Origin of the sequence: Pseudomonas sp. TWRC1-2, from assembly GCF_049896685.1 — a bacterium.
Classification (GTDB): domain Bacteria; phylum Pseudomonadota; class Gammaproteobacteria; order Pseudomonadales; family Pseudomonadaceae; genus Aquipseudomonas.
On the sequence record NZ_JAFCUU010000007.1, the window covers coordinates 1 to 56,751 of the forward strand.

General features: G+C 60.1%; 53 protein-coding genes and 1 tRNA gene (1 of these 54 only partly in view). 25 read left to right on the top strand and 29 right to left on the bottom strand.

Annotated elements, in window-relative coordinates; all coding sequences use genetic code 11:
- Positions 1-271 precede the first annotated feature (271 nt).
- The 3 genes from ACP7B3_RS20215 (at position 272) to ACP7B3_RS20225 (ending at position 3,537) form a co-directional block, all read left to right on the top strand.
- On the top strand, positions 272-736 hold the full coding sequence (locus ACP7B3_RS20215; RefSeq protein WP_145165314.1) for an LTXXQ domain protein: 465 nt from the start codon (positions 272-274) through the stop codon (positions 734-736).
- 67 nt (positions 737-803) lie between these two features.
- Complete coding sequence (locus tag ACP7B3_RS20220; protein ID WP_426180482.1) at positions 804-2,147, top strand: sensor histidine kinase; 1,344 nt, start codon at positions 804-806, stop codon at positions 2,145-2,147.
- Between the two features lie 40 nt (positions 2,148-2,187).
- Positions 2,188-3,537, top strand: a complete 1,350-nt coding sequence (locus ACP7B3_RS20225) for a CoA transferase (protein ID WP_426180484.1) — start codon at positions 2,188-2,190, stop codon at positions 3,535-3,537.
- A gap of 98 nt (positions 3,538-3,635) precedes the next feature.
- Here the strand turns inward: ACP7B3_RS20225 and ACP7B3_RS20230 are convergent, their stop codons facing one another.
- Together ACP7B3_RS20230 and arcD (ACP7B3_RS20235) are read right to left on the bottom strand one after the other, a co-directional pair.
- Positions 3,636-4,499: a DNA-3-methyladenine glycosylase family protein gene (locus ACP7B3_RS20230; RefSeq protein ID WP_426180486.1), complete on the bottom strand. Its 864-nt coding sequence runs from the start codon at positions 4,497-4,499 to the stop codon at positions 3,636-3,638.
- Complete coding sequence (gene arcD, locus ACP7B3_RS20235) at positions 4,496-5,923, bottom strand: arginine-ornithine antiporter (protein WP_426180488.1); 1,428 nt, start codon at positions 5,921-5,923, stop codon at positions 4,496-4,498. Before arcD (ACP7B3_RS20235) ends, ACP7B3_RS20230 begins: the two co-directional genes overlap by 4 nt.
- 445 nt (positions 5,924-6,368) lie before the next feature.
- Here arcD (ACP7B3_RS20235) and arcD (ACP7B3_RS20240) point away from each other — a divergent pair, with 445 nt between their 5' ends.
- From arcD (ACP7B3_RS20240) to ACP7B3_RS20295, 12 genes are all read left to right on the top strand, one after another.
- Positions 6,369-7,796 (top strand): arginine-ornithine antiporter, encoded by a 1,428-nt coding sequence (gene arcD, locus ACP7B3_RS20240; protein WP_262209749.1) that lies wholly within the window; start codon positions 6,369-6,371, stop codon positions 7,794-7,796.
- A 24-nt stretch (positions 7,797-7,820) separates the two neighbouring features.
- A complete protein-coding gene (arcA, locus tag ACP7B3_RS20245) occupies positions 7,821-9,077 on the top strand; it encodes an arginine deiminase (RefSeq protein ID WP_145165326.1) in 1,257 nt (418 codons plus the stop codon).
- 69 nt (positions 9,078-9,146) lie between these two features.
- Entirely contained in the window at positions 9,147-10,157 is a 1,011-nt protein-coding gene (locus ACP7B3_RS20250) for an ornithine carbamoyltransferase (protein ID WP_027605559.1), read from the top strand.
- A 162-nt stretch (positions 10,158-10,319) separates the two neighbouring features.
- A complete protein-coding gene (arcC, locus tag ACP7B3_RS20255) occupies positions 10,320-11,249 on the top strand; it encodes a carbamate kinase (RefSeq protein ID WP_106578404.1) in 930 nt (309 codons plus the stop codon).
- Between the two features lie 18 nt (positions 11,250-11,267).
- Positions 11,268-11,630, top strand: coding sequence for a DUF5064 family protein (locus ACP7B3_RS20260; RefSeq protein WP_145165330.1), 363 nt, complete (start codon positions 11,268-11,270; stop codon positions 11,628-11,630).
- A 184-nt stretch (positions 11,631-11,814) separates the two neighbouring features.
- Positions 11,815-13,323: a sigma-54-dependent transcriptional regulator gene (locus ACP7B3_RS20265; protein WP_426180491.1), complete on the top strand. Its 1,509-nt coding sequence runs from the start codon at positions 11,815-11,817 to the stop codon at positions 13,321-13,323.
- A 404-nt stretch (positions 13,324-13,727) separates the two neighbouring features.
- Positions 13,728-14,111, top strand: coding sequence for a glycine cleavage system protein GcvH (gene gcvH, locus ACP7B3_RS20270; protein WP_145165334.1), 384 nt, complete (start codon positions 13,728-13,730; stop codon positions 14,109-14,111).
- Positions 14,112-14,121: 10 nt separating this feature from the next.
- Positions 14,122-16,962 (top strand): aminomethyl-transferring glycine dehydrogenase, encoded by a 2,841-nt coding sequence (gcvP, locus tag ACP7B3_RS20275; RefSeq protein WP_262209752.1) that lies wholly within the window; start codon positions 14,122-14,124, stop codon positions 16,960-16,962.
- A gap of 174 nt (positions 16,963-17,136) precedes the next feature.
- Positions 17,137-18,513: an L-serine ammonia-lyase gene (locus tag ACP7B3_RS20280; protein ID WP_106578399.1), complete on the top strand. Its 1,377-nt coding sequence runs from the start codon at positions 17,137-17,139 to the stop codon at positions 18,511-18,513.
- 39 nt (positions 18,514-18,552) lie between these two features.
- Positions 18,553-19,677 carry a glycine cleavage system aminomethyltransferase GcvT gene (gene gcvT, locus ACP7B3_RS20285; protein WP_426180494.1) on the top strand — a complete coding sequence of 375 codons (1,125 nt, stop codon included), beginning with the start codon at positions 18,553-18,555 and terminating at the stop codon, positions 19,675-19,677.
- Between the two features lie 389 nt (positions 19,678-20,066).
- Positions 20,067-20,279, top strand: a complete 213-nt coding sequence (locus tag ACP7B3_RS20290) for a cold-shock protein (RefSeq protein ID WP_003220045.1) — start codon at positions 20,067-20,069, stop codon at positions 20,277-20,279.
- A 94-nt stretch (positions 20,280-20,373) separates the two neighbouring features.
- Entirely contained in the window at positions 20,374-20,862 is a 489-nt protein-coding gene (locus ACP7B3_RS20295) for an RDD family protein (RefSeq protein WP_145165341.1), read from the top strand.
- Positions 20,863-20,994: 132 nt separating this feature from the next.
- Here ACP7B3_RS20295 and nadA read toward each other — a convergent pair whose 3' ends face one another.
- From nadA to ACP7B3_RS20310, 3 genes are all read right to left on the bottom strand, one after another.
- Positions 20,995-22,053: a quinolinate synthase NadA gene (gene nadA, locus ACP7B3_RS20300; RefSeq protein ID WP_145165343.1), complete on the bottom strand. Its 1,059-nt coding sequence runs from the start codon at positions 22,051-22,053 to the stop codon at positions 20,995-20,997.
- A gap of 235 nt (positions 22,054-22,288) precedes the next feature.
- Positions 22,289-23,866, bottom strand: a complete 1,578-nt coding sequence (locus ACP7B3_RS20305) for a lactate dehydrogenase (protein WP_426180497.1) — start codon at positions 23,864-23,866, stop codon at positions 22,289-22,291.
- Positions 23,867-23,995: 129 nt separating this feature from the next.
- Positions 23,996-25,282 carry an OmpP1/FadL family transporter gene (locus tag ACP7B3_RS20310; protein WP_262209760.1) on the bottom strand — a complete coding sequence of 429 codons (1,287 nt, stop codon included), beginning with the start codon at positions 25,280-25,282 and terminating at the stop codon, positions 23,996-23,998.
- A gap of 415 nt (positions 25,283-25,697) precedes the next feature.
- Here ACP7B3_RS20310 and ACP7B3_RS20315 point away from each other — a divergent pair, with 415 nt between their 5' ends.
- The 5 genes from ACP7B3_RS20315 (at position 25,698) to pstB (ending at position 31,717) form a co-directional block, all read left to right on the top strand.
- A complete protein-coding gene (locus ACP7B3_RS20315) occupies positions 25,698-27,695 on the top strand; it encodes a PAS domain-containing protein (protein ID WP_262209762.1) in 1,998 nt (665 codons plus the stop codon).
- 306 nt (positions 27,696-28,001) lie between these two features.
- Entirely contained in the window at positions 28,002-29,018 is a 1,017-nt protein-coding gene (pstS, locus tag ACP7B3_RS20320; protein ID WP_426180500.1) for a phosphate ABC transporter substrate-binding protein PstS, read from the top strand.
- 55 nt (positions 29,019-29,073) lie between these two features.
- Positions 29,074-30,069, top strand: a complete 996-nt coding sequence (gene pstC, locus ACP7B3_RS20325) for a phosphate ABC transporter permease subunit PstC (RefSeq protein WP_145165462.1) — start codon at positions 29,074-29,076, stop codon at positions 30,067-30,069.
- On the top strand, positions 30,066-30,938 hold the full coding sequence (gene pstA, locus ACP7B3_RS20330) for a phosphate ABC transporter permease PstA (RefSeq protein ID WP_145165349.1): 873 nt from the start codon (positions 30,066-30,068) through the stop codon (positions 30,936-30,938). Before pstC ends, pstA begins: the two co-directional genes overlap by 4 nt.
- Positions 30,938-31,717, top strand: a complete 780-nt coding sequence (gene pstB, locus ACP7B3_RS20335) for a phosphate ABC transporter ATP-binding protein PstB (RefSeq protein ID WP_106578391.1) — start codon at positions 30,938-30,940, stop codon at positions 31,715-31,717. The genes pstA and pstB overlap by 1 nt, the downstream gene beginning before the upstream one ends.
- A gap of 206 nt (positions 31,718-31,923) precedes the next feature.
- On the opposite strand, the gene ACP7B3_RS20340 is transcribed toward pstB, so the two are convergent.
- The 18 genes from ACP7B3_RS20340 to ACP7B3_RS20425 all read right to left on the bottom strand — a co-directional run bounded on the left by ACP7B3_RS20340 (position 31,924) and on the right by ACP7B3_RS20425 (position 45,673).
- Positions 31,924-31,999, bottom strand: a tRNA-Lys gene (locus ACP7B3_RS20340).
- 63 nt (positions 32,000-32,062) lie between these two features.
- A complete protein-coding gene (gene queC / locus ACP7B3_RS20345; RefSeq protein WP_426180503.1) occupies positions 32,063-32,740 on the bottom strand; it encodes a 7-cyano-7-deazaguanine synthase QueC in 678 nt (225 codons plus the stop codon).
- 1 nt (position 32,741) lies between these two features.
- Positions 32,742-33,389 (bottom strand): 7-carboxy-7-deazaguanine synthase QueE, encoded by a 648-nt coding sequence (gene queE / locus ACP7B3_RS20350; RefSeq protein ID WP_145165353.1) that lies wholly within the window; start codon positions 33,387-33,389, stop codon positions 32,742-32,744.
- A gap of 164 nt (positions 33,390-33,553) precedes the next feature.
- Complete coding sequence (gene ybgF / locus ACP7B3_RS20355; protein WP_119736970.1) at positions 33,554-34,387, bottom strand: tol-pal system protein YbgF; 834 nt, start codon at positions 34,385-34,387, stop codon at positions 33,554-33,556.
- 6 nt (positions 34,388-34,393) lie between these two features.
- Positions 34,394-34,894 carry a peptidoglycan-associated lipoprotein Pal gene (pal, locus tag ACP7B3_RS20360; RefSeq protein ID WP_003209827.1) on the bottom strand — a complete coding sequence of 167 codons (501 nt, stop codon included), beginning with the start codon at positions 34,892-34,894 and terminating at the stop codon, positions 34,394-34,396.
- Positions 34,895-34,949: 55 nt separating this feature from the next.
- A complete protein-coding gene (gene tolB, locus ACP7B3_RS20365; protein ID WP_152745290.1) occupies positions 34,950-36,230 on the bottom strand; it encodes a Tol-Pal system beta propeller repeat protein TolB in 1,281 nt (426 codons plus the stop codon).
- A gap of 17 nt (positions 36,231-36,247) precedes the next feature.
- Positions 36,248-37,321, bottom strand: coding sequence for a cell envelope integrity protein TolA (tolA, locus tag ACP7B3_RS20370; protein WP_056858573.1), 1,074 nt, complete (start codon positions 37,319-37,321; stop codon positions 36,248-36,250).
- Complete coding sequence (tolR, locus tag ACP7B3_RS20375; protein ID WP_161635741.1) at positions 37,321-37,773, bottom strand: protein TolR; 453 nt, start codon at positions 37,771-37,773, stop codon at positions 37,321-37,323. Before tolR ends, tolA begins: the two co-directional genes overlap by 1 nt.
- Before the next feature lie 23 nt (positions 37,774-37,796).
- Positions 37,797-38,492, bottom strand: coding sequence for a protein TolQ (tolQ, locus tag ACP7B3_RS20380; RefSeq protein ID WP_003209819.1), 696 nt, complete (start codon positions 38,490-38,492; stop codon positions 37,797-37,799).
- A 1-nt stretch (position 38,493) separates the two neighbouring features.
- Entirely contained in the window at positions 38,494-38,949 is a 456-nt protein-coding gene (gene ybgC / locus ACP7B3_RS20385; protein ID WP_071484353.1) for a tol-pal system-associated acyl-CoA thioesterase, read from the bottom strand.
- 139 nt (positions 38,950-39,088) lie between these two features.
- A complete protein-coding gene (ruvB, locus tag ACP7B3_RS20390) occupies positions 39,089-40,147 on the bottom strand; it encodes a Holliday junction branch migration DNA helicase RuvB (RefSeq protein ID WP_003193867.1) in 1,059 nt (352 codons plus the stop codon).
- Positions 40,148-40,759 (bottom strand): Holliday junction branch migration protein RuvA, encoded by a 612-nt coding sequence (ruvA, locus tag ACP7B3_RS20395; protein ID WP_034100169.1) that lies wholly within the window; start codon positions 40,757-40,759, stop codon positions 40,148-40,150. It abuts the gene before it with no gap.
- Positions 40,760-40,826: 67 nt separating this feature from the next.
- Positions 40,827-41,351 (bottom strand): crossover junction endodeoxyribonuclease RuvC, encoded by a 525-nt coding sequence (gene ruvC, locus ACP7B3_RS20400; RefSeq protein WP_016975450.1) that lies wholly within the window; start codon positions 41,349-41,351, stop codon positions 40,827-40,829.
- Positions 41,352-41,493: 142 nt separating this feature from the next.
- A complete protein-coding gene (locus ACP7B3_RS20405; protein WP_017139810.1) occupies positions 41,494-42,240 on the bottom strand; it encodes a YebC/PmpR family DNA-binding transcriptional regulator in 747 nt (248 codons plus the stop codon).
- Between the two features lie 150 nt (positions 42,241-42,390).
- Positions 42,391-44,166 carry an aspartate--tRNA ligase gene (gene aspS, locus ACP7B3_RS20410; RefSeq protein ID WP_056858570.1) on the bottom strand — a complete coding sequence of 592 codons (1,776 nt, stop codon included), beginning with the start codon at positions 44,164-44,166 and terminating at the stop codon, positions 42,391-42,393.
- 107 nt (positions 44,167-44,273) lie between these two features.
- Positions 44,274-44,495, bottom strand: coding sequence for an FmdB family zinc ribbon protein (locus ACP7B3_RS20415; protein ID WP_017139808.1), 222 nt, complete (start codon positions 44,493-44,495; stop codon positions 44,274-44,276).
- Between the two features lie 169 nt (positions 44,496-44,664).
- Entirely contained in the window at positions 44,665-45,006 is a 342-nt protein-coding gene (locus ACP7B3_RS20420) for a ribbon-helix-helix domain-containing protein (protein WP_145165355.1), read from the bottom strand.
- Between the two features lie 193 nt (positions 45,007-45,199).
- Positions 45,200-45,673 carry a Dps family protein gene (locus ACP7B3_RS20425; protein WP_003193874.1) on the bottom strand — a complete coding sequence of 158 codons (474 nt, stop codon included), beginning with the start codon at positions 45,671-45,673 and terminating at the stop codon, positions 45,200-45,202.
- Positions 45,674-46,128: 455 nt separating this feature from the next.
- Here ACP7B3_RS20425 and ACP7B3_RS20430 point away from each other — a divergent pair, with 455 nt between their 5' ends.
- On the top strand, positions 46,129-46,731 hold the full coding sequence (locus ACP7B3_RS20430; RefSeq protein ID WP_106578384.1) for a cold-shock protein: 603 nt from the start codon (positions 46,129-46,131) through the stop codon (positions 46,729-46,731).
- A 66-nt stretch (positions 46,732-46,797) separates the two neighbouring features.
- Here ACP7B3_RS20430 and ACP7B3_RS20435 read toward each other — a convergent pair whose 3' ends face one another.
- Both ACP7B3_RS20435 and ACP7B3_RS20440 read right to left on the bottom strand, forming a co-directional pair.
- Positions 46,798-47,004 (bottom strand): SlyX family protein, encoded by a 207-nt coding sequence (locus tag ACP7B3_RS20435; RefSeq protein ID WP_005790924.1) that lies wholly within the window; start codon positions 47,002-47,004, stop codon positions 46,798-46,800.
- Positions 47,005-47,007: 3 nt separating this feature from the next.
- Positions 47,008-47,433 carry an HIT domain-containing protein gene (locus tag ACP7B3_RS20440; protein WP_145165357.1) on the bottom strand — a complete coding sequence of 142 codons (426 nt, stop codon included), beginning with the start codon at positions 47,431-47,433 and terminating at the stop codon, positions 47,008-47,010.
- A 742-nt stretch (positions 47,434-48,175) separates the two neighbouring features.
- On the opposite strand from ACP7B3_RS20440, the gene ACP7B3_RS20445 reads away from it, so the two are divergent.
- Positions 48,176-49,447 carry an OprD family porin gene (locus tag ACP7B3_RS20445; protein ID WP_145165359.1) on the top strand — a complete coding sequence of 424 codons (1,272 nt, stop codon included), beginning with the start codon at positions 48,176-48,178 and terminating at the stop codon, positions 49,445-49,447.
- A 189-nt stretch (positions 49,448-49,636) separates the two neighbouring features.
- On the opposite strand, the gene ACP7B3_RS20450 is transcribed toward ACP7B3_RS20445, so the two are convergent.
- Positions 49,637-50,479, bottom strand: a complete 843-nt coding sequence (locus ACP7B3_RS20450; protein WP_369302091.1) for a mechanosensitive ion channel family protein — start codon at positions 50,477-50,479, stop codon at positions 49,637-49,639.
- Between the two features lie 136 nt (positions 50,480-50,615).
- Entirely contained in the window at positions 50,616-51,101 is a 486-nt protein-coding gene (locus ACP7B3_RS20455; protein ID WP_003193880.1) for a YajQ family cyclic di-GMP-binding protein, read from the bottom strand.
- 123 nt (positions 51,102-51,224) lie between these two features.
- On the opposite strand from ACP7B3_RS20455, the gene ACP7B3_RS20460 reads away from it, so the two are divergent.
- From ACP7B3_RS20460 to ACP7B3_RS20470, 3 genes are read left to right on the top strand one after another with little or no spacing between them, the layout of a single operon-like run.
- Complete coding sequence (locus tag ACP7B3_RS20460) at positions 51,225-52,142, top strand: putative 2-dehydropantoate 2-reductase (protein ID WP_426180510.1); 918 nt, start codon at positions 51,225-51,227, stop codon at positions 52,140-52,142.
- A 46-nt stretch (positions 52,143-52,188) separates the two neighbouring features.
- Positions 52,189-54,225 (top strand): sensor histidine kinase, encoded by a 2,037-nt coding sequence (locus ACP7B3_RS20465; protein ID WP_145165365.1) that lies wholly within the window; start codon positions 52,189-52,191, stop codon positions 54,223-54,225.
- A gap of 2 nt (positions 54,226-54,227) precedes the next feature.
- Positions 54,228-54,806, top strand: coding sequence for a cob(I)yrinic acid a,c-diamide adenosyltransferase (locus ACP7B3_RS20470; protein ID WP_262209776.1), 579 nt, complete (start codon positions 54,228-54,230; stop codon positions 54,804-54,806).
- A gap of 127 nt (positions 54,807-54,933) precedes the next feature.
- On the opposite strand, the gene ACP7B3_RS20475 is transcribed toward ACP7B3_RS20470, so the two are convergent.
- Both ACP7B3_RS20475 and argJ read right to left on the bottom strand, forming a co-directional pair.
- Entirely contained in the window at positions 54,934-55,878 is a 945-nt protein-coding gene (locus ACP7B3_RS20475) for a Nudix family hydrolase (RefSeq protein WP_426180512.1), read from the bottom strand.
- A gap of 20 nt (positions 55,879-55,898) precedes the next feature.
- On the bottom strand, positions 55,899-56,751 hold the 3' portion of the coding sequence (gene argJ, locus ACP7B3_RS20480; protein WP_426180514.1) for a bifunctional glutamate N-acetyltransferase/amino-acid acetyltransferase ArgJ. Its footprint extends 365 nt past the window's final position; 853 of the gene's 1,218 nt are visible here — the last part of the coding sequence; its start codon lies off the right edge, out of view; the stop codon is at positions 55,899-55,901.

Genomic DNA, 56,751 nt, shown 5'->3' on the forward strand with positions numbered 1-56,751 from the left:
CGAGGTGCCGAGTGGTGGGGCAAAGACCTTTTGGTTACTTTTGGGGCGTTTGCCAAAAGTGACCCGCTGTAAGAGCGGAACCGCCAGCCGCCGTTACCGCAGCAACGGATATGTACCCAACCCCCACCCCACCCCAACCCCGCCCCAAGTTTTGTCAGCCCCCACCAAACCCCTCTTTACCCAAGCTTTACCCACACCTGACCGCCGCTGACCTTGATCTGAGTAACCTACTCACATCCGGACTCACCGGAATAGAGACAGGAGAATCACCATGCGCAAGACCCTTATCGCTTTGATGTTCGCCGCTGCCCTGCCAACCGTTGCCATGGCCGCCGCGCCAGAAGGCCCAGGCCCGATGGGCGGCCCTGAAGGCCACATGATGGGTGGCCCGGGCCCCGGTGGTGAACACGGTCCGCGTGGCAAAGGCGGCCCCTTCAGCCAACTCGACCTGAGCCGCGAACAGCGCGAGCAAATCGGCAAGCTGATGGGCGAACAATGGCACGGCCGCAAAGAAATCGTGCGCAAGTACCTGGACAAACTGCCAGCCGCTGACCAGCAAGCCATGAAAAACGAAATGGCGGCCGCCAAGCAGAAAACCCAGGCCGACATCCGCGCCGTGCTCAAGCCCGATCAACAGAAGAAATTCGACGAGATCGTCAAGAAACAAGCCGAGCGCCGCGCCGAGTGGAAGGAATTCCAGGCCTGGAAAGCCCAGCAGCCGAAAAAAGCGCAATAATGCTCTAGCTTTACCACCCCAGCCCAGTGGCTCGCGCCGCTGGGCTTTTCCTGCTTGAGGGTTTCCTGTGCGTTCATTGTTCTGGCGCATCCTGGCCAGTTTCTGGCTGGCCATCGCCTTGGTTGCCGGGCTGTCGATCCTGCTTGGGCACATGCTCAACCAGGACGCCTGGATTCTCAGCCGCCACCCCGGCCTCAACAACCTGCCGCAGGAGTGGACGCAACTCTACGAAGCCCAGGGCGAGGACGCCGCTCAGGATTTGCTGCAACAACGCAAACGCCAGTACCACATCGACGTGCAAGTGCTCAATGAGAGCGGCGAGCCGGTGGTGCGCGGTACGTTCCCCCGGCGCGCCGCCGCCTTCGAGGCCCGGCAAAATGACAACCAGGACGGCCACCTGCCGTGGCGCCGCCTGACCGCCGAGTACACCAGTGAAAAAACCGGCGACACCTACCTGCTGATCTACCGCATCCCGCACCCGGAACTGGACGAATGGCACCGAAACAGCCTGACGTGGCCGTTGAGCGCGCTGGCGATTGCGCTGGTGGTGCTGACCCTGTTCAGCCTGCTGGTGACGCTGTCCATCACCCGCCCGCTCAGCCGCCTGCGCGGCGCGGTGCATGACCTAGGCCAGGCCACCTATCAGCAAAACAGCCTGGCGAAATTGGCCAACCGCCGCGATGAGTTCGGCGTGCTGGCCACTGATTTCAACCGCATGGGCGCGCGTTTGCAAAGCTTGATCGGCAGCCAGCGCCAGTTGCTGCGCGACGTGTCCCACGAGTTGCGCTCGCCGCTCGCCCGGCTGCGCATTGCCTTGGCCTTGGCCGAACGCGCCAGCCCCGAAGAACGCGAAAGACTCTGGCCACGCCTGACCCGCGAGTGTGATCGCCTGGAAGCCCTGATCAGCGAAATCCTGGTCTTGGCCCGCGTCGATGCCGACAACGCGAGCGCCGAAGAAGTCGACCTCAACCCGCTGCTCAAGAGCCTGCAAAAGGACGCCCAGCTCGGTGCTCCGGACCAGGTGGTGCAACTGACCGCCGAGCCCGAGCTGACGCTCAAGGGCTGGCCGACCATGATCGAGCGCGCCGTGGATAACCTGCTGCGCAACGCCCAGCGCTTCAACCCACAGGGACAACCGATCGAGTTGCACGCCCGGCGCCACGGCGAGCGCATTCTGATCAGCGTGCGTGACCACGGCCCCGGCGTCGAAGCCGAACACCTCAGCCAATTGGGCGAACCGTTTTACCGCGCGCCCGGCCAGGCTGCCCAAGGCCACGGCCTGGGTCTGGCGATTGCCCGGCGCGCGGCGGAACGCCATGGCGGCAGCCTGATCCTGGCCAATCACCCCGACGGAGGTTTCATCGCCAGCATCGACCTGCCGCTGGAACCGGGAGTTGTCACACCGGTGTGAGGATCTTCTATAGTGGCCCTTCTCTAATGGAGGGCCTTTGATGACTGACCTGCTGACTCCCATCCAAGCCGCACTCGATCTGCCGCAAACCCCGCTGACCTTCACGGAGGCTGGCGCCCTGCCCTCGACCTTCGCCGTCACCGAACTGGCCAGCGCCAGCCTTGGCGCAGCCGGCCAGGCCGTGGCTCACCTTATCCACCAACAGACCGGGCGTTTGCCCAGTGTCAGTGTGGACCGTCGCCTCGCCTCCTTCTGGTTTTCGTCCTCGATTCGCCCCGTGGGCTGGGAAACGCCGCCGCTGTGGGACCCGGTCGCCGGCGACTATGCCTGCGCCGATGGCTGGATTCGCCTGCACACCAACGCCCCGCATCATCGCGCCGCCGCCGAGCAGGTCTTGGGCAAGGTCAATGACCGCGCCGAAATGGCCGCAAAAGTTGCAACGTGGAACGCTGCCGAGCTGGAACAGGCGATCGTCGATGTCGGCGGCTGTGCAGCGCAGATGCGCACGTGGCAGGCCTGGCAAACCCATCCTCAAGGGTTGGCGGTGAATGCCGAGAAGTTGGTGCAGCGCCAGACCTTCGACACCCTCACCGACAAACCCTGGCTCGGCTCGGTGGCGCGCCCACTGGCGGGCATCAAGGTACTGGACCTGACACGCGTATTGGCCGGCCCCGTGGCCAGTCGCTTCCTCGCCGGGCTCGGCGCCGACGTGCTGCGCATCGACTCCCCGGGCTGGAACGAGCCCGGCGTGGTGCCGGAAATGACCCTGGGTAAACGCTGCGCACGCCTCGACTTGAAGAGCCCCGAAGGCCGACAGGTGTTTGAAGACCTGCTCAAGGACGCCGACATTCTGTTTCACGGTTACCGCGCCGACGCCCTTGAACAACTGGGTTACACCGCCGCAGAACTGCAGACCCTCGCCCCCGGCCTGATCGACGTAAGCCTCAATGCCTACGGCTGGAGCGGCCCGTGGCGCAATCGCCGCGGCTTCGACAGCCTGGTGCAGATGAGCAGCGGGATTGCCGACGCGGGCATGGCCTGGAAGCAGTCGGATAAGCCGGTGCCATTGCCATTGCAGGCGCTGGATCACGCCACCGGGTATTTGATGGCAGCCAGCGCGATCCAGGCGCTAAGCGAACGCTTGAAATCCGGGCGTGGCGGCTCGGCGCGATTGTCATTGGCGCGCACCGCGAAGTTGCTGGTGGAAGCCGGACAGGTGCCGGAGCAACCGGCGTTACGGGCTGAAGAGCCGAGTGACCAGGGGTTGGTGGTGGAACAGACGGCATGGGGTCAGGCCCATCGGTTGCTGGCACCGGTCACCCTCAGCGGCACGCCGTTGCAGTGGGATTTGCCGGCGGGGGAATTGGGCTCGCACCGGGCTCAGTGGTGACCTGAAGACCGCCTTCGCGGGCAAGCCCGCTCCCACATTTGAAATGCATTCCCCATGTGGGAGCGGGCTTGCCCGCGAAGAGGCCCTAATAGACGCCATCAATCCGCCCGGTGCAGCGACGCCCACAAATGCTGCGCCGCATACGCCCTCCACGGCCGCCACGCCTCAGCCCGCACCCACAACTGGCGCGCCGAAACCGGCCCGCCTTCCAACGCCGCCAACGCGTTGATCAACCCAATATCCCCCGACGCAAACGCATCCGGCTCACGCAACTGACGCATGGCGATGTACTGCGCGGTCCAGTCACCAATCCCCGACAAGGCCACCAGCCGGGCCACGCCGTCGTTGAGACTGGCTTTGGGCTCAAACAACTGCGGGTCATCCAGCAACGCCTGAGCCACACCGGACAACGTGCGGCCCCGCGCCTTGGGCATGCCCAACGTCGCCAGATCCGCCTGCGCCAACACCTCCGGCGTCGGGAACAGATGGGTGATACCCGCGTGTGGGGTTGCCAGTGGCTGGCCGTACTGCGCCACCAGTTTGCCCGCCAGGCGAATGGCTGCCACCACCGTGATCTGCTGGCCCAATACCGCGCGAATCGCCAGTTCCAGACCGTCCCACGCGCCCGGCACGCGAAGGCCCGGACGCGCCGCCACCAGCTGCGCCATCAACGGGTCGGCGGCCAATTGCGCATTGATCAACCCGGGCTGGGCGTCCAGGTCGAACATGGCTCTCAAGCGCCGCGCAATCTCAGCAAGCACCGCCGCGTCAGAAACCTGCACGCCAACGTCCAACCAGTTGCCCGCGCCCGGCGCAACGCTGATCCAGCCGTGGCAACCGTCAACACTGATGCTGCGCCGATACACACCCGCCTCGACACTTTCCAGCCCAGTGATCGCACGCAGGGACAAAAAGCCCAGCATCGCCGCCCAGTCATAGGGCGGCTGATACGCCAGTCTCACAACGACAATCCCCCGCCATACAAGCCATATGCAGCCAACCCTGCGCCGGCGACAACGCAGCTGAAAATGCCTTTTTCCACAGAGGTGAACAACGGCTGGCCCTGCTCGCGCTTGGCCAGGGCGAACAGAATCACACCGGGCGCATACAGCAGCGCCGACAACAGCAGGTATTTCAAGCCGCCGGCATAAAGCAGCCACACGGCATACGCCAGGGCAATCAGGCCCACCAGCAAATCTTTCATGCGCTGGCGGCGGGCGCCTTCGTAGGTTTCGCCACGCGCACTCAACAGCACCGCGTACGCCGCCGACCACAGGTACGGCACCAGAATCATCGACGAGGCCAGGTAGATCAGTGTGGTGTAGGTGCTGTGGGAAAACAGCGTGATCACCAGAAAGATCTGGATCATCACATTGGTCAGCCACAGTGCGTTGACCGGCACCTGGTTAGCGTTTTCCTTTTTCAGGAAGGCCGGCATGGTCTTGTCATGGGCAGTGGCGTAGAGAATTTCCGCGCACAGCAACGCCCAGGACAGCAAGGCGCCAAGCAAGGACACGGCCAGGCCAATGCTGATCGCCATCGCGCCCCAAGGGCCGACGATATGTTCCAGCACGCCCGCCAGGGACGGGTTTTGCAACTGCGCCAATTCCGGCTGGCTCATGATTCCCAAGGACAACACATTCACCAGCACCAGCAGTGCCAAGACGCCAAGAAACCCGATCACCGTGGCCCGGCCGACGTCCGAGCGTTTCTCGGCCCGCGCCGAATACACGCTGGCGCCTTCGATGCCGATGAACACAAACACGGTGACCAGCATCATGTTGCGCACCTGGTCAACCACGCTGCCGACTTGCGGATTGCCCAGGCCCCAGATGTCACGGGTGAAGATATCCGCCTTGAACGCCACACCGGCGATCACGATAAACATGAGCAGCGGCACGATCTTCGCCACGGTGGTGATCTGGTTGATGAACGCCGCCTCCTTGATCCCGCGCATCACCAGAAAATGCACGGCCCACAACAACAGCGAGGCGCAGGCGATGGCGACCGGCGTATTGCCCTGGCCGAACACCGGGAAAAAGTAGCCGAGGGTGCTGAACAGCAACACGAAGTAACCGACATTGCCCATCCACGCACTGATCCAGTAACCCCAGGCCGACGAGAACCCCATGTAGTCGCCAAAACCGGCCTTGGCGTAGGCATACACCCCGGAATCCAGTTCGGGCTTGCGGTTGGCCAGGGTCTGGAACACGAAGGCCAACGTCAGCATTCCCACGGCGGTGATCGCCCAGCCAATCAATATGGCGCCCACTTCAGCGCGCGCCGCCATGTTCTGCGGCAAGGAGAAAATCCCCCCGCCAATCATTGAGCCCACCACCAGCGCGATCAGCGCACTGAGTTTGAGTTTTTGGGCCGGTTGCGACATGAACACTCCTGAATAACTAACAATTGAGCTGACGACCGTGCACTCAACTAATTAATTCAGCGAGTGTAGCGTTTATTAAAGACAGCGATAAAACCGTCAAGCTCATAACGTAATGGCATGACAGTTTATATAGTTTAGGTTTATTTAGAATTTAAATAGGCAGGCACTTTGCCAGCCCTCGGTTATTTGGCAGCCCGTCCCGAAAAAGTTTGCACATTCAGCAAAAGGGGCTAGCTTCAAAAGTCCGCCTGAACGCACTAAATAATTAATCACAACGCAGAGCCGCTCTGGGACGCGACTTTGCGAGGAACACTATCGCCCGGGAATCTTAACCCTAAGTCATTAATTCACAATGGAATGTGCCAATGAAGTGATCTGAGTCAGCTGTTTGATTAGCGCACGGAATTATTCTGTGGTCTCTCTTCTCCTGCATTGGAGTCATGCAATGTCTGAATCTCCCGGAAAACTTCGATTAGGCGCGCTGGTTGCACTGGTCGTGGGCTCAATGATTGGCGGCGGGATCTTCTCACTGCCGCAAAACATGGCTGCCAGCGCCGATGTGGGTGCGGTGTTGATTGGTTGGGTAATTACCGCCATCGGCATGCTGACCCTCGCCTTCGTGTTCCAGACCCTGGCCAACCGCAAGCCCGACCTCGACGGCGGCGTGTACGCCTACGCCAAGGCCGGTTTCGGCGATTACATGGGTTTCTCGTCGGCCTGGGGTTACTGGATCAGTGCCTGGCTGGGCAACGTCGGTTACTTCGTGCTGCTGTTCAGCACCCTCGGTTACTTCTTTCCGATCTTTGGCGAAGGCAACACCCCGGCCGCGGTGATTGGCGCGTCGGTGTTGCTGTGGGCCGTGCACTTTCTGGTACTGCGTGGGATCAAGGAAGCGGCGTTCATCAACCTGGTGACCACCGTCGCCAAGGTCGTGCCGCTGGTGCTGTTTGTGTTGATCGCACTGTTCGCGTTCAAGCTGGACATTTTCACCGCTGACATCTGGGGCGTGAAAAACCCGGACCTGGGCAGTGTGATGAATCAGGTGCGCAACATGATGCTGGTCACCGTGTGGGTGTTCATCGGCATTGAGGGCGCGAGCATCTTCTCGTCGCGGGCGGAAAAACGGTCCGACGTCGGCAAGGCCACGGTGATTGGCTTTATCACCGTGCTGCTGTTCCTGATGCTGGTGAACGTGCTGTCTTTGGGGATCATGACCCAGCCGGAACTGGCCAAGCTGCAGAACCCGTCGATGGCCGCCGTGCTTGAGCATGTGGTCGGCCACTGGGGCGCGGTGCTGATCAGCGTCGGCCTGATCATTTCGCTGCTGGGCGCCCTGCTGTCGTGGGTGCTGCTGTGTGCGGAGATCATGTTCGCCGCCGCCAAGGACCACACCATGCCGGCGTTTCTGCGCAAGGAAAACGCCAACCACGTGCCGGCCAACGCCCTGTGGCTGACCAACGCCATGGTGCAGATTTTCCTGGTGATCACGCTGTTCTCGGCCAGCACTTACCTCTCGCTGATCTACCTCGCCACCTCGATGATCCTGGTGCCTTACCTGTGGTCAGCGGCCTACGCGCTGCTGCTGGCGGTGCGCGGCGAGACCTACGAAAACGCCCTGCGCGAGCGCAAGAAAGACCTGTTCATCGGCGCCATCGCGCTGATCTACGCGGTCTGGCTGCTCTACGCCGGCGGCGTCAAATACCTGCTGCTGTCCGCCCTGCTCTATGCCCCTGGCGTGATCCTGTTCGCCAAGGCCAAGCATGAACTGGGCAAACCGATTTTCACCAACGTCGAGAAGCTGATTTTCGCCGCAGTCGTCGTGGGCGCCCTGGTGGCTGCCTACGGCCTCTACGACGGCTTCCTGACTCTGTAAGTGTTTTCTACTGGAGGATCTGTAATGACCACGGAAAAAGTGAAGTACGGCGTACATTCCGAAGCCGGCAAACTGCGCAAAGTCATGGTGTGCTCCCCAGGTTTGGCCCACCAGCGGCTGACCCCCAACAACTGCGATGAACTGCTGTTCGATGACGTGCTGTGGGTGGCCCAGGCCAAGCGCGACCACTTCGACTTCGTCACCAAGATGCGCGAGCGGGATATCGATGTGCTGGAAATGCACAACCTGCTGACCGACATCGTTGCCATCCCCGAGGCGCTGGACTGGATTCTGGAACGCAAGATCACCCCAAACACAGTGGGCCTGGGCCTGGTCGATGAAGTCAGCTCCTGGCTGCGCAGCCTTGAGCCGCGCAAAATCAGCGAGTACCTGATTGGTGGCGTGTCGGCCGATGACCTGCCGAGCAGCTTCGGTGGCAAGACCATCGAGATGTTCCGCGACTTCCTCGGCCACGCAAGCTTCATTCTGCCGCCGCTGCCCAACACCCAGTTCACCCGCGACACCACCTGCTGGATCTACGGCGGCGTGACGCTGAACCCGATGTACTGGCCAGCGCGACGCCAGGAAACCCTGCTGACCTCGGCCATCTACAAATTCCATCCCGAGTTCACCAACGCAGACTTTCAGATCTGGTATGGCGACCCCGACCAGGAGCATGGAGCCGCCACGCTGGAAGGCGGCGACGTCATGCCGATTGGCAATGGCGTGGTGTTGATCGGCATGGGTGAACGCTCGTCCCACCAGGCCATCGGCCAACTGGCGCGCAACCTGTTCAAAAACAAAGCCGTGGAACGCGTGATCGTTGCCGGCCTGCCCAAATCCCGCGCGGCGATGCACCTGGACACGGTGTTCAGCTTCTGCGACCGCGACCTGGTCACCGTTTTCCCGGAAGTGGTCAACCAGATCATCCCTTTCACCCTGCGCCCGGATGAAAGCAAGCCACACGGCATCGATATCCAGCGGGAGAAAACCAACTTCCTCGAAACCGTCGCCGCAGCCCTCAACCTCAAGGCCCTGCGTGTGGTCGAGACCGGCGGCAACAGCTTCGCCGCCGAGCGCGAGCAGTGGGACGACGGCAACAACGTGGTGGCCGTGGAGCCTGGCGTGGTAATCGGCTACGACCGCAACACCTACACCAACACCCTGCTGCGCAAGGCCGGCGTGGAAGTCATCACCATCAGCGCCGGTGAACTCGGTCGTGGCCGTGGCGGCGGCCACTGCATGACCTGCCCGATCATCCGCGACCCAATCGACTACTAACTTTCAAACCTTGGCCGCCGCTCATGAGGCGCCGGCCAAGGGGATAACCTAAACAGAAGGAGATCCACCATGGCTTTTAATATGCGCAATCGCAGCCTGCTCTCGCTGATGCACCACACCACCCGCGAGCTGCACTACCTGCTGGACCTGTCCCGCGACCTCAAGCGCGCCAAATACACCGGCACCGAGCGCCCACACCTGCAGGGCAAAAACATCGCGCTGATCTTTGAAAAAACCTCGACCCGCACCCGTTGCGCGTTCGAAGTGGCGGCCCACGACCAGGGCGCCCACGTCACCTACATCGACCCGGTGTCGTCGCAGATCGGCCACAAAGAAAGCATGAAAGACACCGCCCGCGTCCTGGGCCGCATGTTCGACGCCATCGAGTACCGTGGCTTTGAACAGGAAATCGTCGAAGAGCTGGCCAAGTTCGCCGGTGTGCCGGTGTTCAACGGCCTGACCGCCGAATTCCACCCGACCCAAATGATCGCCGACACCCTGACCATGCGCGAACACAGCGACAAGCCGCTGCATGACATCAGCTACGCCTACCTCGGGGATGCGCGTTACAACATGGGCAATTCGTTGCTGATGATCGGCGCCAAGCTGGGCATGGACGTGCGCATCGGCGCGCCGAAAGCCCTGTGGCCACACGAGGATTTCATCAAGCAGTGCCAGGCATTTGCCGAAGAAAGCGGCGCGCGCATCACCATCACTGAGGACCCGAAAGAGGCGGTCAAAGGCGTGGATTTCATCCACACCGATATCTGGGTGTCGATGGGCGAGCCGGTGGAAGCGTGGGACGAGCGTATCGAGCAACTGCTGCCGTACCAGGTCAACGCCAAAATGATGAAGGCCTCGGGCAACCCGCGCGTGAAGTTCATGCACTGCCTGCCGGCGTTTCATAACAGCGAAACCAAGGTGGGCAAGGACATCGCCGCGCGCTACCCGAACCTGGCCAATGGCGTGGAAGTGACCGAAGAGGTGTTCGAGTCGCCGGCCAACATCGCCTTTGAGCAAGCGGAAAACCGCATGCACACCATCAAGGCGATTCTGGTGTCGGCGCTGGCGGATATCTAAATCTTGAGTGGGAACTCGATCAATGTGGGAGCTGGCTTGCCTGCGATGCGGACACCTCGGTTTCTCAGGAACATCAGGGTGATGCCATCGCGGGCAAGCCCGGCTCCCACATGAATTGCGCTTCGCTCAAAGACCCTGCTGAATTCTAGAAGGACATTCTTTATGCGCATCGTCGTAGCCCTGGGCGGCAACGCCCTGCTCCGCCGTGGTGAACCCATGACCGCGGACAACCAACGCGCCAACATCCGAATCGCCACTGAACAGATCGCCAAGATCCACCCCGGCAACGAATTGGTGATCGCCCACGGCAATGGCCCGCAAGTCGGCCTGCTGTCGTTGCAGGCGGCGGCCTACACCAGTGTGTCGCCCTACCCACTGGACGTGCTGGGCGCCGAAACCGAAGGCATGATCGGCTACATCATCGAACAGGAATTGGGCAACCTGCTGGACTTCGAAGTGCCGTTCGCCACCTTGCTGACCCAGGTGGAAGTGGACGCCAACGACCCGGCCTTCAAAAACCCGACCAAACCCATCGGCCCGGTGTACGCCAAAGCTGAAGCCGAGAAACTCGCCGCCGAAAAAGGCTGGGCCATCGCCCCGGACGGCGATAAATACCGCCGCGTGGTCGCCAGCCCGCGCCCCAAACGCATCTTTGAAATCCGCCCGATCAAGTGGCTGCTGGAAAAAAGCGCCATCGTCATCTGCGCCGGTGGTGGCGGCATCCCGACAATGTATGGCGAAGACGGCAAGCTGCGCGGCATTGAGGCAGTGATCGACAAGGACCTGTGTTCATCCCTGCTGGCCGCGCAACTGGACGCCGATTTGCTGGTGATCGCCACCGACGTTAATGCGGCCTTTATCGACTTTGGCAAGCCGACCCAGAAAGCCATCGGCCAAGCCCACCCCGACGACATGGAAAAACTCGGTTTCGCCGCCGGCTCCATGGGCCCCAAGGTACAAGCCGCCTGCGAGTTCGCCCGCCAGACTGGAAAAACCGCCGTCATCGGTTCACTCTCGGACATCGAAGCCATCGTCCAGGGCAGTGCCGGTACGCGCATCAGCACGGCAAAACCTGGCATCACCTATCTGTGAAGTAAAGGAGATACGCCTATGGCCACCTTTGAACCCGGTCACTTGCACGTCGAACGTCACGCGCTCAACAAGGATGACTACAGCTACAACCTGTGCATCGACTACGAGGTCAGCCAGGACCCAAAGGAAGGCAAGGGAATGCTCTTCAAGCTGCACGGTTCGGTGCAGGGCAAGGACCTCAAGGAGGAATTCTTTTTGCCCAAGGACCAGGCCTTTGATTTCGCCCGGCATGCGATGAACATCGCGCAGAAATATGGCATGCCGAAGATTGCGACGCTTAACGGCCAAATGCACAAGCAGTACGACTTGATGTTTGAGGATGTGCGGCATCAGTTGGATGTGAAGGCGGGCGATCCGATCAAGCCCGAGCACCTGGAATAACAAGTTTGCACTGACACAACACCATCAGTGTGGGAGCGGGCTTGCTCGCGAATGCGGTCTTTCAGTCAATAAATCAAGAGACTGACACACCGCATTCGCGAGCAAGCCCGCTCCCACATTTTGATCTCCATCCGCTCCAAGGCATACTTGCCGCCTCACGCTCCCCAGAATCGTTAACCGCCCCATGCGTATCCACGTCAGCTTCATCGACCGCGTCGGCATTACCCAGGAAGTCCTGGCCCTGCTCGGTGGGCGCAATCTCAACCTGGATGCGGTGGAGATGGTGCCGCCCAACGTCTACATCGACGCGCCGACGCTGAGCGCCGAGGTGCTCGAAGAACTGCGCGACGCGCTGTTCAGCGTGCACGGCGTACAGGCGGTCACGGTGGTGGGCATCCTCCCCGGCCAACGCCGCCACCTGCAACTCGACGCCCTGCTGGCCGCCATGACCGACCCGGTGCTGGCGCTGGACAGTGCCGGCAAGATCCTGCTGGCCAACCCGGCGCTGATCGCCCTGTACGGCCGCGAGCCGGCGGGGGAAAGCATCAGCGAGCTGTTCAACGATGCGGCGCTGCTGGAGACCTTGCTGGAACACGGCTTTCGCCTGCCGCTGCGCGAAATCAGCGTCAACGGCCAGACCTTTTTGCTGGACGCCACGCCGATCACCGACGCCGGCGCCCTGCTGACGCTGTACCAGCCCAACCGCATCGGCGAACAACTGTCGGCGCTGCACCATGACCATGCCGAAGGCTTTGATGCATTGTTGGGCGAATCACCAGTGATTCGCACCCTCAAGGCGCGTGCGCAGCGCGTCGCCGCACTTGATGCGCCGCTGTTGATCCAAGGCGAAACCGGCACCGGCAAAGAGCTGGTCGCGCGGGCCTGCCACGCCATCAGCGCGCGCCACAGTGCGCCGTTTTTGGCCTTGAACTGCGCGGCGCTGCCGGAAAACCTCGCCGAGAGTGAACTGTTCGGCTACGCCCCCGGTGCCTTTACCGGCGCGCAACGCGGCGGCAAGCCGGGGCTGATGGAGCTGGCCAACCAAGGCACGGTTTTTCTGGATGAAATCGGCGAGATGTCACCGTATCTGCAGGCCAAGCTGCTGCGTTTTCTCAACGACGGCAGCTTCCGGCGCGTTGGCGGCGACCGCGAAGTAAAGGTCAATGTGCGCATCCTCAGCGCTACCCACCGCGACCTGGAAAAGATGGTCAGCGAAGGCACCTTTCGTGAAGACCTGTTCTACCGCCTCAATGTGCTCAACGTCGAAGTGCCGCCGTTGCGCGAGCGCGGTCAGGACATCTTGCTGCTCGCCCGCTACTTCATGCAGCAGGCCTGCGCGCAGATCCAGCGCCCGGTGTGCCGCCTGGCGCCAGGCACCTATCCGGCGCTGTTGGGCAACCGCTGGCCGGGCAACGTGCGGCAGCTGCAAAACGTGATCTTCCGCGCCGCCGCGATTTGCGAGAGCAGTTTGGTGGACATCGGCGACCTGGACATCGCCGGCACCTCGGTGGCGCGCCAAAGCGACGGTGAAGTCGACAGCCTGGAACAGGCAGTGGAAGACTTCGAGCGCAGCCTGCTGGAAAAGCTCTACGCCAGTTACCCCTCGACCCGCCAACTGGCCAGCCGCCTGCAGACTTCGCACACCGCGATTGCCCATCGCCTGCGCAAGTACGGCATCCCAAACAAACCCTGACTGAATAAACGCGGTTCAAATGTGGGAGCTGGCTTGCCTGCGATAGCATCGCCTCGGTTCAACTGACAGACCGAGTTGCCTGCATCGCAGGCAAGCCAGCTCCCACAGGGATTGCACTCCAAATCTGGTCTGGATGCGACACTCGCTGTACTGAAAGCGCTACAGCGTAACGATATCGCTACAACCCTGTTTTTTGCGCGCCATGCAAGGCTTTGATCCACATAGGCTTTTTTTCAACGGTCAAGCTGTAGCGAAATCGCTACAGGCAAATCTTTCCACTTCCTCGCTGATTTTATTAACCCGTTGATTTATAACAAATTAATAACATTGGCCGCGATATTGCTAAGTAACTCCTCATTATTCCAATCCCGTCCACCAGACGAATCTGGCCCTGAGGAGTTTCCATGAGCGAGTTGCGTTTCACTGAAGATCACGAATGGCTGCGCGCCGAAGCCGATGGCAGCGTCACCGTGGGCATCACCGCTTTCGCGCAGAACGCGCTGGGTGATGTGGTTTTCGTGCAACTGCCGGAGTTGCAGGCCTACGCCAAGGGTGCAGAAGCCTCCACCGTTGAGTCGGTCAAGGCAGCGAGCGGCGTGTACATGCCGCTGGACGGCGAAGTCCTCGACGTAAACGACAAACTCAGCGACAGCCCGGAACTGGTCAACGAAGACCCGATGGGCGAAGGCTGGTTCTTCCGCTTCAAACCCGCCGATGCCGACGCAGTGGCTAAGCTGTTGGATCAGGATGCGTACGACCGCCTGATCAAAGCCAACGCCCAAGCCTGAGGAGCGCGCCATGACGATCAATCTCAGCACCGCCAACGAATTCATCGCCCGTCATATCGGCCCACGCCAGGAAGACGAGCAGCAAATGCTCGCGAAGCTGGGCTTTGACTCGCTCGAAGCCCTGAGCGCCAGCGTGATCCCGGAAAGCATCAAGGGCACCAGCGTGCTCGGCCTGGAAGACGGCTTGAGCGAAGCCCAGGCCCTGGCCAAGATCAAGGCCATCGCCAGCCAGAACCAACTGTTCAAGACCTACATCGGCCAGGGCTACTACAACTGCCACACGCCGTCGCCGATTCTGCGCAACCTGCTGGAAAACCCGGCCTGGTACACCGCCTACACCCCGTACCAGCCCGAGATTTCCCAAGGCCGCCTCGAAGCGCTGCTGAACTTCCAGACCCTGATCAGCGACCTCACCGGCCTGCCGATCGCCAACGCGTCCTTGCTCGACGAAGCCACCGCCGCCGCCGAAGCCATGACCTTCTGCAAGCGCCTGAGCAAGAACAAAAGCAGCAACGCCTTCTTCGCCTCGATCCACAGCCACCCGCAAACCCTCGACGTGCTGCGCACGCGTGCCGAGCCGCTGGGTATCGACGTGGTGGTGGGCGACGAGCGTGAACTGACCGACGTCAGCGCATTCTTCGGCGCCCTGCTGCAATACCCGGCCAGCAACGGTGACGTGTTTGATTACCGCGAACTGACCGAGCGTTTCCACGCCGCCAATGCGTTGGTCGCGGTCGCCGCCGACCTGCTGGCCCTGACCCTGCTGACCCCGCCGGGTGAGTTCGGCGCCGACGTGGCCATCGGCAGCGCACAACGCTTCGGCGTGCCGCTGGGCTTTGGTGGCCCGCACGCGGCGTATTTCTCCACCAAAGACGCGTTCAAGCGCGACATGCCGGGCCGTCTGGTCGGTGTGTCCGTCGACCGCTTCGGCAAGCCGGCCCTGCGCCTGGCCATGCAGACCCGCGAGCAACACATCCGCCGCGAGAAGGCCACCAGCAACATCTGCACCGCCCAAGTGCTGCTGGCCAACATCGCCAGCATGTACGCCGTGTACCACGGCCCCAAAGGCCTGACCCAGATCGCCAACCGCATTCATCACCTGACCGCGATCCTGGCCAAAGGCCTGAGCGCGCTAGGCCTGAAGGTTGAGCAAACACACTTCTTCGACACCCTGACCCTGAACACCGGCGCCAACACCGCGGCCCTGCACGACAAGGCACGCGCCCAGCGCATCAACCTGCGTGTGGTGGATGCTGAGCGTCTGGGCCTGTCGGTCGACGAAACCACCACCCAGGCGGATATCGAAGCCTTGTGGTCGATCTTCGCCGACAGCAAAGCCCTGCCGGAATTCGACGCCAACGTCCAAGGCACCCTGCCGGCCGCGTTGCTGCGCCAATCGCCGATCCTCAGCCACCCGGTGTTCAACCGCTACCACTCCGAAACCGAGCTGATGCGCTACCTGCGCAAGCTGGCCGACAAGGACCTGGCGCTGGACCGCACCATGATCCCGCTGGGCTCGTGCACCATGAAGCTCAACGCCGCCAGCGAAATGATCCCGGTGACCTGGGCCGAGTTCGGTGCCCTGCACCCATTCGCCCCGGCCGAGCAAAGCGCTGGCTACCTGCAACTGACGTCCGAGCTGGAAGCCATGCTTTGCGCGGCCACCGGTTACGATGCCATCTCGCTGCAGCCGAACGCCGGTTCCCAAGGTGAATACGCTGGCCTCTTGGCCATTCGTGCCTATCACCAGAGCCGTGGCGAAGAGCGCCGCGACATCTGCCTGATCCCGTCGTCGGCCCACGGCACCAACCCCGCCACCGCCAACATGGCCGGTATGCGCGTGGTCGTGACCGCCTGCGATGCACGCGGCAACGTCGACATCGAAGACCTGCGCGCCAAGGCCATCGAGCACCGCGAGCACCTCGCGGCGCTGATGATCACCTACCCGTCCACCCACGGCGTGTTCGAAGAAGGCATCCGCGAAATCTGCGGCATCATTCACGACAACGGCGGCCAGGTGTACATCGACGGCGCCAACATGAACGCCATGGTGGGCCTGTGCGCACCGGGCAAGTTCGGCGGCGACGTGTCCCACCTGAACCTGCACAAAACCTTCTGCATCCCGCACGGCGGTGGCGGCCCGGGCGTTGGCCCGATTGGCGTCAAATCGCACCTCACGCCATTCCTGCCTGGCCACGCGGCCATGGAACGCAAGGAAGGCGCGGTGTGCGCGGCGCCGTTCGGCAGCGCGAGCATCCTGCCGATCACCTGGATGTACATCAGCATGATGGGCGGCGCGGGCCTCAAGCGCGCTTCGCAACTGGCGATCCTGAATGCCAACTACATTTCCCGTCGTCTCGAAGAGCACTACCCGGTGCTCTACACCGGCAGCAATGGCCTGGTGGCGCACGAGTGCATCCTGGACCTGCGCCCATTGAAAGACAGCAGCGGCATCAGCGTGGACGACGTGGCCAAGCGCCTGATCGATTTTGGTTTCCATGCGCCGACCATGTCGTTCCCGGTGGCCGGCACCTTGATGATCGAGCCGACCGAAAGTGAATCCAAGGAAGAACTGGACCGCTTCTGTGACGCGATGATTGCCATCCGCGAAGAAATCCGCGCGGTGGAAAACGGCACGCTGGACAAGGACGACAACCCGCTGAAAAACGCGCCGCACACGGCCGCTGAAATCGTCGGCGAATGGACCCACCCGTACAGCCGTGAACAAGCGGTGTACCCGGTTGCGTCGTTGATCGAAGGCAAGTACTGGCCGCCGGTTGGTCGGGTCGACAATGTGTTTGGCGACCGCAATCTGGTGTGTGCGTGCCCGTCGATTGAGAGTTACGCGTAACCCTGACTGACGGAACAGGGTCAAGTGTGGGAGCTGGCTTGCCTGCGATGCAGACACCTGGGTCTACCTGATAGACCCAGGTGTCTGCATCGCAGGCAAGCCAGCTCCCACATGGATCTCTTCCACAGTCAGGCCGAGTACATCCAGAAAATAATAAGAAACCGGAGAACAACCATGTCCCTTAGCGTGTTCGACCTGTTCAAGATTGGCATCGGCCCCTCCAGTTCCCACACCGTTGGCCCGATGCGCGCCGCCGCCCGCTTTGTCGAAGGCCTCAAGCGCGACAACCTGTTGAGCGCCACCACCGGCATCAAGGTGGAACTCTATGGCTCCCTCGGCGCCACCGGCAAAGGCCATGGCAGCGACAAGGCCGTGTTGCTGGGCCTGGAAGGCGAACACCCGGACACCGTGAACACTGAAACCGTGGCTGCACGCCTGGCGCAGATGCGCAGCGACGGCCGCTTGAACCTGCTCGGCGAACACAGCATTGCGTTCAACGAGAAAGAACACCTGGCGATGATTCGCAAACCGCTGGCCTACCATCCCAACGGCATGATTTTCCGGGCCTTCGACGCCGCCGGCATCCAGATCCGCAGCCGCGAGTACTACTCGGTCGGTGGCGGGTTTGTGGTGGACGAAGACGCGGCCGGCGCCGACCGGATTGTCGAAGACACCACGCCGCTGACCTTCCCTTTCAAGCACGCCAAGGACTTGCTTGGGCATTGCGCCACCTATGGGCTGTCGATCAGCCAGGTGATGCTGACCAATGAAAGTGCCTGGCGCCCGGAAGCGGAAACCCGCGCCGGCTTGCTGAACATCTGGCAGGTCATGCAGGACTGTGTGGATGCGGGTTGTCGCAATGAAGGCATCTTGCCCGGCGGTTTGAAGGTCAAGCGCCGCGCGGCCGCGTTGCATCGCCAGCTGTGCAAGAACCCCGAGTCGGCGCTGCGCGACCCGTTGTCGGTGCTCGACTGGGTCAACCTGTACGCGCTGGCGGTCAACGAAGAAAACGCCAACGGCGGCCGCGTGGTCACGGCGCCCACCAACGGCGCGGCCGGGATTGTACCGGCGGTTTTGCATTACTACATGCGCTTTATCCCCGGCGCCAATGAAGACGGCGTGGTGCGCTTTCTGCTCACCGCCGCCGCCATCGGGATTTTGTACAAGGAAAACGCCTCGATCTCGGGCGCCGAAGTCGGCTGCCAGGGCGAGGTCGGCGTGGCCTGTTCGATGGCAGCCGGCGCACTGTGTGAAGTGCTGGGCGGCAGCGTGTCCCAAGTGGAGAACGCCGCCGAGATCGGCATGGAACACAACCTCGGCCTGACTTGCGACCCGATTGGCGGGTTGGTGCAGGTGCCGTGCATCGAGCGCAATGCGATGGGCTCGGTCAAGGCGATCAATGCGGTGCGCATGGCCTTGCGCGGTGACGGGCAGCATTTCGTCTCGCTGGATAAAGTCATCCGCACCATGCGCCAGACCGGCGCCGACATGAAAAGCAAATACAAGGAAACCGCCCGTGGCGGTTTGGCAGTCAACATTATCGAGTGCTGACGCCTAACGGCGCGTCCGCACGTTTTTCAGGAGCTGAATATGTCCACCCAAACCCTGTTGAAAACTCCACTGCATGCGCTGCACCTTGAGCTGGGCGCGCGCATGGTGCCCTTCGCCGGCTACGACATGCCGGTGCAATACCCGCTGGGCGTGATGAAGGAACACCTGCACACCCGTGAACAGGCCGGGTTGTTTGACGTGTCGCACATGGGCCAGATCCGCCTGACCGGCGCGAACGCTGCCAAGGCTCTGGAAACCCTGGTACCGGTCGACATCATCGACCTGCCGGTGGGCATGCAGCGCTACGCGATGTTCACCAACGATCAAGGCGGCATTCTCGACGACCTGATGGTGGCCAACCTGGGTAACGACGAACTGTTCCTGGTGGTCAACGCCGCCTGCAAGGAACAGGACCTGGCGCACCTGCGCACACACATTGGCGAGCAGTGCACGATCGAGCCGCTGTTTGAAGAACGCGCCCTGCTGGCCCTGCAAGGCCCGACGGCGGTGAAGGTGCTGGCGCGCCTGGCGCCGGAAGTGACCAAGATGACGTTCATGCAGTTCGGCACCCTGCGCCTGCTGGGTGTGGACTGCTATGTCAGCCGCTCCGGCTACACCGGCGAAGACGGGTTTGAAATCTCCGTGCCCGCCGCTAACGCCGAGAGCCTGGCGCGCAGCCTGCTGGCCGAGGCCGAAGTGCAGGCCATCGGCCTGGGCGCCCGTGACTCGCTGCGCCTGGAAGCCGGCCTGTGCCTCTACGGCCACGACATGAACACCGACACCACGCCGATTGAGGCCAGCCTGTTGTGGGCTATCTCCAAGGCTCGCCGTGCCGATGGCGCGCGTGCCGGTGGCTTCCCCGGCGCCGACCGGATTTTCACCCAGCAACAAGCCGGTGTGAGCCGCAAGCGTGTCGGCCTGCTGCCACAGGAACGTACCCCGGTGCGTGAAGGTGCAGAGATCGTCGATGCGCAGGGCACCGTGATCGGCAGCGTGTGCAGCGGCGGCTTTGGCCCGACGTTGGGCGGCCCGCTTGCCATGGGTTACCTGGACAGCGCATTCATCGCTCTGGACACCGAAGTGTCTGCGTTGGTACGTGGGAAAAAGGTGCCATTACGTGTAAGTAAAATGCCATTTGTGCCACAACGTTACTTCCGTGGCTGATTGACTGTTCCTATAAGTAACGCGGTTGCGTTAACGTGCACTAAACTGTAACGCAACCGCCATAAAACAGTGCACTGACGATAGTCAATGTAATAGCCAACAACCTATAACAAGTGATCAACTCTATCGAATAAGTGGGATCCACATTAATCATCAAACAGTCATGAAGCCGAGCAAACGTTGGGCTTTTGGCGGGGCTTGTTTTTTCTCTATTAGTTGGCGTAGAGTTTGCCCACTGTGTTTGCATGGGTCGCTTTGAACCTGGACCTGGGCAGTAGCCAAAGTTTGCTACAACCCGTTCGACGTCTCTTACTTTCCTGCAACTCAGCCCAGTACTCTTTCATGTGAAAGGGGCTGTCATTAATTTTTTGCGTCAAGGAAATAAGAAAATGGCTGATCGTCAGAGCGGTACCGTCAAGTGGTTTAACGACGAGAAAGGGTTTGGTTTTATCACTCCAGAAAGCGGTCCGGATCTGTTCGTGCACTTCCGCGCTATTCAGGGCAACGGCTTCAAGAGCCTCAAAGAAGGCCAGAAAGTGACGTTCATCGCCGTGCAAGGCCAGAAAGGCATGCAGGCTGACGAAGTACAAGCAGAAGGCTGATCCTTGCTGCGACAAAAAGCCCCTGATGGTGACATCAGGGGCTTTTTTATGTGCGTTTGCTCGTAAAATGGCTTTTTTCTCTAGAGAGACTGCCATGTCCAAACCCCTGCTGAGCCCCCAAGGCGAGTTTCCCGCCGTTGGCCTGGGCCGTCGCCTGGCAGCGATGTTTTATGACTTTCTCCTGTGCACTGCCTTGCTGATCGTCACAGCGTTCATCTACAAGCTGGTGTGGATGGCCTTTATCGGCGAGGCGAAGATGCGCGCGCTCACCGAGTCTGGCGCACTGGACGGTGACCCGTTGCTGTCGACGATTCTATTCTTTGTGTTATTTGGTTTTTTCGCCAAGTTCTGGACCTATTCCGGCCAGACCCTGGGCATGCAGGTGTGGGGCGTGCGCGTGCAGAACGCCGACGGCTCGCGGATCAGCCTGTGGCAGGCGCTGTTGCGGTTTGTGGTGTCGATTGCGTCGTGGTTGTGCGTAGGACTGGGGTTTATCTGGTCGCTGTTTGATAAGCAAAAACGCAGCTGGCATGACATCTATTCGGATACGCAGCTGGTGCGTGTCCCGAAGCAGAAGAAGTAATTCCAAACGACACAAAACAACTGTGGGAGCTGGCTTGCCTGCGATGCAGGCACCTCGGTCTATCAGTCAGACCAGGGTGATGCTATCGCAGGCAAGCCAGCTCCCACATTTTTAACCGTGTTTACAATTAAATTAAGCGTTGCCGGCAAGCTTGAGGCGCGCCGCCTGGGTGAAATCGAGCATGCGCTTGAGCGGCCGCACCGCCTGCGGAATCACCGACGGCTCGACGAAGATCTCGTTGCTGCCCTCACGCAGGCACTGCAGCGTGCGCTCCAGTGTATTCATCGCCATCCACGGGCAATGCGCGCAACTGCGGCAGGCCGCGCCGTTGCCGGCAGTCGGTGCCTCGATGAAGACCTTGTCCGGGCACAGCTGCTGCATCTTGTAGAAAATGCCGCGGTCGGTGGCGACGATAAACGTCTTGTTCGGCAGGCGCTGGGCCGCTGCGATCAATTGGCTGGTGGAACCCACGGCGTCCGCCAGTTCAATCACCGACGTCGGCGACTCCGGATGCACCAGAATCGCAGCGTCCGGGTACAGCGCCTTCATGTCCTCGAGCTGCTTGGACTTGAACTCTTCGTGGACGATGCACGCGCCATCCCACAGCAACATGTCGGCGCCGGTCTGGCGCTGAATGTAGGTGCCCAGGTGCTTGTCCGGCCCCCAGATAATCGTCTCGCCGTTGTCCATCAGGCTTTCGACGATTTCCAGTGCGCAGCTTGAGGTAACGACCCAATCGGCCCGCGCCTTGACCGCCGCCGACGTGTTGGCATACACCACCACCGTGCGCTCGGGATGCTGATCGCAGAACGCCGAAAACTCCTCCACCGGGCAGCCAAGGTCCAGGGAGCAGGTGGCTTCCAGGGTGGGCATGAGGATGCGTTTTTCGGGTGTAAGGATTTTGGCGGTCTCGCCCATGAAACGCACACCGGCGACCAGTACGGTCTTGGCCGGGTGGGCTGCGCCGAAGCGGGCCATTTCCAGGGAGTCGGAGACACAGCCGCCGGTTTCTTCGGCCAGGGCCTGAATCACCGGGTCGCAGTAGAAGTGGGCGACCAGCACCGCGTCCTGAGCCTTGAGCTCGGCGGCGATGGCGGCGCGCAGGCTCGCCTCTTCTTCGGCGCTCAGCGCCTTGGGCTGCTTGGCGTCGAGGTGGGCTTGGACCAGTAGGCGTTCGGAAATTTGCGTCATGTTCGCAAGACCTGCAGGCGCAGTAAGCGCGAAAGTCGAGTGTACCACCGGCTCTGGAGCCCTTCGGGCGCCGCCGGACGAAGTGATTGTGTTCATCAAGCACGGGTGAAGCTGCGCAAGGCTACAGAATATCGAATGGATTCAAAAGCCTAATCTGGCCTGCACAGGCGCGCTGGTCGGGCAAAAAAACGGGAAGGCGCATCACTGGGCCTTCCCGCTTTGATCACGCCAAACGTCAGCGCATCAGTACATCCGGATCGTTCTGCAACAGGATCGAGTCATGCATGTTGGCCAAGGCATCCTTCAAGGTTGACTGCTCCAGGGCATCCTTGGACTTTTTGCTCTGCTGGGCGGCGTGCTCAAGCAGCGCTAGGTAGTCGCGCTTGGTTGAGGCTTCCTTCGGCACCACGCTGTCTTGCACCCGGTTGCCCATCACGTACTTCTGCGTGTGAGTGTTCTGGGAAGCCGATTGGGTAACGGACGCATTTGTCAGTCGGCCATCTTTATAGGCGAAGTTTGCGGTGCTGCTGGCCTTGTCCTGCACTTGCACATACAGGTAATTCTGCGATTCGCGAGAGCCGTCAAAAACCGGCGGTTTGCCACCGTCGAGGCCTTTATGGAAGCTGGCCGACAGCAGCGATTGCTGGTTCTGGGTGACGCTGCGGTCGCCCGTGCTGCGGCCATTGACCTGGGTCTTCTGCGACACGCTGTAGGAAAAGCCCTCAACTTCCGACCGACGCATCGAATTGGGCGCGCCCGCCGCCTGTTTGATCGAGGCCTTGAAGTCAGCCAGGCCCGTCAGCAAGCCTTTGTCGGTCGGGTTATGAGTCAGCGGGTTCGCAGCGCCAGCCCCGGGCGGATAGTTGCTGTTCATGGCGCTGAACGCGTCCTTGAACATGGCCATCAGGTCCGCGTTGGCACTGCCGCGCCGCTCGACGCGGTCGAACTGCGCTAGGTAGGTTTGCAGCGCCTTGGCCTGCTGCTTGGCATTGCCTAGGATCGCCGCGTTTCTCAGGTCCACCGTGAGGTCAATCTGACCCGCCGGGCCACTCATGCGCGTGGTACGGCTCTCGCTGTCGGCATGAAAGGCCAGGGTAATGTCCTCATCGTTCGAGGCCTTCACTTTGGCATTGAGGTCCACCGACGACAGCAGCTTGGCGTCGAACTGAGTCAGCCTGCTCAAGTCGAGTTTCGGCGGCACGGCGGTCAGCCCGTCGACCGAGGCCTGGAATGCGCTGCCCAACTGGCCGACGGCCTTGAGTTCATCGGCGGTCAACTCCCCGCCTTCTACGGTGGCCTGCACGCCCAGACCATCTTTCTGGTTGGACAGGCTGAACGTGACGGTCTTGCCGCTGGCAGTCTTGATGCTGAGGCTGACCTGGTTGTCGGCCTCGCTGTGCAGCAGCGTCTGGTCCGCCTTGATTGCATCGGTGTCGCCAGCGCGGTCAGCGGTGGTGTTGAGCAGCGACTGGGAAATAGCGGCACCGCCACCTTTGGTGAATTGGTCCACTAACGCAGCGCCCAGGCCACTGTAGCGGCTGGCCGTAGTGACCGAGTGGAAGTTGGCGTTGATGACCCAGGTGATCGAATCATCGCTGTTGTTTTCCCAGGTCCGCACGCTTTCCTGGCCGGGCAACAAACCGTTTCGAGAGTAAGTATCGACGACATCGGCTGCCGGATTGCCAAGGCTGACCACTGAAGAAGGCCGCGTTGGTGAGACATCGAGGGTGTTCGCCGAGGTGGCCGGCGCCGTGCTGGTCGCAGCCCGAACAATGAGGGGATTGGTCGCTATAACAGGCGTTAGCGTGGTCATGACAGTCCGTGTCTTAAAAGCTGAGTAGCGTTCAATCTAACCAAGACGCGCCGGGATTAATAGCACTGATACCTAAATGGAAGGCAAAGAGCCATGCCAAAAAACTGGCTCTTTGCGGTATGGCGCACGTCAGAAGCGGTAAGTCACCGAGCCCCCGAAACCATTGGCGCTGTTTTCATATTTGGCGTCGTAGGTCAGCGCCAACTGAGGGTTGTTGTCGCGAATCTTGATCGGCTCTTCCTTCAGGTAGGAATAGGCCACGTCAAAGGTCAGGTTATCCACCGGCGTCCAGCCGGCACCCAGGCTGAACACGGTACGGTCGCCCGTAGGAATCCGTACGGAACGGTCGGTGTTGTTGGTCGGCGTCTGGTCCACCGAGAAGCCGGTGCGCAGCACCAGTTGTTTGTTGAGCTGATACGACAGGCCGATCGCATGGGACCACGTGTCGTGCCAGTGCTCCTGCTCGGTGATGGAACCCAGGCCTGCCAGCTCAGCCGTCAGTTCGGACACGCCGGAATTGTTCACCGTGATCTTCTTCAGCTGGCTCCAGCGGGTGTAGGTGCTGCCCACGTAAAGGGTCAAGGCATCGGTCAGCTGGTGAGTAACGGAAAGGTCCACGGAAGACGGCGTGGTGACATTCAGCTTGGCGTCGTACTTCTGTGCCCCGCCGTCCAACAGGTCGGAGAGCACGCCCGAGGCGTCGGTATGACCACTCAAGTGATACACCACTTGCGAATGGTAGGTGAGGCCGACGCGGGTACTGTCCAGCGCCTGCACCAGGATACCGGCGTTAAAGCCCATCGCGGTGTCGTCGCCCTTGATCTTGGCCGTTTCCGTACCCAGCCCGAACGCCGGTACCTTGGAGTCAAGCTCGCCGCTGATTTTGTTGAAGGTCGGGCCGAAACCTACCGACACCTTGTCGTTGAACGCGTAGCTGACGGTCGGCTGCACGGTGAGGACTTCAATCTTGCTCTTATTCCCAAAGCCATTGCCCTGGAAGCTGTGCTCATAGTCGGTCACCAGGCCAAACGGTGCGTAGATGCCCAGGCCAAACGCCCAGTGTTCATCGATCGGCGTAACCAGGTAACCCATCGGCACGGCAATGCCGGGGACCATGTCGCCCTTGTTGGTGCCAGGGTTATCGACGCCGCCCTGGCTGGAGCTGGCGTCCTTGATATTGGTTTTGGCATCCAGGTAGGTCGCCCCGATGCTGACTTCATTGTGCTTGAGGCGCGACATGCCGGCCGGGTTGCCGAACACCGTGCTGGCGTCGTCGGCCGAGGAAGAACGCCCGGCGTAGCCTGTGCCCATTGAACTGATGCTTTGTTCATTGAGGGCGAAGCCACCGGCGAGCAGCTGTGTAGAGGCAAGCGAAACGCAAAGCGCCAAGGCGCTTTTAAGAGTTTTGTTATTCATTATTAGGACTCGAATTATTGGTCAGCGCCGGGAAAACTACCAACGTTCGAGCCGAGGGTTTATGAAGAGTTTTTCATGCACACGATTGTCGGACAACTCTAGAGTTTTCAAAGACTTTGCCCGTTTTTCGGCGTCTTTTTATGACCTTTTAACCTGATCGTGACCGCCTGGTTTTAACTGCCCGTAACGCCAGGGCAGCCCGCCCTCGTAAGCTCAACCCAATCCAACGTGCGCGCTGGTTGCCTGCGATTGCATCGAGTGTGTCTGGCCAACGTGTCGCGAGTATCCACCGCCTAAACGTCAACACCAATGCTTTGCCAGAGCAAAGTCAGCACCGTACGGGAGGAAGTCGCTGGTGAGATAGGTATCGTAATGACATGATACGGCCCATTTACTCCCACTCGGCCAAACTCAAATGAATACCACTGTCGGGATCGGCTCAGAGCCAAGCGAGCTGGCCGCCACCGGCTTGGGCAGAAGCGAAGCGTTCACCGAGCGCGTTCTGGCCAGCATCAACGATTGCATCAAGGTTCTGGACCTCGACGCCCGCCTCACCTTCATGAGCGAAGGCGGCATGAAAATCATGGAAGTCAGTGACTTCAACGCGATTCGCGGCTGCCCCTGGCCCGACTTCTGGCAGGACAAGGGAAACGCGGATGCCAAGGCTGCCGTACAGGCCGCCAAAAACGGTGAAAGCGCAAGTTTCATCGGCCCCGCCGAGACGCTGGCCGGCAACCTGAAATGGTGGCATGTGCAGGTCAGCCCGATCCTCGACCGTGACGGCCGGCCGGAACAGATCCTCTGTGTCTCGCGTGATATCACCGCCCTGCGTGAAGCCGAAGAGTCCCTGCGCACACTCAACGAATCCCTTGAGCAAAGGGTGATGGAGCGCACCCGCGATCGCGATCGTATCTGGCGCCTGTCGCCGGACCTGATGCTGGTCGCCCAGCTCGACGGCGTCATCTCCGCGGTGAATCCGGCCTGGACACGCATGCTCGGCCACACCGAACACGACTTGGTGGGCAGCCAGCTGCTGGACTTGGTGCACCCGGAAGACCTCGCGGTCTCCTCCTCGGCGGTCAGCCGCCTGGGGGACGGCAAGAATTTTCCCAATTTCAAGAACCGCTACCGCCACCAGGACGGCAGCTACCGCATGATCGCCTGGACCGCCGTACCCGACAGCGACTACATCCACGCGGTGGGCCGGGATATCCAGGCCGAAGAAGAAGCCAAGGAAGCCCTGCGTCTGTCGGAAGACGCCCTGCGTCAGTCGCAGAAGCTTGAAGCAATCGGCCAACTCACCGGTGGCGTCGCACACGATTTCAATAACCTGCTGACGGTGATCAAGTCTTGCGCTGACTTGCTCAAGACGCCTTCTTTGAGCGAAGTGCGGCGCATCAAGTACGTGGAAGCCATCGCCAGCACCGTGGACCGCGCCGCGCGCCTGACCGCCCAACTGCTGACCTTCGCGCGCCGTCAGGCGCTGCGTCCGGAGGTTTTCAATGTCGGCGACAGCGTATTGCGCGTGGGCGAAATGATGGACAGCCTGACCGGCTCACGCGTCAAGGTCACCATCGAGGTGCCGCAGGAACCCTGCTTTATCAATGCCGATGAAAGCCAATTCGACACCGCCCTGGTGAATATGGTGGTCAATGCCCGGGATGCCATGGCCGGCAACGGCCAATTGGCGATCAGGGTGGCAACCGCTACGTGGCTGCCTTCAGTGCGTGCCCACCCGGTGCGAGTCGCCGAGTACGTGACGATTGAGTTGAGCGACACCGGATCGGGCATTGCTCCGGAGAAGCTCGACGCGATCTTCGAACCCTTCTACACCACCAAGGCCATTGGCCAGGGCACCGGGCTGGGCTTGTCGCAGGTGTATGGCTTTGCCAAGCAGTCGGGCGGTGAAATCCTGGTGCGAAGCGAGTGCGGCAAAGGCAGCCAGTTTATGTTGTACCTGCCCAAGGTCGAAGCCGGTTTGATGCCCGTCATCCAGGACAGTCACGACGTACCCATCGCCTCTGACCTGTGCGTGCTGATGGTTGAGGACAATCCCGACGTCGGCCTCTACACCTCGCAGACCCTGGAACAGATGGGTTTCAAAGTGCTTTGGGTCGCGGACGCCAACAGCGCGCTCGAGGCCCTTGCGCCGAACCCGGAAAGCTTCCAGGTGGTGTTCTCCGACATTTCCATGCCGGGCATGAGCGGACTGGAATTGCTCGATGCGCTCGAAGCCCTCTACCCGTGGCTGCCGGTGGTGCTCACCACGGGTTACAACGACGAATTCGCACGTATCGCCAAGGAAGAGGCCCAGCGTTTTGTGCTGTTGCAAAAGCCCTACTCCACCGAAGCATTGGCCGTGCTCTTGCAAAAAGTCGTCAAGAGTCGCCTGAACCTCACCGCACAAAGCTAAGCCTGAGACGGGGCCGCACCGGCCCCGTCTCTAAACACTTCGATTAAGCAGTTCCTCTGCAACAATCAAAAACCATCCCGCACCCCGGCACTGCAACCATAACCCGCAAAACCAACCCTTACCCGTGCCCACACCCCGACATTGAGGCTGGACGAGGGTAAGCCCGCGTTCACCGCCGCAAACATTTCTAAATGTTTCTTCATAAAGCCAAACCGTCATTAAACAGACATATCTCAGGAATTAAATCGTCACGTCTTAGACAGGTGGACCTATCCCACTTAACCCTTCCCTTGAGGTGTTGTCGTGATGTTGCCGACTAAAAAAAGTCTGTCTGTTCTGTTCGCCGCCCTGTGCCTGAGCGGCATGGCCCACGCCACTGACGTTACCGGTGCCGGTTCCAGCTTCGTCTACCCGGTGCTGTCCAAGTGGTCGCAGGACTACAGCAAGAACTCCAGCAACCGCATCAACTACCAGTCGATCGGCTCCGGCGGCGGTATTGCCCAAATCAAGGCCGCCACCGTGGACTTCGGCGCCTCCGACGCCCCGCTGTCCGCCGATGAGCTCAAGGCCGGCGGCCTGGGCCAGTTTCCCAGCGTGATCGGCGGCATCGTGCCGGTGATGAACGTGGAAGGTATTGCGCCGGGCCAGTTGAAGCTCGACGGCGACGTGCTCGCGAAGATCTTCCTTGGTGACATCAAGGCCTGGAACGACCCGGCCATCGCCGCGCTCAACCCGGGCTTGAACCTGCCGGTGGCGAACATCACCGTGGTGCACCGCTCCGACGGTTCGGGCACCTCGTACAACTTCACCAACTACCTGGCCAAAGTCAGCGACAGCTGGAAAACCAAGATCGGTTTCGGCACCACTGTGCCGTGGCCGGTGGGTGTGGGCGGCAAAGGCAACGAAGGCGTTTCGGCCTACGTGAAGCAGATCAAGAACTCTATCGGCTTTGTGGAATACGCCTACGCCTTGCAGAACAAGATGACTTACACCCAGTTGAAGAATGCGTCGGGCAAATTCGTCAAACCTGACGCCAAAGCGTTCCAGGCAGCTGCGGATACCGCCGACTGGGCCAACGCCAAGGACTTCAACCTGATCATGACCAACGCCCCAGGCGAAGGCGCGTGGCCGATCACGGCGACCACCTGGATCATCATGTACAAGCAGCCCAAGAATGCCGAGCAAAGCCAGGCGGCGTTCAGCTTCTTCAAATGGTCGCTGGAAAAAGGCCAGCAACAGGCAGCAGCGCTGGACTACGTAGCCCTGCCGGACTCCCTGGTGTCGCGCATCGAAGGTTACTGGAAGTCTGACTTCGCCAACTGATTCGCCCTACAACCGCCTTGCTCATTGATTGAGGGAGGCGGTGAGCACATCTGATATGAACGACACCGTCCACCCGCTGGTTATGAGTACTCACGCAGGCGACACCGCGGGCGACCGTCGTGCCACCCGCGATCAACGCCACGATTTGTGGTTCAAACGCTCGATGTTCGGCGCAGCCATGCTGGTGTTGGTGCTGCTGGGTGCCATTGCCGCCTCGACCCTGTGGGGCGGCGGCCTGGCGTTCAAGACCTTCGGGTGGAGCTTTATCACCAGCACCGAATGGGATGCGGTGAACAACCACTTTGGGGCTGTGGTGCCGATTTACGGCACCTTGGTCACCTCGTTTCTGGCCTTGCTGATTGCGGTGCCGGTGAGCTTTGGCATTGCGATTTTTCTTACCGAAGTCGCACCGCCGTGGCTGAAGATGCCGGTCGCGTCGGCCATTGAACTGCTCGCCGGTATCCCCTCGATCATCTATGGCATGTGGGGCCTGTTCGTGTTCGGGCCGTTCATGGCCGAACACCTCTCGCCCTTGATCAATGACTACCTGGGCGCCCTGCCCTTCGTTGGCTCGCTGTTCCAGGGCCCGCCGTTGGGAATTGGCATGCTCACTGCCGGCATCGTGCTGGCGGTGATGATCATGCCGTTTATCACCTCGGTGATGCATGAGGTGTTTCGCAGTGTGCCCACGCCGCTGAAAGAATCGGCCTACGCGCTTGGCAGCACTACCTGGGAAGTGGTGTGGGACATCGTCTTGCCCTACACCCGCTCGGCCGTCGTAGGCGGGATCTTTCTCGGCTTGGGCCGCGCCCTTGGCGAGACCATGGCCGTGACCTTTGTATTGGGTAACGCGCAACAGTTTTCCGCGTCCCTGCTGATGCCCAGCAGCTCGATCGCTTCCGTCATCGCCAACGAATTCAGCGAGGCCTACACCGACCTGCATCGCTCCGCGCTGATCGCCTTGGGCTTCTTGCTGTTTATCGTGACATTCGTGGTGCTGGCACTGGCACGCCTGATGCTGATGCGCTTGTCGCGTAAGGAAGGGTTATGAACACTCACGAACGCCTGTATCGCCAGCGCGCGCTTAAAAACGCCGTGGCCATGTTCCTCAGTTGCGGCGCCACCGCCTTTGGCTTGCTGTGGCTGGCGTGGATTCTGCTGACCACCCTGATCAATGGGTTCCAGGCTCTGAACCTGCGCCTGTTTACCCAGATGACCCCGCCACCCGGCACCGAAGGCGGGCTGGCCAATGCGTTTTACGGCAGCGCGCTGATGTCCGGCATCGCCCTGTTGATTGGCACGCCCATCGGGCTGATGGCGGGAATCTGGTTGGCGGAGTTCGCCCGCCACTCGCGCCTGGGCACCACGGTGCGGTTTATCAACGACATCCTGCTGTCGGCGCCATCGATTGTGCTGGGCCTGTTTATCTACACCGGCGTCATCCTGCCGCTGAACCTGCTGACTAACCATCAGGTCGGGTTTTCCGCCATCGCCGGTGCCCTGGCCCTGGCTCTGCTGGTGATCCCGGTAGTGGTGCGCACCACCGATGAAATGCTCCAGTTGCAACCTTCGACCATGCGCGAGGCAGCCCTGGCATTGGGTGTACCGCAATGGAAGTTGACGCTGCAGATTGTGTTGAGAGCGGCCAAGGCCGGCGTCGTCACCGGCATCCTGCTCGCTCTGGCACGGATCACCGGGGAAACCGCGCCCTTGCTGTTCACCGCCTTCGGCAATCAGTTCTGGAGCAGCAACCTGCTCAAGCCGATTGCCAGCGTACCCGTGGTTATTTTCCAGTACGCCATGAGCCCGTTCGATGACTGGCACGCGCTCGCCTGGGCGGGTGCACTGGTGCTGACGCTGTTCGTGCTGGTGCTGAGCCTCACATCCCGCCTGATTCTTTTACGCAATAGGTCTCACTGATGGACGCTACCGGCATTGCTCACGAAAAAACCAAAATCCAGGTGCGCGGGTTGGAGTTTTTCTACAACAACCAGCGCTCGCTGAACGCCATCGACATTGATATCCCGGAAAAACGCATCACCGCCATCATCGGCCCCTCGGGCTGCGGCAAATCCACCCTGCTGCGCGTGTTCAACCGCATCTACTCGATGTACCCCAAGCAGGAAGCCCGTGGCGAAGTGCTGCTCAACGGCGAAAACATCCTCGCTCCCGGCTACTCGATGAACCGCCTGCGCAGCCACGTGGGCATGGTGTTCCAAAAGCCGGTGCCGTTTCCGATGTCGATCTACGACAACATCGCCTATGCCGTGCGCCACCACGAAAAACTTTCCCGCCGCGAAATGAACGATCGCGTCGAACAAGCCCTGCGCGGCGGCGCCCTGTGGGATGAGGTCAAAGACAAACTCAACCAGAGCGCACAGAGCCTCTCCGGTGGTCAGCAACAGCGACTGTGCATCGCACGCACCATCGCGCTGCGCCCGCAAGTGTTGCTGCTGGACGAGCCGACCTCAGCGCTCGACCCCATTTCCACCGGGCGCATCGAGCAATTGATTACGGAGTTGAAGACGCAGTACACGGTGATCATCGTGACCCACAACATGCAGCAGGCCGCACGGGTGTCAGACAACACCGCGTTCATGTTCATGGGGGAATTGATTGAGTACGGCAAGACCGACCAGATCTTTACCACGCCGAAGATGAAGCAGACTGAGGACTACATTACCGGGCGGTTTGGGTAACCGCTCGGCGTGGCAAAGCATTGGGGCTTGGTGGCGGGCTCAGTCCGAGCGGGCTGAGTTTACGTATTGTTCGATGCACAGGTCGCGATAGTCTGTACGCCAAGGACGCGCAGGAGCCTGGCGTCGCAAGGCCCAAATCACAGGCAAAAAAAAACCCGGAAATCCTCACTTGCGTGGGCCTTCCGGATTTTCTAAACCGCCAAAAATGGTGGGTCGTGTGGGATTCGAACCTACGACCAATTGGTTAAAAGCCAACTGCTCTACCAACTGAGCTAACGACCCGCTGTGTGGTGGCGCGTATAATACTGATTCCTAAGGATTATTCAACACCTTATTTTAAATAAATCAGAAATAACGCGTGGGGTCAGTAATTCCGGCCGCTTGGAAGCCTTCTGCGCGCAGTCGGCAGGCGTCGCATTTCCCACATGCACGGCCGTCATCGTCTGCCTGATAGCAGGAAACAGTCAGCGTGTAATCGACGCCAAGTCCTACACCAGTCTTCACAATGTCCGCCTTGGTCATGTTCTGCAGCGGCGCCTGAATACGGAAGCCCTGCCCCTCTACGCCGGCCTTGGTGGCCAGGTTGGCCATGCGCTCGAACGACTCGACGTACGCTGGCCGGCAGTCCGGATAGCCGTTGTAGTCCAGCGCGTTGACGCCGATGAAGATGTCGCGAGCATTCAATACTTCAGCCCACCCAAGGGCCAGGGACAGAAATACGGTGTTGCGCGCTGGCACGTAGGTCAGCGGAATGCCTTCACTGGGCGCCTCGGGCACGTCAATGCTGCTGTCGGTGAGCGCGGACCCGCCGATGCCATTGAGGTTGAGACCGATCACCTTGTGTTCGACCACGCCCATGTCACGGGCCACGCGCGCGGCGGCGTTCAGCTCGGCGTGGTGGCGCTGGCCGTAGTCGAAACTCAGGGTGTAGCAGCTGAAGCCTTGGGCGCGGACCATGGCCACCAGGGTGGCGGAGTCCAGACCGCCGGAAAGCAGGATGACTGCACGCTTGTGATCAGCCATATCAGCGCCCCGGCTCGTCATTCCACAGGTATTTGTGCAGCTGCAACTGCAGGCGCACCGGCAGGTTGTCCGCCACCACCCAGTCAGCCAGGTCGCGAGCGTTCAGGTCGTGATGGCTGGGAGAGAACAGCACCTCGCCTGCACGACGGTCCAGCCCGTACTGGATCAGCTTGGAAGCCGCCCAGTCATAATCGTCGCGGGAACAGATCACGAACTTGACCTGATCGTTGGCGGTCAGCAGGTCCATGTTGGCGTACAGGTTGCGGTGCGCTTCTTTGGAGCCAGGGGTCTTGAGGTCGACCACACGGCTGACGCGCGGATCCACGGCCGAGATGTCCAGGGCGCCGCTGGTTTCGAGTGAAACCTCGTAACCGGCGTCACACAGCCGCTTGAGCAGTGGGATGGCATTGGGCTGGGCCAGGGGTTCGCCGCCCGTCACACAGACGTAGCGCGGCTTGAAGCCGGCAACCTGCTCGATGATGTCGTCCAGGGTGCGCACGGTGCCGCCGCTGAAGGCGTAGGCGCTGTCACAGTATTGGCAACGCAAGGGGCAGCCGGTCAGCCGTACAAATACAGTAGGCAGGCCAGCAGTGCGCGTTTCACCCTGTAACGAGTAAAAAACTTCGGTAATACGTAATGTGTCTTGCATAGTCGCCACGGGCGTAACAGCTAAACAGGCTGTCCGCCTCCGTCAGGCACTTCAAGGAATTGCGCAAACGCGTAAACCCCAGGAAGCGTGTTTCATAAAAGGGCGTGGATTCTAACGAAAAAACCCGCGCCAGGCGCGGGTTTCTTCTAAACGGGAAGCATCGCTTACAAGCGCTGCAGGTCCCGCTGGGCCAACTGGGCAGCGGAGGTACCCGGATACTGGGCAACCACCTGCTGCAGAATGCCTTTGACCTTGTCGGTGTGACCCAGGCGGCGTTCTACGTCAGCGAGTTTGTACAGCGAATCAGGCACCTTGGCGTGCTTTGGGTAAAGCTGGCTGACCTTGGCAAAAGCCTGGCCTGCACCTTGCAAATCACCCTTGGCCAAGTTGACCTCGCCCAACCAGTACTGGGCATTGCCCGCGTATTGGCTGTTCGGGTATTTGCGCAGGAATGCGGTAAAGGCCTGGCTGGCCTTATCGAAATCCTTGGCTTTGATCAGGTCGAAGGCTGCATCGTAATACAGCTTTTCCTTCGCCGGATCACCCGGTTCGCTGCTGGCAGCAGGGGCTTGGCTTGCCGCCGCGGCCCCTGCTGCTGCACCACCGGCGGCGCTTGGTGCGCCACCGGCAGAAGAATTATCAGGAGTGGCGGCAGGTGTAACGCCGGCTCCAATGCGTCGGTCAAGATCCTGGTAACGCTCCAGGCCTTCTTGCTTAAGCTGGTTCACTTGATTCTGCAGAACCTCAATCGTGCCTTGTTGTTGCGACAATTGATCCTGCATGCGTTGCAGCTGGTTGAACAGCTCGCCCTGTGCCGAGGGAGCGGACGTAGCCGCTCCCCCAGCATAGGCGCCGTTCGTGCCATAACCCGCTGGCGGATAACTGCTCCCGCTATTGTTATAGCCAGAGTTGCTATCTTCCACAGGAACCGCAGCCCACACCGCAAGCGGTGCGAGGCTGAGAGCCAATACAGTTAGAGCACGACGGCACGTTCGCATGACGAATTACTTACGCAGTTCGACGCGACGGTTTTGAGCCCAGGACTGCTCGTCGTGGCCAGTAGCAACTGGACGCTCTTTACCGTAGGAAACCAGTTCCAGTTGGCCTGGAGCAACACCTTGCAGTACCAGGTAGCGCTGAACGGCTTTCGCACGACGCTCGCCCAGTGCCATGTTGTACTCACGAGTACCACGTTCGTCAGTGTTACCTTCCAGAACAACGCGAGCGCCGTTAGCTTTCAGGTCCTTCGCGTGAACGTCCAGAGCGCGCATGGCTTCTGGCTTCAGGTCCGAACTGTCGTATTCGAAGTAGAAAGTGGTGATAGCGCGCAGAGCAGCTTCTTCGCTCAGGGAGCCGTCAACTGCACCAGTGTTAGCGCCGTAACCAGCGTTTGGATCAACAGCTGCGCCTTCACCGGCATTGTCGCCGCCTTTAGACGAGCAACCAACGGCTACGGACAGAGCCAGAGCCAGAGCAGCAAACTTACCAAACTTCAGCATTTCCATCGTGAAACTCCTAATGAACCCCAGTGTGTTAAGTACTTCTTTTTGTAGCGCCGCGTCAGTTCAGGTAAGGGGACCAGGACGGTTCTCTGACTTCGCCTTGAGCGGTAGGAAGCGGGAGCCTTACGCGTCCATTAATGGACACGAGCATCAAGACTCCCCGGCCCTGCTGGCGGGTGGCGTAGATTACCATGGTGCCGTTGGGCGCAACAGTAGCTGACTCATCAAGGTTGGTATCTGTGAGGATTTTTACGGTTCCGCGCTGCAAATCCTGGGCCGCAACCCGGAAATTAGTGAAACCATCCTGACGGTGAATCATCACCAACGTCTTTTCATCAGCCGAAAGCTTAGGGTTGGCATTGTAGTTACCAATAAAGGTCACGCGTTCTGCGCCACCGCCACCTACGCTTGTTTTGTAGATTTGAGGCTTGCCGCCACGGTCGGAGGTGAAGTAGATGGTCGAACCATCCTTACCCCAGAACGGTTCGGTGTTGATGCCCGGGCCGCTGGTAACACGGCTGATCTGGCGCGAAGCCATGTTCATCACGTAGATATCAGGGTTGCCGTCTTTGGACAGTACGAACGCCAGGCGCGAACCATCCGGCGACCAGGCTGGCGCACCGTTGAGGCCTTCGAAGTTGGTGATCTGCTCGCGACGACCGGTATCGATGTGCTGAACGAAGATGCGTGGACGACGCTGCTCGAACGATACGTAGGCAATACGCTTGCCGTCCGGCGCAAAGCGCGGCGACAGGATTGGCTCACGCGATTGCAGCAAGGTCACAGCGCGTGCACCGTCGTAGTCCGAACGCTGCAAGGTGTAACGAGTGTTGTCTACAGAGAAACGCTCAGCCGTTACATACAGCAGACGCGTCGAGAAAGCACCTTTGATACCGGTGAGCTTTTCAAACGACTGGTCGGAGATGTAGTGCGCCATGTCCCGCAGTTGTTCGGCGGTGCCCGAAACGCTGCCGGTCAAGACCTGCTGCTCGGTGGCCACGTTGAACAACGTGTACTGGATCTGCAGGCGACCGCCGGCCGGCGTGATGTTGCCGACCATCAGGTACTGGGCGCCCACTGCCTTCCAGTCACGGAACACAACTTCGCTAGCCTGGTTAGGCTGGCTGATCATGTTGCCTTTCGGAATCGGCGCGTAGTAACCGGAGTTGCGCAGGTCGTCACTGACGATCTGGGCCATGTCGTCCGGCAGCACGCTACCGCCCTGCCAGCCGAACGGTACTACGGCAATCGGGGTGGCCCGATCGCTACCGCTGGTAACCAGAATGTTCTTTTCATCCGCCGCCGCTATCCCTGCCATACAGCAAATAACGACAAGCATTCCTCGAAGAAGGTTTCTCACAAGGCTAGATCCTCAGGTGTGAATGTCATCTTGAATGAACGATAGGGAGCGAAGTCGCTTGGTTTCATTCCCTGCATCTCGGTCAACCGGCCAATGTTCTTGACCGCGGCAACCGCCGAACTGTCGAACGAACCGTCACCACTGGACTTGGCCACGCTGACCGAAGTCACCGTACCGTCCGGCAACATGCCGATCTGCAGCACTACTGTCATGCCTTTGCGTGCCGAAGGTGGACGTGTCCAGCCTTCCGCTGCTCGTGCCCGAATCAGGTCGTCGAAACTGCCCGCGACTTCATCACCACGCTCATCGGCCAAGGCTTGCTGACGCTGCGGCGTGTCGGAAAGCAAATCTGCCAAGGCCTGGGCCTTTTTCTCTTCGGCGGATTTACGTGCTGCTTCCTGGGCCTTTTTCTTGCTGGCGTCGGCGGCAGCTTTCTTCTTCGCGTCGTCGGCGACTTTCTTCTTCGCCTCGTCTGCTTCAGCTTTTTTCTTGGCGTCTTCGGCGGCTTTCTTCTTCGCGTCTTCGACTATCTTTTTCTTGGCTTCTTCAGCGGCCTTTTTCTTGGCCTCTTCTTCAGCAGCTTTTTTGGCTTCTTCTTCAGACTTCTTCTTAGCTATATCAGCCAATTGTTTCTCTTCGGCTTTTTTAGCTTCGGCAGCTTTGTCGGCTTTCTTGGCTTCATCAGCCTTTTTCGCCTCGTCAGCTTTCTTGGCTTCGTCAGCCTTTTTCGATTCCTCGGCCTTTTGAGCCGCCTCTTCTTTCTTTTGTTCCGCAGCAGCCTTCACCGCTTCCTGCTCGACCTTCTTCTGTTCCATCTGTTCGACTTCAGTCTGGCGCGCAGCCGACTTCTGGGCCTCACCCGCAATCTTCTGATTGGTCTGGGTGGTGGCCTGACTTTTCGATTTCAGCTGATACAGGGTCGCCTGCACGATCGGCTTGGCTGGCGGCAGGTCCGGGGTCATGGCAAAGCTGACGAACAGCATGCCAAACACCAGGACGTGCAGGGCAATTGCCCAGACGCTAGGCCAGAAGTAGCTTTCCGAGGCGGACGGCTCTCGCTGTTGCTGCATCAGGGCGCCTCGGTAATCAAGCCAACGTTACCCACGCCGGCCTTCTGCAGCCCACCCATGGCGCCCATGACTGAACCATAGTCGACCACTTTGTCGCCGCGAATGAACACCTGGGTGTGCTTGCCGCCTTCGTTGCCGGCCCGAATGATCTTAGTCACGGCATCGGTCATCTGCGGCAAGGTCATGGCCTTGTCCTGCTGTTTCTGGGTGTCGACTTCGCTGCCAAGGTTCCAGTAATAGGTCTTGTCAGCCTTGATCGAAATGGTCAGGACCTGAGTGTTGTTGTCTTGCGGCAAGGCTTCGCTGGAAACCTTGGGCAGATCAACCTTCACGCCCTGATTGAGCATCGGCGCGGTCACCATGAAGATGACCAGCAGCACCAACATCACGTCGATGTAAGGCACTACGTTCATCTCGGCGACCGGCTTGCGCTTTTTGCGAGCTCGAGCGATTAAAGCCATTGGGAATTACCTGCTTATTCTTCGCTGGTGTGCACTTTACGGTGCAGGATCGCCTGGAATTCATCGGCGAAGGTGTAGTAACGGCTGATCAAGGTCTCGCCGCGCGCGGCAAAACGGTTGTAGGCAATTACTGCGGGGATAGCAGCGAACAAGCCAATCGCGGTGGCGATCAGGGCTTCGGCGATACCCGGGGCCACGGTGGCCAGGGTCGCTTGCTGGGCCTGAGCCAGGCCACGGAAGGAGTTCATGATGCCCCACACCGTACCGAACAGGCCGATATACGGGCTCACGGAACCGACGGTGGCGAGAAACGGCAGGCTCTGCTCCAGCTTCTCTTCTTCACGGGAAATCGCGACGCGCATGGCACGGGCCACGCCTTCCATGACCGCTTCCGGGTCAACGCCCGGTTGCTGACGCAGGCGAGAGAATTCCTTGAAGCCGGCGCGGAAGATCTGCTCGACGCCCGAATCCGGGTCCGGGTTGCTGCCGGCCTGACGGTACAGCTTGGACAGGTCGATACCCGACCAGAAGCGCTCTTCGAAGCTCTCCAGGGCACGTCGACCGGCACGCAGCAAATTGCTGCGCTGAAAAATCATGACCCAAGAGGTAACCGATGCGGCTACCAGGACCAGCATCACCAGTTGAACCACGACACTGGCATTGCTGACCAGGCTCCACATGGAGGAATGGTCGACGACGGTAGGTTCCACGCTAAATCTCCTGCTTTGATTGTTTACCCGCGCCGCTTACGCCGGCAAAGGCCGCACGTAGAGCTTCGGGAATGGCCCGGGGTTTCAAACTATTGGTGCGCACACAGGCCACCAGGAACTGCCCCTCGCAGAGCAGCGTTGCATCCGTTGCCCGCCTGACTTGCTGTTTAAAGCGCAGGCTGACACGGTTCAATTCGATTACTTCAGCGCTGACCAGTAACTCGTCGTCCAATCGCGCCGGTGCGTGATAACGCGCCTCGCTGGAATGCACGACGAATAACAGGTCCTCCCCTGCCAGCTGGGATTGGGCAAAGCCCAGCTCCCGTAGCCGCTCGGTTCGAGCCCGCTCCATGAACTTGAGGTAGTTGACGTAATAAACGATGCCGCCGGCATCGGTGTCCTCGTAATAAACGCGACAGCGATGTGCGAACGACTGATCCCCGTTTTGCGCGCGCATACTCTAGTGCTTACTCCTCAGGTTGCCAATCCGGCTGGGCAACTGTTTTTTCATTCTCTGAAACATTTGCAGCAACTGAATGACGCTACCAGCCACTAGGACAGCACAAACCTCAGATAAATCGACTGACGTGAGCTTTTTAATCGTCCACTGCATCCAGGAATTCGTCTACTACAGGCATCTCGCCCAATCGTGACGGAATGTTTAACCCGAAGTGCAGATAAGCATGACGCGTCACCACCCGCCCCCTTGGCGTGCGCATGATGTAACCCTGCTGGATCAGGTACGGTTCCAGCACATCCTCAATGGTATGACGCTCCTCGCTGATCGCCGCCGCCAGACTGTCCACACCCACCGGGCCGCCGTCGAACTTCTCGATCATGGTCAAGAGTAGACGTCGATCCTGATGATCGAAGCCATGTTCGTCCACATCCAGCAGGTTCAACGCCAAATCGGCCACGGCCTTGGTGATATGCCCCTTGGCGCGCACTTCAGCAAAATCGCGCACACGTCGCAGCAAACGGTTGGCGATCCGCGGCGTGCCTCGCGCTCGACGGGCGATTTCAAACGCGCCTTCCGGGTCGAGCGGCAACCCCAGGATGCTCGCCGAACGACTGACAATCGTCGCCAGGTCTGCGGTGCTATAGAACTCTAGACGTTGAACAATGCCGAAACGGTCTCGCAGCGGGTTGGTCAGCATGCCCGCGCGGGTGGTCGCGCCCACCAGGGTGAACGGCGGCAGGTCGAGTTTGATCGAGCGGGCCGCCGGGCCCTCGCCGATCATGATGTCGAGCTGAAAATCTTCCATGGCCGGGTACAGCACTTCTTCGACGATGGGCGACAACCGGTGAATCTCGTCGATAAACAGCACATCGTGCGGCTCAAGGTTGGTCAGCAAGGCCGCCAGATCACCCGGACGCTCCAGCACCGGGCCGGAGGTGGACTTGATCGACACGCCCATCTCCTGGGCGATGATGTTCGCCAGTGTGGTTTTACCCAGCCCCGGCGGGCCGAAGATCAAGGTATGGTCCAGGGACTCGCTGCGCCCGCGCGCGGCCTGGATAAACAACTCCATCTGCTCGCGCACGGTGGGCTGGCCGATGTATTCGGCCAGGCTCAGCGGGCGGATGGCCCGGTCCTGGACTTCTTCACGGTCGCGCGGGCCAGTGGCCGCGATCAGACGATCAGCTTCAATCACTTAAATCATTCCCTTCAGGGCTCGGCGGATCATGTCTTCGCTGCTCAGGTTCTTATCCTTGATGGCCGATACGGCTTTGCTCGCTTCCTGCGGCTTGTAGCCCAGGGAGATCAACGCACTGACCGCATCGCTCTCGGCGCTGGCGACCTGGCTTGCCGGCATGTCCGGCTGGTTCGGCACCAGGGCAAACATGCTCGGTACCACTTCCCAGGCCTTGAAGCGGTCCTTGAGTTCCACCAGCAGACGCTCAGCGGTTTTCTTGCCGACACCCGGCACTTTGGTCAACGCCGAAGTGTCCTGGGCCGAGACCGCGCGCACCAGCTCATCGACTTCCAGGCTCGACATCAACGCCAGCGCGAGCTTTGGCCCCACGCCATTCAAGCGGATCAGCTCGCGGAAAAAGTCGCGGTCGCGCTTGCCAATGAAACCGTAGAGCAGTTGCGCGTCTTCCCGTACCACCAGATGGGTGTGCAGGGTCAGTGGCTCGCCGACCGACGGTAGGCGATACAGGGTAGTCATGGGCACTTCCAGCTCATACCCCAACCCATTGACATCCAGAATCAGGTGCGGCGGCTGTTTCTCAGCCAGGGTGCCGCGCAAGCGTCCAATCACGGTTCAGATCCTTAAAGCTTGGGGTCAGATCGAGGCCTGACCGGAAATAACGATTGCGCTGATGCTATCAGAGACGCAGTCGGCCGCCACGACTGCGTGCTGTGCCCAGGCCGTGCGGCAGCAAGCTTGAGCGCGTGTGCGCATGGCAAATGGCAATGGCCAGGGCGTCGGAGGCGTCGATTTGTGGTTTTGAAGTGAGCTTGAGCATGTGCATGACCATCATCTGCACCTGCTCCTTATTCGCCGCACCGGTGCCGACCACGGCCTGTTTGACCTGGGTGGCGGTGTACTCGGCGATTTCCATGCCCTCCTCCGCACCGGCGACAATCGCGGCGCCACGGGCCTGACCAAGCTTGAGCGCGGAGTCGGCGTTTTTGGCCATGAAGACTTTTTCGATGCCCATGGTCACCGGCCCGTAGGTCTGGATCACTTCACGCACGCCGCGGTAGACAATCTGCAGGCGCTCGGCCAACTCGCCCGCACCGGTGCGAATGCAGCCCGAGGCGACGTAGACGCAGCCGCGCGGGGTCTGTTGCACCACGCCAAAACCGGTGATGCGCGAACCGGGGTCGATACCTAGGATTAAAGTCATAACGCCTGCAGTTTTGTGGATACAGATAGACCCAATGTGGGAGCGGGCTTGCTCGCGAAAGCGGCCATTCAGTTAATGCATCAAATGACTGACACATCGCATTCGCGAGCAAGCCCGCTCCCACAGGGGACCCTCATTGTTCTCAGGTGAGCTGCTCGGCTACAGATTCCGGGATGTCGGCGTTCGAGTACACGTTCTGCACGTCATCCAAGTCCTCAAGCATATCCAGCATCTTCAGCACTTTCTGCGCGCCATCCAGGTCCAGTTCGGCGCTGGTGGTCGGCAGCATCACGATTTCCGCGTCGGTGCCTTTGAAACCTGCCGCTTCCAGGGCGTTGCGCACCGCATAGAAGCCGGCGAAGGAAGTGAACACGTCGATGGAGCCGTCTTCGTTGGTCACCACGTCGTCGGCGTCAGCCTCCATCGCAGCTTCCATCAGCGCGTCTTCATCCGTACCCGGCGCAAAGGTGATCTGCCCTTTGCGCTCGAACAGGTAGGCCACCGAACCGTCGGTGCCCAGGTTGCCGCCGCATTTGCTGAACGCATGGCGCACGGCTGCCGCAGTACGGTTGCGGTTGTCGGTCATGCACTCGACCATCACCGCCACGCCGCCCGGGCCGTAGCCTTCGTAGCTCAGCTCGACCATGTCGTCGGTGTCGGCGGCGCCGGCACCACGGGCCACGGCGCGGTCGATGATGTCACGGCTCATGTTCGCGCCCAAAGCCTTGTCCAGCGCCAGGCGCAGACGCGGGTTGGAGCCCGGGTCACCACCGCCTTGGCGGGCAGCAACGGTCAGCTCGCGAATCCACTTGGTGAAAATCTTGCCTTTCTTGGCATCCTGACGCTCTTTGCGGTGCTTGATGTTCGCCCACTTGGAATGGCCAGCCATAACACAACTCCGAAATTCTCTAGAAACCTTATCAATCCCGCCCCAGGCAGGATTTTCCTCTTAAAAGCACAACCCTTGTAACGCAAAGGCGCATCCGAAGATGCGCCTTTTTAGACTGCGTAAACCTCAGTGCGCTTTCACGCAGCAGCCTTACTCAGCCTTTGGCGTCTCGCGCAGACGGATGTGCAACTCGCGCAGCGCCTTGGCATCCACCACGCCCGGAGCCTGGGTCATTACGTCCGCAGCACTCTGGGTTTTCGGGAAGGCGATCACTTCACGGATCGACTGGGCGCCGGTCATCAGCATCACCAGACGGTCCAGACCGAATGCCAGGCCACCGTGCGGCGGAGCGCCGTACTTCAGGGCATCGAGCAGGAAGCCGAATTTCTCTTCCTGTTCCGCTTCGTTGATGCCCAACAGGCGGAACACCGCTTGCTGCATCTCTTTGCGGTGGATACGGATTGAACCGCCACCCAGTTCGGTGCCGTTCAAGACCATGTCGTAGGCACGCGACAGCGCGCCTGCCGGGTTGGCTTCCAACTCTTCAGGCGAGCACTTCGGTGCAGTGAACGGGTGGTGCAAGGCGCTGAAGCTGCCGTCGTCGTTCTCTTCGAACATCGGGAAGTCGACGACCCACATCGGTGCCCACTTGCAGGTCAGCAGGTCCAGGTCGTGGCCCAGCTTGATCCGCAGCGCGCCCAGGGCTTCGCTGACGATCTTGGCTTTGTCGGCGCCGAAGAACACGATGTCGCCGTCAACCGCACCGACGCGATCGAGGATCGCGTTCAGGTTGTCCAGCGGAATGTTCTTCACGATCGGCGATTGCAGGCCGTCAACGCCATTGGCGCGCTCGTTGACCTTGATGTACGCCAGGCCCTTGGCACCGTAGATGCCGACGAACTTGGTGTAGTCGTCGATCTGCTTGCGCGGCATGCTCGCGCCGCCAGGCACGCGCAGGGCGGCGATGCGGCATTTAGGGTCGTTGGCCGGGCCGCTGAACACCTTGAAGTCGACTTCCTTGAGCTGGTCGGCCACGTCCACCAGTTCCAGCGGGATACGCAGGTCTGGCTTGTCGGAACCATAGCGGCGCATGGCTTCTTCGAAGGTCATGTGCGGGAACTCGCCGAATTCCAGGTCCAGCACTTCCTTGAACAGGTTGCGGATCATTTGTTCGGTCAGGCCCATGATCTCTTTTTCATCGAGGAAGCTGGTCTCGATGTCGATCTGGGTGAATTCCGGCTGGCGGTCGGCGCGCAGGTCTTCGTCGCGGAAGCACTTGGCGATCTGGTAGTAACGGTCGAAGCCGGCCACCATCAGCAGCTGCTTGAACAGTTGCGGCGATTGCGGCAAGGCGAAGAAGGAACCGGCGTGGGTACGGCTCGGCACCAGGTAGTCACGCGCGCCTTCCGGGGTGGCCCGGGTGAGGATCGGCGTTTCGACGTCGAGGAAGCCGTTTTCGTCGAGGAAGCGGCGGATGCTGGTGGTCATGCGCGAACGCAGGCGCAGCTTCTCGGCCATTTCCGGACGACGCAGGTCCAGGAAGCGGTAGCGCAGGCGAGTTTCTTCGCCGACGTCGGAGTATTCGTTGAGCGGGAACGGCGGGGTTTCCGACTCGTTCAGCACTTCCAGCTCGTAACCCAGCACTTCAATCGCGCCGGACGCCATGTTCGCGTTCACGGCACCGGCCGGACGCAGGCGAACCTTGCCGGTGATTTTCACAACATATTCGCTGCGCACGCGGTCGGCGGCGGCGAAGCTTTCAGCGCGGTCCGGATCGAACACCACCTGGGCCAGACCATCACGATCACGGATATCGAGGAAGATCACCCCGCCGTGGTCACGGCGACGGTGGACCCATCCGCACAGGGTGATTTCCTGACCATCCAGGGTCTCGTTCAGTTGGCCGCAATAGTGGCTGCGCATCATGATAGTGGTTTCACTTCTCGTAATTCGAATTTCGGTGGAGGCTCGCCTCGTCACCGTACAGTTAAGCAGGGGACGGATAATGCAGGAGCCTGCGCGTAGAGTTCAACTCAGTCTGCTTTGTCGCCGCCCGCCAGATTCTTCTTGGCGCCGGTCTTGAAGTCGGTCTCGTACCAGCCACCGCCGCTCAGGCGAAAGCCCGGCATGGACAACATCTTCTTCAGCTCAGGTGCCTGGCAGGCAGGGCAATCGACCAGCGGCGCTGCGCTGATTTTCTGAATGGCTTCCAACTGATGACCACAGGAAGCACATTGATAATCGTACATGGGCATGGAGATGTCTCGGCGATCAGATCATTACTGCGCTGCACCCGCCCTGTGGGTAAAGACCCGGCACGCGCAGCAAAGCGCGGGATTATATCTGGTAAATCGAAGCAGCGCAGCCGGCTTTCTGCCCCAGGCCTTGCCCGCCCGGGCAGCGGGCCGGCCCGGTGCCACCTGACTAGTCAGGGTGGTGCGACGCCGTACTGCCTTTTAATACGTGAACCACGCACACCACCCTGACCAAGCCACTGAAGTTCTTCACTCCTCCGTAACGCAAATGCACTTCCCGATCGACATAAGACAGCAATGCGCTGACTGAGCAGGCATTGAGCCTGGCTATCTCCGTGAGGATATTCCAATAGATCTGCTCGAGCCGCAGGCACGTGGAAAACCCGTTGAGCCTGACCGACCGGGACAATGGCTTGGCCAGTCCCATATCGAACCCTTTAGCAAAAGGATCGACTTTTATCTTATGAAAACCACAGGTTTCCATCACTCCACTACCCACTCCGCGTGACATACACCTGACACTCCATTGCCAAACAGCAGCCCATGGGTTTCTCCCATCGGACAGTGGCCCTATAAAACAGCAGGACGTGCGAGGCAGCCAGAAGACGCGGAGTCGATAGTCGTAGGACAACGCCAGGAAGCGCAGAGAAACAAGCGAGCGGCGCCAGGACGGCACCACTCGGTTTGCTTTTGGAACTGAACCGTTACTGGTTTTCGAGCAGGGAGCGCAGCATCCACGCCGTTTTTTCGTGAACCTGCATACGCTGGGTCAGCAGATCGGCGGTCGGCTCATCGCTGACCTTATCGAGCAACGGGAAGATACCGCGCGCGGTGCGGGTCACAGCTTCCTGGCCCGCCACCAATTGCTTGATCATCTCTTCTGCGCTGGGCACACCCTCTTCTTCCTTGATCGAAGACAGACGGGCGTAGATCGAATAGGCACCCGGCGCCGGGAAACCCAGGGCACGGATACGCTCGGCAATGGAATCCACCGCCAACGCGAGTTCGTTGTACTGCTCTTCAAACATCAAGTGCAGCGTACGAAACATAGGGCCGGTGACGTTCCAATGGAAGTTGTGGGTCTTCAAATACAGTACATAGGTATCGGACAGCAGCCGTGAAAGCCCATCGACGATGGATTTACGATCTTCTTCACTGATACCAATATCGATTGCCATGTTTTTCCCCTTCAATTGACGAGCATTCATTGATCAGGTGCAGGACCACTCTAGCAAGAGTGCAGGCCGTGTGCAGCCCGACACACGCAACTGGCGTGCGGCAAATCGCCCCTCTGCATGACAGGTTTGCTACACCCAGCAGCCCTAGGTCAATCGGCGGCGCGCAGGCCTCAGCCTCAAGTAGGAAAACGCCCAAAATGCCGCCGAAAAATCCCGCACCTGTCTAGGACAAGTGTTTGAAGCAGAAATGCCATCGCGCCTGCAACACCCCGAAATGCTTGATTTGAGTAGGCACAGCCTTTGCTGTTAAATAGACGGCGTGTGGTTGCCGTTAATTTGCGCGGCACACCACATAGGCTGATACCCGTGCACGTGCCCAACGCCTCCCATTGTTCAGAAGCGAACCGTGCCCGTCAGCTCTTCCTTGTGATCCTTCTTAACGTGAGTTAATCAAAATGTTGAAAATCGTCCACCTGCTAACGGGCGTTGCAGCGTTGCTGCTGTCCTTTATACCGAGCTTGCAACAGGGAAGCCCTCCCTACCTGGAACAACACGACGCTCTGTACCTGGCCTTGTTCGGCCTTCTTAACCTGACGCTGGCACCGGTGATCCCGTACTGGAACAAAGGCACACGTCATCAACTGCAAAACCTGGTCAGCGCGCTGCTGGTACTGACCGTTGTCGTTCAAACCCTCACCCTCCTGGCACCTATGCCTGAAGTCGGCGGCCACCCGGCTATCCTGCTCAGCCTGGTGATTGCTGTGGTCGCTATCGTTCTTCACCTGGCCATCAGCTTCTACCGCTCGTCCCCAGCGGCCGCGACGCAAAACTACGACATGACCAACCGGGATACCGGTACCGTGAAGTGGTTCAACACCTCCAAAGGCTTCGGCTTTATTTCCCGCGATTCGGGCGACGATATCTTCGTCCACTTCCGGGCCATCCGTGGCGAAGGCCACCGCGTTCTGGTCGAAGGCCAGCGCGTGGAGTTCTCCGTCATGAACCGTGACAAAGGCCTGCAAGCCGAAGACGTGATCGCGGCATTGCCGCGTCGCTGATACTTTTCTCGGCGTAAAAAAACCGCGATCCAGCCCTGCTGGGTCGCGGTTTTTTTATGGCGCGCATTAATAATGTGGCGGCGGCGCTTCTTCTTCGGATGACTCGAACTGGCCACCCATTTCTTCCTGACGCTTGAGCAGCGCCGTCATCTGCAGCTGCAGGCGCTCTACCGCCCGCTGCTGGGTGACCAGAATGTCATTGAGGGTCTCGATGGTGTCGTCCTGAAAGGCCAGGCGGCTTTCCAGGTCGGTGACGCGTTCTTGCAGATCCATAATTCAGTCCTGGCTAAAGATGAAGCCGGCAGGCAATAAAGCGCGCAGGCGGGCGCGTATCGCCGTTACTTGCTCTTCGGTGTACGGCCGGGCCGGATGCTTGCCCCAGACCGGTGCAGGCCAGGCGGCATCATCACGCTTGCGCACGATCACGTGCACGTGCAACTGGCTGACCACGTTACCCAGCGCACCAATGTTCATCTTGTCGGCTGCCCACCCTTCGTTCAACAACGCCGCCAGGGCGGTTGTTTCCTGCCACAGGGTTTGCTGATCGGCGACATCCAGCTGAAACACTTCACTGATACCGTCAATGCGCGGCACCAGGATGAACCACGGGTAATTCGAGTCATTGGACAGCAGCAGGCGGCAGAGCGGGAAGTCCCCAATAGCCAGTGTGTCTTGTTGCAGGCGTTGGTCTAAGGCGAACACGCGGGCACTCCGTTTGGCAGGTCAATTTCAGGTGCCCAGCATACCTTTGAATGCGCAACGCTTCACGGCGAATGCGCAAAGCCTCGATGCATGCGGATAAAAAACGTGCCCCCTTTAGAGGCAAGCGAATATTTGAGCTACGCTGAATCGGGCCTCGACGGAATGCACCAAAATGACCCACCCGTGCCTCAAAGGGATCCGCCGATTACCCACTCATGAGGGTCAACCGGTAACGTTTTTACCTGGTACAGGATTTATGCAGCCCTTCAGAGGTGTAACGCCTGGGCGTCAAGCCCAAACCAAACGGCGTAAAAAGCCCGTGCTTATGCGGTTTTTACACTCCCGTAACGTTTTTCACGAAAAAATGACATTTGGTTACCGCTTTGTGCACGCTTGTTGCATTCACCCCACTATCGTCGGCAACAGCGCCCGTTTGGAAGCAGGTGTTTCGCGATAAAAACACAAGCGATTGAGTGCGTATCACGGAAGATTTCAAACTTCGAAAGCGGTCTGAAAACAGCACTTAAGTTGTCAGCCTGGTTACAGTCGGGCTGTGAATTTGCGACATGGAAATAGCAATTTACGACAGCCTCGTAAAGAAGCTGAAAGGATAGATGGGTAAGTATCGTCAATAGGGTCCGCGTGATATAACTTTGCGCCGACACAAAAAAGAAAGAGCCGCCCAGATAAAAATACAGGTGGGACGGCAGTACTCTTCCTAAAACCAAAGGAGCAAATCACGATGCGCGTGATGAAGTGGAGCATGATCGCCCTGGCTGTTTCAGCAGGCACCTCGCAGTTCGCAATGGCGTCCGCCCAGGACGATTCCAAGGGCTTTGTTGAAGACAGTACTTTCAGCATCAACACTCGTTTGCTGAACTTCAGCCGCGACTTCCGTAACAACGACACCGGCAAAAGCCGTGTAGACGAAACTGGCCTGGGCTTCAACGGCCTGTTCCAGTCGGGCTACACCCAAGGCACCATCGGCGTCGGTGTTGATGTGATCGGCCTGCTGGGCGTGAAACTCGACAGCGGCAAGGGTCGTTCGGGCACAGGCCTGTTCCCTACCGGTGCAGACGGCCGCTCGCAAGACGACTACTCCAAAGGCGGCGGCGCTGTTAAGTTCCGCATCTCCGACACCGTGCTCAAAGTCGGCGACCAGTACACCACCGCGCCGGTCTTCGCCTCCGATGACAGCCGCTTGCTGCCAGAGCTGCCGCAAGGTATCTCGATCACCAGCAACGAGATCAAGGGCCTGAAACTCGAAGGTGGTCACTTCACCTCCAGCGTGGCACAAGCACAGACTTACCGTGACAGCCTGGGCCTGACCAAAACCGACTTCATCGGTGGTGTCTACGCCCTGACTCCAGAAGTCAGCGCCAGCCTTTACTACGCGAAGACTGAAGACTACTGGAAGAAAACCTACGCCAACCTGAACTGGACTCACGCGCTGAGCAACGAACAGTCCCTGGCCGTTGACTTCAACATCTACAGCACCAAGAGCGACGGCGCCGGCCTGCAACGCGCAGAAAAAGACGGCACCACCAAACTGGACAACCGTGCCTACAGCTTGCAAGGCGCGTACACCATCCAGGCTCACACGTTCACCCTGGCCTACCAAAAAGTCAGCGGTGACGGTGACTACGGCTACGGCGTAGACGGCGGCGGCACGATTTTCCTGGCCAACTCCATCGCCCGTTCCGACTTCAACGCTGAAGACGAGAAATCGTTCCAGGCTCGTTATGACCTGAACATGGCCACCTTCGGCGTGCCAGGCCTGAGCTTCATGACTCGCTACGTTAAAGGTACCGGCGCTAACACCGCAGAGACCTCTAACGGCAAAGAGTGGGAACGTGACATCGAAGCCAAGTACGTGATTCAGAGCGGTCCAGCAAAAGACCTGAGCCTGCGCGTGCGTCAAGCGACCTATCGTTCGTCTGATGGCGTGTACTACGGTTCGGCGTCTATCGACGAACTGCGTCTGATCGCGCAATACCCGCTGAACATCTTGTAATTGCCAGTTTGATTACAACGATGGCTTAAGGCCTCGGCCTTAAATAAAAAGCCGCTCCCCTGTTTGCAAGGGAGCGGCTTTTTTATTGCAGTTTTATTTCTTTGGAAAAATAACTAGCAAGCTAACTAACGAGATTAACTGCGCGCATCGAACCTGACCATTCGGCCAAGTTCGATACGTTGCGCTTAGTTATTTCGCAGCCGGTTCCTGCATTACTCGAATAACGCGCTGTGGAAACGGAATATCAATGCCCGCGCCTTTCAAACGATCACGCGCCAGTTCATTAAGCATGAACACCACGTCCCAGTAATCGGAAGTCTTGGTCCAGCAGCGCAAAGACACGGTGATCGAACTGTCACCCAAGGTCGACACCACAGCAACTGCCGCAGGATCTGCCAATACACGCGGGTCTTTCGCCAGCTCCAACAGCACTTCGCGAGCCTTCTGCAGGTCGGCTTCATAGTCGACACCCACGTCAAACACCACCTTGCGGGTCGGCTGACGGTTGGTGTTGGTGATGATGCCGTTGGACAGGATGCCGTTAGGCACGATCACGGTTTTGTTGTCGCCGGTACGCAGCACGGTGTGGAAGATCTGAATACTGTCGACGGTCCCGGATGTGCCCTGGGCCTCGATCCAGTCACCGATGCGGAATGGGCGGAACAGCAGAATCAGCACACCGCCGGCGAAGTTGGCCAGGCTGCCTTGCAACGCCAGGCCGATGGCCAGGGTAGCCGCACCGATGGCGGCGACGAACGAGGTGGTTGCCACGCCGATCATCGAGGCCACGCTGACAATCAGCATGACTTTCAATGCGATGTTGGCAAGGCTGGTGATGAAGTGCTGCAGCGCCAGGTCCGCATTGCGGATGGCCAGCAAGCGCCCCACGCGGTGGGTAAATACGTTAATCAGCCACCAGCCGATGGCCAGGGTTATCACTGCCAGCAACACCCGGCTGCCGTATTCCATAATCATCGGGATCCAGGACTGCGAGGTCTTGATCAGGTGATCCACTTCAGCGTTCAAATCCATCTATCTTCTCCTGTTGCGCGGATGTGCGGCTTGATTGAATGCCATAAAACGCAAATGAGCCCCGTGGGGCTCAAGTGTAGGCACAGACTCTGGGGCGTGGGACGTCAAAAACACCCACAGGTTCCGCGAAGTGCCATCAGTCGCGGAAGTTATTGAACTGCAGTGGCATGTCGAAGGTCTTGGCGCGCAGGGCAGCGATTGCCTCTTGCAGATCGTCACGCTTCTTGCCGGTCACGCGAACCTGTTCACCCTGGATGGCGGCTTGGACTTTCAGCTTGGCATCCTTGATGTGCGCGACGATCTTCTTCGCCAGCTCTTTGTCGATGCCTTCCTTGAGCACGGCTTCCTGCTTCATCAGCTTGCCGGAGGCGTAGGCGTCCTTGACTTCAAGGCACTGCACGTCGATCTTGCGCTTGACCAGGGCCAGCTTGAGAATCTCGATCATCGCTTCCAGCTGGAAATCGGCTTCAGCGGTCAGGTTGACGGTCAGTTCCTTTTCCTTGAACTCGAAGCTGCCCTTGCCTTTCAAGTCATAGCGACGGTCCAGTTCCTTGACGGCGTTCTCGACGGCGTTGGTGACTTCGTGTTTGTCCAGTTCGGATACCACGTCGAACGAAGGCATGTCATTTCTCCAATATAAGGGGCGGGCTCAGTAGAGATGGAGCGCGCCCAAGCTAAAATGCCGAGGCATTATAGCGGTTCTTTCGCCCTGTTCACTGTGAGCGACCCTACGGAGCACAAACTCATGTCGACTACCTGGCACATTCTCGGCGCCGGCAGCCTGGGCACACTGTGGGCCACACGCCTGTCGCGCGCGGGCGTGCCCGTGCGGCTGATCCTGCGGGATGAGGCGCGCCTTTCCAGCTACCGGCAGGCAAAAGGCCTGACGCTGGTAGAGCATGGCGTAGCACACACCTACCCAGTGATCGGCGAAACGCCCCACAGCCAAGAACCCATTCATCGTCTGCTGGTGGCGTGCAAAGCCTACGACGCCGAAACCGCCATCGCACAGCTGCAACACCGGCTGGTACCGGACGCCGAACTGATCCTGTTGCAAAACGGCCTGGGCAGCCAGGACGCCGTGGCCGCGCAGCTGCCGCAAGCCCGTTGCATCTTTGCCTCCAGCACCGAAGGCGCGTTCCGCGACGGCGATTGGCGCGTGGTCTTTGCCGGCCATGGCTACACCTGGCTGGGGGACGCGGGCCACCCGACGCCACCGCTGTGGCTGGACGACCTGCACGCCGCCGGCATTCCCCACGAATGGAGCACCGATATTCTCACCCGCCTGTGGCGCAAGCTGGCGCTCAATTGCGCGATCAACCCGTTGACCGTGCTCTACCAGTGCCGCAACGGCGGTCTGCAAGACCACCAATGCGAAGTGGCGACCTTGTGCGCCGAATTGACCGAGTTGCTCGAGTGCTGCGGTCAACCGGCCGCCGCCGAGGCGTTGCACAGCGAAGTAGAACGCGTCGTCCACGCGACGGCGGCCAACTACTCCTCCATGTATCAGGACGTGGCCAACGCCCGACGCACCGAAATCAGCTACCTGCTGGGCTACGCTTGCCTGGCGGCGGCCCGCCATCAGTTGGTCCTGCCGCATCTGCAACAGCTGCAAGCGCGGCTGATCGACCACTTACGCGCACGCGGATTGGCCACCGACTGAGGCACGCGCTACCCTGCCTACCTGTCTATCACCTGGGAAAACCCTGATGCCACTGCGCCAGCGTCTTGAAAATCTACCGGTAGGGCAGAAACTGCTGGCCGCCCTGCTGGTGTTGTTGACCACCGTGTTGTTGGTGGCCAATCTGACGTTTATCAGCGCCGCTTACTGGATCTCCCAGGAAAGCATGGCCCCGCAGGCGTTGCAGGCCATCGGTCGCCTGGTGTCCAACCCCGCCCTCGCCGCCGAAGCCCTCGAATCCCCGGCCAAGGCCGACGCCCTGCTCAGCGAATTGACCAGCTACTCGCCACTACGCGCCGCCGCTTTGTACGACGGCGAAGGCACCCGCCTGGCCCAAATGCAACACGGCAACCGCCTGCACCTGCCGGACAACTACCGGCATATCGAGGCCTGGCGCGTCACCGAATTTCGCAGCAACCAGGTCATCACCCTGCCCCGCGCCGGCCAGCCTCCGGGACATTTACTGTTGGTGGCTAGCAGCGAGCTACCCGTGGCGTTCTATACCGGCACGCTGACAGCCAGCCTGGGCATCCTGATTTTCAGTGTGCTGCTCTGGCTGGTCATCGCCCGGCAGATCAAACGCTTGATCACCCGCCCGATTCACGAACTCGAAGAACTCTCGCGCCAGGTGACCCGCGAAGAAAACTACGCCCTGCGTGCCGGGCGCGGCAACCATGATGAAATCGGCAGCCTGGCCGAAGCGTTCAACACCATGCTGTCGCGCATCGAAGCCCGCGAGCATCAGCTCAAGCGAGCGCGGGACGACTCCCAGGCCGCCTACGCCCAAGCCCAGGGCCTGGCCGAAGAGACGCGCCACACCAACCGCAAGCTGGAACTCGAGGTGCAGGTTCGCAGCAAGATCGAGAAAAAACTCACGGGTTTCCAGAATTACCTGAACAGCATTATCGACTCGATGCCTTCTGCGCTGATCGCCCTGGACGAACAACTCTACGTCACCCAGTGGAATCAGGAAGCCACTGCGCTTTCCGGCACGCGCCTGGACGAAGCGCTGAACCAGCCGATCTTCCTCGCGTTCCAGCCGCTCAAGCCCTACCTGCCGCAAATCAAGGCCACGGTTGAGCAACACACGGTTGAACGCATTGAGCGCGTCACCTGGATAAAGGATGACGAGGCCAAGCATTACGCCCTGACCTTTTACCCCTTGATGGGCGGCGCCGGGCGCGGGGTGGTGATCCGTATCGACGACATCACCCAGCGCTTGTCCCTGGAAGAAATGATGGTGCAGTCGGAGAAAATGCTCTCCGTCGGCGGCCTGGCCGCGGGCATGGCCCACGAAATCAACAACCCGCTCGGGGCGATCCTGCACAACGTGCAGAACATCCGCCGCCGCCTGTCCCCCGACCTGCCGAAGAACCTGGAACACGCGGAACAGGCGGGCATCGAACTGGAGGTGGTCAACCGCTACCTGCAGGGCCGCGAAGTCCCGCAATTGCTCGATGGCATCCAGCAAGCCGGCGCACGCGCGGCGAAGATCGTCACGCATATGCTCAGTTTCAGCCGCCGCAGCAATCGCCAAATGGCGCCTTGCGATTTGCCAGCACTGATCGACCAGGCGGTGGAAATTGCCGGCAATGACTTCGACCTGACGATCGGCTTCGACTTCAAGGGCCAGGCAATCATCCGCCAATTCGACCCGCAGCTCGGCCCGGTGCCCGGCACCGCCAACGAACTGGAACAGGTACTGCTCAACCTGTTGAAAAACGCCGCCCAGGCCATTCACCTGCGTGAAGACGACCGCGAGCCCGGGCGCATTATTTTACGTACCCGCCTCAACCCGCCCTGGGCGGAGATCCAGGTGGAAGACAATGGCATCGGCATGAGCGAAAACGTGCGCAAACGCACGTTCGAGCCGTTCTTCACCACCAAGGAAATCGGCCAAGGCACCGGGCTGGGGCTGTCGGTGTCGTATTTCATCGTCACCAATAACCACAAAGGCCAGATGGAAGTGCACTCCACCCTCGGCCAAGGCACCTGCTTCACCCTGCGCCTGCCGCTGGCCGGCAGCCAAATGCCACCCTTTGACCTGACTCAACTGGAGCAATAACCATGGGCTTTCGCCTGTCGAAGATCTACACCCGTACCGGCGACACAGGCGAGACCGGCCTGGGCGACGGCCGTCGCGTGCCCAAGGACCACCCGCGGGTGGAAGCCATCGGCGAGGTGGACACGCTCAACAGCCAGTTGGGTTTACTGCTGGCCAGCCTTGAAGAGCAGAGCGGCAAGCATCCGCAACTGAACGACGTGATTGAGGTGCTTACCCCTTGCCAGCATCGGTTGTTCGACTTGGGCGGTGAGCTGGCGATGCCGGTGTACAAGGCATTGAATGCGGCCGAAGTTGATCGGCTGGAAGCAGCGATTGATCGCTGGAATGAGGAAGTCGGGCCGCTGGAAAACTTCATCTTGCCCGGTGGTTCCGCGCTGATCGCCCAAGCCCACGTGTGCCGCAGCCTGGCGCGCAGTGCGGAACGGCGGTGTCAGCAGTTGAATGCGATTGAACCGTTGGAAGGCGTGGGGTTGGCGTACATCAATCGGTTGTCGGATTTGTTGTTTGTGGCGGCACGGGTGATTGCCAAGCGCCAGGGTGTGGCTGAGGTGTTGTGGCAGGCGGCGGCTAAGCCACACTGAGTTTTTGGGGTGACTGATCTGGCCCCTTCGCGCGCAAGCCCGCTCCCACAGTTGACTGCATTCCAACATTGGAACCCGGTCGACTGTGGGAGCGGGCTTGCTCGCGAAGAGGCCCGTCAGATCAACATCAAACCTGCGGCCAAAACGCCCGAATACCTGCCACACCCTGAGCCCCAGCGGCCCACGCCTGCTCCCGCTCAGCCGGCCCTACGCCGCCGAGCAAAAACACCGGCTTGCTGAACCCACGGATCAACTCGGCCGCCTGCTCCCACCCCAATGGCTGAGCATCCGGGTGCGTCTGGGTCGGCTGCACCGGTGACAGCGTGACAAAATCCACGTCCATCATTTCCGCCAGCGCCAGTTCTTCAGCGTTGTGGCAGGAGGCCGCCAACCAGCGATCCTTCGGCAGTGGGCGTCCCTTGCTCGCGTATTTACGCAACTGCGCCGACGTCATGTGCCAGCCGGCCGCCGGGAAATCCCCCAGCCACTCAAACGGGCCCTTGAGCATCAATTGCGCCTTGCCGGCACACAGGCCAACGGCGTCCACCGCCAGGTCACGGTACTTAGGGTCGTAACCATTGGGCGCACGCAGCTGAACCAGCTTGATGCCCCCGGCAATCGCCTTCTGAATACCACGTAGCAAGGTCGGGGTTTCCAGCTCGCCCGGGGTAATCAGGTACTCAGCCGGCAGCCGCGCCGCCGCCACGATCGGGACATTCGCCGCCGGGAACGCATAATTGATCAAGTCTCGCGGAGCCACCCATTCCAACGGCTGCCCTTCGGCACCGTGAGGCTCGCCGGTAAAGGCCGAGACTTCCCAGACATCCAGCAACACCTGCTTGTCCGGGTAATCATGCTGCACCTTGATCAGCGGGCGTGCCGTGGTGACCTGGATGCCCAGTTCTTCCTGCAATTCGCGGGACAAGGCGGCAGCAACCGATTCATCGGCCTCCACCTTGCCACCGGGAAATTCCCAGAGGCCGCCCTGATGCTGGGTATCGGCGCGGCGCGCCAGCAGGATCCTGCCATCGACACCGCGGATCACCGCTGCTGCTACATGCACTCGTTTCACCGCGCTTATCCTCTTGGCTGTCAGGTGCGGTATTCCGCATTGATCTTCACGTACTCGTGAGACAGGTCAGTGGTCCAGATCGTTTCGCTGCACTCACCGCGACCCAGTTCGATGCGGATGGTGATTTCTTCCTGCTGCATCACTGCCGAGCCCTGGGCTTCGGTGTAGGTTTCGGCGCGGGCGCCACAGCTGGCAATGCACACCTCGCCAAGGAACACGTCGATCTTGCTCACGTCCAGGTCAGGCACGCCGGCACGGCCAACGGCGGCGAGGATGCGGCCCCAGTTCGGGTCAGAGGCAAACAAGGCAGTCTTGATCAGCGGCGAGTGGGCCACGGTGTAGCCAACGTCCAGGCATTCCTGGTGGTTGGCGCCGCCGTTGACTTCCACGGTCACAAACTTGGTCGCGCCTTCGCCGTCGCGCACGATGGCCTGGGCCACGTCCATGCACACCTCGAACACCGCCTGCTTCAAGGCGGCGAACAGCGGGCCTTCGGTAGAGGTGATTTCCGGCAGGTTGGCCTGGCCGGTCGCAATCAACATGCAGCAGTCGTTGGTCGAGGTATCGCCATCGATGGTGATGCGGTTGAACGATTTGTTGGCGCCGTCCAGCATCAAGCGTTGCAGCACGTCGCGGGAGACTTTGGCGTCGGTGGCGATGTAGCCGAGCATGGTGGCCATGTTCGGGCGGATCATGCCCGCGCCTTTGCTGATGCCGGTCACGGTGATGGTCACGCCGTCGTGCACGAACTGACGGCTCGCGCCTTTTGGCAGTGTGTCGGTGGTCATGATGCCCGTGGCAGCGGCAGCCCAATTATCCACAGACAAATCATCCAGCGCGGCTTGCAGGGCACCTTCGATTTTTTCCACCGGC

Excerpts from the sequence above, each read along its gene's own strand:
- ACP7B3_RS20280 (WP_106578399.1), top strand. The coding sequence starts at position 17,137 with ATGTCCCTTAGCGTGTTCGACCTGTTCAAGATTGGCATCGGCCCCTCC.
- ACP7B3_RS20450 (WP_369302091.1), bottom strand. The coding sequence starts at position 50,479 with ATGGATTTGAACGCTGAAGTGGATCACCTGATCAAGACCTCGCAGTCC.
- arcA (WP_145165326.1), top strand. The coding sequence starts at position 7,821 with ATGACCACGGAAAAAGTGAAGTACGGCGTACATTCCGAAGCCGGCAAA.
- ACP7B3_RS20470 (WP_262209776.1), top strand. The coding sequence starts at position 54,228 with ATGGGCTTTCGCCTGTCGAAGATCTACACCCGTACCGGCGACACAGGC.
- ACP7B3_RS20295 (WP_145165341.1), top strand. The coding sequence starts at position 20,374 with ATGTCCAAACCCCTGCTGAGCCCCCAAGGCGAGTTTCCCGCCGTTGGC.
- ACP7B3_RS20445 (WP_145165359.1), top strand. The coding sequence starts at position 48,176 with ATGCGCGTGATGAAGTGGAGCATGATCGCCCTGGCTGTTTCAGCAGGC.
- ACP7B3_RS20465 (WP_145165365.1), top strand. The coding sequence starts at position 52,189 with ATGCCACTGCGCCAGCGTCTTGAAAATCTACCGGTAGGGCAGAAACTG.
- ACP7B3_RS20260 (WP_145165330.1), top strand. The coding sequence starts at position 11,268 with ATGGCCACCTTTGAACCCGGTCACTTGCACGTCGAACGTCACGCGCTC.
- aspS (WP_056858570.1), bottom strand. The coding sequence starts at position 44,166 with ATGATGCGCAGCCACTATTGCGGCCAACTGAACGAGACCCTGGATGGT.
- ybgC (WP_071484353.1), bottom strand. The coding sequence starts at position 38,949 with ATGCGCGCGCAAAACGGGGATCAGTCGTTCGCACATCGCTGTCGCGTT.
- ybgF (WP_119736970.1), bottom strand. The coding sequence starts at position 34,387 with ATGCGAACGTGCCGTCGTGCTCTAACTGTATTGGCTCTCAGCCTCGCA.
- ACP7B3_RS20430 (WP_106578384.1), top strand. The coding sequence starts at position 46,129 with ATGTTGAAAATCGTCCACCTGCTAACGGGCGTTGCAGCGTTGCTGCTG.
- queE (WP_145165353.1), bottom strand. The coding sequence starts at position 33,389 with ATGCAAGACACATTACGTATTACCGAAGTTTTTTACTCGTTACAGGGT.
- arcD (WP_426180488.1), bottom strand. The coding sequence starts at position 5,923 with ATGTCGCAACCGGCCCAAAAACTCAAACTCAGTGCGCTGATCGCGCTG.
- ACP7B3_RS20425 (WP_003193874.1), bottom strand. The coding sequence starts at position 45,673 with ATGGCAATCGATATTGGTATCAGTGAAGAAGATCGTAAATCCATCGTC.
- ACP7B3_RS20405 (WP_017139810.1), bottom strand. The coding sequence starts at position 42,240 with ATGGCTGGCCATTCCAAGTGGGCGAACATCAAGCACCGCAAAGAGCGT.
- nadA (WP_145165343.1), bottom strand. The coding sequence starts at position 22,053 with ATGACGCAAATTTCCGAACGCCTACTGGTCCAAGCCCACCTCGACGCC.
- ACP7B3_RS20435 (WP_005790924.1), bottom strand. The coding sequence starts at position 47,004 with ATGGATCTGCAAGAACGCGTCACCGACCTGGAAAGCCGCCTGGCCTTT.
- ACP7B3_RS20265 (WP_426180491.1), top strand. The coding sequence starts at position 11,815 with ATGCGTATCCACGTCAGCTTCATCGACCGCGTCGGCATTACCCAGGAA.
- ACP7B3_RS20290 (WP_003220045.1), top strand. The coding sequence starts at position 20,067 with ATGGCTGATCGTCAGAGCGGTACCGTCAAGTGGTTTAACGACGAGAAA.
- pstS (WP_426180500.1), top strand. The coding sequence starts at position 28,002 with ATGTTGCCGACTAAAAAAAGTCTGTCTGTTCTGTTCGCCGCCCTGTGC.
- tolA (WP_056858573.1), bottom strand. The coding sequence starts at position 37,321 with ATGCAGCAACAGCGAGAGCCGTCCGCCTCGGAAAGCTACTTCTGGCCT.
- ACP7B3_RS20250 (WP_027605559.1), top strand. The coding sequence starts at position 9,147 with ATGGCTTTTAATATGCGCAATCGCAGCCTGCTCTCGCTGATGCACCAC.
- gcvP (WP_262209752.1), top strand. The coding sequence starts at position 14,122 with ATGACGATCAATCTCAGCACCGCCAACGAATTCATCGCCCGTCATATC.
- ruvC (WP_016975450.1), bottom strand. The coding sequence starts at position 41,351 with ATGACTTTAATCCTAGGTATCGACCCCGGTTCGCGCATCACCGGTTTT.
- ACP7B3_RS20310 (WP_262209760.1), bottom strand. The coding sequence starts at position 25,282 with ATGAATAACAAAACTCTTAAAAGCGCCTTGGCGCTTTGCGTTTCGCTT.
- arcD (WP_262209749.1), top strand. The coding sequence starts at position 6,369 with ATGTCTGAATCTCCCGGAAAACTTCGATTAGGCGCGCTGGTTGCACTG.
- pal (WP_003209827.1), bottom strand. The coding sequence starts at position 34,894 with ATGGAAATGCTGAAGTTTGGTAAGTTTGCTGCTCTGGCTCTGGCTCTG.
- queC (WP_426180503.1), bottom strand. The coding sequence starts at position 32,740 with ATGGCTGATCACAAGCGTGCAGTCATCCTGCTTTCCGGCGGTCTGGAC.
- ACP7B3_RS20415 (WP_017139808.1), bottom strand. The coding sequence starts at position 44,495 with ATGCCCATGTACGATTATCAATGTGCTTCCTGTGGTCATCAGTTGGAA.
- pstB (WP_106578391.1), top strand. The coding sequence starts at position 30,938 with ATGGACGCTACCGGCATTGCTCACGAAAAAACCAAAATCCAGGTGCGC.
- ACP7B3_RS20215 (WP_145165314.1), top strand. The coding sequence starts at position 272 with ATGCGCAAGACCCTTATCGCTTTGATGTTCGCCGCTGCCCTGCCAACC.
- pstA (WP_145165349.1), top strand. The coding sequence starts at position 30,066 with ATGAACACTCACGAACGCCTGTATCGCCAGCGCGCGCTTAAAAACGCC.
- pstC (WP_145165462.1), top strand. The coding sequence starts at position 29,074 with ATGAACGACACCGTCCACCCGCTGGTTATGAGTACTCACGCAGGCGAC.
- gcvT (WP_426180494.1), top strand. The coding sequence starts at position 18,553 with ATGTCCACCCAAACCCTGTTGAAAACTCCACTGCATGCGCTGCACCTT.
- ACP7B3_RS20305 (WP_426180497.1), bottom strand. The coding sequence starts at position 23,866 with ATGACCACGCTAACGCCTGTTATAGCGACCAATCCCCTCATTGTTCGG.
- tolB (WP_152745290.1), bottom strand. The coding sequence starts at position 36,230 with ATGCTTGTCGTTATTTGCTGTATGGCAGGGATAGCGGCGGCGGATGAA.
- ACP7B3_RS20460 (WP_426180510.1), top strand. The coding sequence starts at position 51,225 with ATGTCGACTACCTGGCACATTCTCGGCGCCGGCAGCCTGGGCACACTG.
- ACP7B3_RS20420 (WP_145165355.1), bottom strand. The coding sequence starts at position 45,006 with ATGTCACGCGGAGTGGGTAGTGGAGTGATGGAAACCTGTGGTTTTCAT.
- ACP7B3_RS20225 (WP_426180484.1), top strand. The coding sequence starts at position 2,188 with ATGACTGACCTGCTGACTCCCATCCAAGCCGCACTCGATCTGCCGCAA.
- ACP7B3_RS20455 (WP_003193880.1), bottom strand. The coding sequence starts at position 51,101 with ATGCCTTCGTTCGACGTGGTATCCGAACTGGACAAACACGAAGTCACC.
- ACP7B3_RS20315 (WP_262209762.1), top strand. The coding sequence starts at position 25,698 with ATGAATACCACTGTCGGGATCGGCTCAGAGCCAAGCGAGCTGGCCGCC.
- gcvH (WP_145165334.1), top strand. The coding sequence starts at position 13,728 with ATGAGCGAGTTGCGTTTCACTGAAGATCACGAATGGCTGCGCGCCGAA.
- arcC (WP_106578404.1), top strand. The coding sequence starts at position 10,320 with ATGCGCATCGTCGTAGCCCTGGGCGGCAACGCCCTGCTCCGCCGTGGT.